The sequence below is a fragment of the Flaviaesturariibacter aridisoli genome (assembly GCF_004343705.1).
Taxonomy (GTDB): domain Bacteria; phylum Bacteroidota; class Bacteroidia; order Chitinophagales; family Chitinophagaceae; genus Flavisolibacter; species Flavisolibacter aridisoli.
The window spans coordinates 1-56,564 of record NZ_SKFH01000010.1 but is presented as its reverse complement, the minus strand read 5'-3'; the positions used below and the strand labels follow the sequence as shown (position 1 = coordinate 56,564).

Sequence of the window (56,564 nt, the reverse complement as noted above, 5' to 3'; positions counted from 1 at the left end):
CGGGTAGAACGGGTTCCCCCTTTTGAGGAACGAATTCTGTCCCGGATAGAATGAATTCCCGTTCACATAGAATTTATTCTGTTCCGGGTAGAATTTGTTTTGTTCCGGACAGAAAACGTTCCCCATTTTGAGGAACGGATTCTGTTCCGGATAGAATGAATTCTCTTTTCCATAGAACAGATTCTGTTGCGGACAGAACGAATTCTGTATACGGTAGAAATCGTTCGGGAGCGCCTGTCCGGACGGCCCCATCCGGCTACCAACCGCTCTAAACCCCCTAAACCTTTCTAAACCCTTCCCGAAGGTTACTTTTGCCCCATGCTCGACCGCTCCATCGCCGATATCCGCAAAGACTACGCGTCGCATGAATTACTGGAAAGCAATGCCGCCGACAATCCCATGGAGCAGTTTCAGCGCTGGTGGAGCGAGGCCCTCGAAAGCCGCATCGACGAGGTGAACGCCATGACGCTGGCCACGGCCTCGCCCGACGGGATGCCCTCGGCGCGGATCGTGTTGCTGAAAGGCTTCGACCCAAACGGGTTCGTGTTTTTCACCAACTACCAGTCGTTTAAAGGCATGCAGCTGGCGGAGAACCCGCGGGCTTGTCTTGTTTTTTTCTGGAAGGAGCTCGAGCGGCAGGTACGCGTGACCGGACTTGTGCAGAAGGTGCCCGCGGCCGACTCCGACGCCTATTTTGAATCGCGTCCCGAAGGCAGCCGCATCGGCGCCTGGACCTCGCCCCAAAGCCTCGTGATCCCGGGGAGGGAGTGGCTGGAGGAAGCCTACGCCGAGCAGGCGGGGGTGATGGCCGGCACGCACATCCATCGACCCGAGTTCTGGGGCGGCTACGTTGTGCGGCCCATCATCGTGGAGTTCTGGCAGGGCCGCCCGAGCCGCCTCCACGACCGCCTGCAGTATACCCTCGAAGACAACGGCGCCTGGAAGCGGGAGCGGCTGGCGCCATAAGACAAGTTTGTAGTTTGTGGTTTGTAGTTTGTGGTTGCGCAAGCGACGACAACAAAGGCGCTGCGATGCAGCGCCTTTGTAGGCAAAAGAAAAGGGAGCGCCGGGCTCCCACAGATTTCTGTTCTATTGTTCGTCATTTATAGGCCGGCGTCAGCCAACTACAAACCCCAAACTACAAACTACAAACTCCTTTAAGCTTTCTTCTCAGCAACCTGGTTGCCGGTGATCTTCTTGGCGCTTGCAGGGCGCGATTTGCCGAAAGAGCCCTTGAATGTTTTTCCTTTTTTGGTTTTTTTATCACCACGTCCCATGTTCGTAAATTTTTAAGTTAGGCTGCAAAAATAGTCAAGTTTGTGGTTTGTGGTTGGTGGTTTGTGGTTTCGCAGTGCCCGCAAGCGGTTTAGGGGCGCCGGCCATCCTTCGGCAAAGCTCAGGATGACAGGGCTTTTTGTCACGCTGAGCGCAGCCAACTCCAAACCACAAACTTCAAACTACAAACAAAGAACCCCGCGTGAGCGGGGTTCTTTACAGTTATGTCTCAGCAGTTAGAGCTTGCTGGAGAGTTCTTTACCAGCTTTGAAGCGGGCCACTTTGCGGGCCTTGATCTTGATCACTTCGCCGGTCTGGGGGTTGCGGCCGTTGCGGGCAGCGCGCTTCGACACGGAGAAGGTACCAAAGCCAACGAGGGTTACTTTGTCGCCTTTCTTCAGGGTCTTGGTTACGGAGTCAACGAAAGAATCCAGGGCGATGTTCGCCTGGGTCTTGGTGATGCCAGCCTCTTCAGCGATCTGGGCAATCAGTTCAGCTTTGTTCATAGTGGATAGAGTTAATGATTTAGAATGCAACAAATTTATACGGTTTTCCCTACCGACAAAATATTTTTCAGCCTTTTGGCGGTGCAGGCCCTTGGGCTGAAATCCGCGCGGGGGGCGGGTTTGCGGCAAATACGAATTTTTGCGCATATTATCAAAACGCGCAAGCCCTTGCCCAGCTTGTATTTCAGAGCCCCCGTCGCTTACTTCGTTGTTGAAAACTCCGGCCCCGTAAGGGTTTCAGCGTACTGTCATTTCCATTGTGCACAAGACCGTCAAATCAGTGGATAACTTCCATCACCGAGCGGAAAGCGATGAAGCGATCGCCCCAGCGCGCGAAGCTTTCATCGCGGAAGCGGGCCGCGAAATCGGTGCAATATTGCGCATAGCCTTCGGCGCCGGCACTGTGGTATTGAATGGCATACGTAGGACCCTCGCTGTCGTCCTGCTCCAGCAGGCGCAGCACCCGGAAGGAGTCGAAGCAGCCCGTGGCGATGATCGCCGGCGCATGTTCTTCCTTCAGCCAGCGCAGCCAGGCTTCGGCGATGTCGGCAGCGACTTTGACGGTAACGTTGTAAACGATCATAAAAACATTTTTGTGACGTCATTGCGACCTCGCCTGAGGCGAGGGTAGCAATCTCAATCTTTTGGCTCTGCGGCTTCATATGGGGCTACCGGCGCGGCCTATAAGAGATTGCTTCGCTCCACTTCGTTACGCTCGCAATGACGGTTACATTGGAAATTACTTGATCAGGGTTTCATCCAGTTCGGCATACACCGGGCAGTGGTCGCTGTGCTTCACGTCGGGGTAGATGGAAGCGGCGCGCAGCGCGGGTTTCAGCGGTTCGGTAACGGAGATGTAGTCGATGCGCCAGCCTTTGTTTTGCGCCCGCACCGTAGGCGAGCGCTGGCTCCACCAGCTGTAATGATGCGGGTCGTTGTTGAATTGGCGCAGCGAATCCACCCAGCCGTTGCTGTAAAATTTATCCATCCAGGCGCGCTCCTCGGGCAGGAAGCCGCTGCTTTTCTTGTTGCCCTTCGGGTCGTGGATGTCGATCTCCTGGTGGGCGATGTTGTAGTCGCCGCACAGCAGGATGTTGGGATGGGTGGCGCGCAGGCCCTGCACGTAGTCGTAAAATTCGTTGAGCCACTGGTACTTGTAGGTCTGGCGCTCGTCGCCGGAGGTGCCCGAAGGAAAATAGGCGTTGATGAGGCGCAGCTTGCCGAAATCGAGCTGGATCACGCGGCCTTCGTCGTCGCTCACCTGGTGGCCGGTGCCGCACTGCACGTCGTCGGGCTTGCGCTTCGTGAACACCGTGACGCCGCTGTAACCTTTCTTCCGGGCGCAGAACCAATGGTCTTCGTAACCAAGCGCGGCGAAGGCCCCGGCATCGACGTCGCTTTGCTGCGCCTTGGCCTCCTGGATGCAGATCACGTCGGCGGGATGGGTGCGCAGCCATTCGAGGAAACCCTTCTTGATGGCGGCCCGCAGCCCGTTGACGTTGTAAGAAATGATCTTCATGCGGGCAAGATACGAAACGTGAGGCGTGAGGCGTGAAGCGTGAGGCGTGAGGCGTCAGGCGTGAGGCGTGAAGCTTGAGGCGTGAAGCGTGAACGCTAGCGCAATAACAAAGAATGAACGCCAACAGCATCCGTTTCGCGGCCGCGCACCGCGCCCTCAGGGTTGACGGCGCACGGCTCACGAATCCTGCAGCCCCAACCAGGTCAAATAAAAAATTTTCACCATTCTTTAATGTGTTATTAGTACATAATGTACCTTTAACCCCTATACACACTTGCTATGAAACGACTGCTGCTTGCAACGCTTGCCGTTTTCACTACCCTTTTGTCGCAGGCCCAGCTGCTTACCTGGACGCCCGCCTTTCCCACCGAAGCAAACGCGGCCCAAACGCTGGCCATCACCATGGATGCCACCCTCGGCAACCAGGGGCTTCTGAATCATACGCCCACCGATGTCTACGTGCACATCGGCGTCATCACCAACCTGAGCACGGGCCCCAGCGACTGGAAGTACAGCAGGTTTTCGTGGGGCACCGCCGACCCGCTGGCAAAAGCGACACCCGCCGGCACCAACAAATGGACCTATACCATCAACGGTTCGCTCCGTAGCTTCTTCGGCATCACCAACGCTTCCGAAACGATCCAGAAGATCGCCATCCTCTTTCGCAGCAGCACCGCCACCAGCGCCACGATCAAGAAGCAGGCGAACACCGACGGCAGCGATATGTACCTCCCGGTGTATACCGCCGGCGCGTTCAACGTACGCCTCGACAAGCCGAACCGCCAGCCGAACTACGCCCTGACACCCGACGCGGTGAACTGGAACACCGGCACCACGTTTACGGCAACCGCCAACGCCAGCACCGCTTCCGACCTCAAACTGTCGCTGATCAGCGGCGGCGGCGCACCCGTGCAGCTCGGCGCCGCCAACGGCGTAACGACGCTCACCGCCAACGGCACCGTCACCTCGCTCGGCCTGCAAACCATCATCGCCGAAGCCACTAGCGGCACAACAACGGTAACAGATACCATCAAGATCTTCGTAGGACCCACCACTTCGCCCACCGCGGCCCTCCCGGCCGGCGTGGCAGACGGCATCAACTACGGCAGCGACGCCACGAAGGTGACGCTGGTGCTGCGCGCGCCCGGCAAGACCAAGGTCACCGTCATCGGCGACTTCAACAACTGGCTTGAAGACCTGAACTACGTGATGAACAAAACGCCCGACGGCAAGTTCTTCTGGATCACGCTCAACGGGCTGACCCCCGGCCAGCAATACGGTTTCCAGTACAAGGTGGACGACGCCCTGCGCATCGCCGACCCGTACAGCACCCTTGTGCTCGATCCCTACAACGACCAGTACGTGAACCAGGGCTACACCGTGTACCCGGGCGTAAAGCCTTACCCCACGGGCCTGACCACGGAAGTAGTGGGTGTGCTGCAAACCGCCGCGCCCGCCTACAACTGGGCCTCCACTTCCTATACGCGTCCCAACCGCGGCAACCTCGTGACCTACGAGCTGCTCGTGCGCGACTTCCTCGCCAACCACGACTGGAAGACCCTTACCGATACGCTCAACTACCTCTCCAACCTCGGTGTGAATGCCATCGAGATCATGCCCTTCAACGAATTCGAAGGCAACAACAGCTGGGGCTATAACCCCGACTTCTACTTCAGCCCCGACAAGTGGTATGGCCCCGCCAACGAGCTGCGCCGCTTTATCGATTCCTGCCACCGCCGCGGCATCGCCGTGATCCAGGACATCGCGCTGAACCATTCTTTCGGCATGAGCCCCATGGTGCGCCTGTACTGGGATGCCGCCAACGGCCGCCCCGCCGCCAACAATCCCTGGTTCAACCCCGCTGCGAAGCACCCCTTCAACGTAGGCTACGACATGAACCACGAAAGCGCCGACACCAAGTACTTCGTGTCGCGCGTGATGGCCTTCTGGACCAGCCAGTACAAGATCGACGGCTTCCGCTTCGACCTGTCGAAAGGCTTCACCCAGCGCCAGTCTTGCGACGCCAATGGCGCCAACTGCAACCAGGGCACCTGGGATGCCTACGACGCGGGCCGCATCGCGATCTGGAAAGCGTATTACGACTCGCTGCAGCTACACGCACCCGGTGCCTACGCGGTGCTGGAGCACTTCGCGGTGAACGACGAAGAAAAAGAACTGGCCAACTACGGCCTCATGCTGTGGGGCAACCTGCACACGCAATACAAGCAGTCGGCCCTCGGCTTCGCCAACAGCAATGCCAACCTCGATTGGGGCCTGTTTACAGTGCGCGGTTGGAACAATCCCAACCTGATGACCTATGCCGAGAGCCACGACGAAGAGCGCCTCATGTACGAGATGCTGAACTTCGGCAACTCCTCGGGCACTTATAATGTACGCGACCTCAATACCGCCCTGCAGCGGATGGAGCTTACCGGCGCCTTCCTGTTCACGGTTCCGGGGCCGAAGATGTTCTGGCAGTTCGGTGAGCTGGGCTACGACTATTCGATCAACTATTGCCAGAACGGCACGATCAACGGCAACTGCCGCACCGATATGAAGCCGATCCGCTGGGATTACTTCGCCAATGCCAACCGCAAACGCATTTACGACACCTGGAGCAAGATGATCAAGCTGCGCTCGCATCCCTGGTACGCGGCCAACTTCACCTCGAACCGCATCGGCTACCAGCTCAATGGCAACTTCCGCTGGCTGCAGGTAACCACCGACACCTCCAACATCTGCGTGGTAGGCAACTTCGACGTGGCTACACAAACCGGTAACGTGACCTTCCAGAACGCGGGCACCTGGTACGACCTGATCGACGGCACGACCTTTACCGCCACCGGCAGCGCGCAAAGCATCACGCTGCAGCCCGGCGAATACCATATTTATACAAACCGCAACACCAATAATTCGAGCAATACGCCGGTGCAGAACCTCGCCACCAGCGGGTCCAGCCTCGACGCAGGCGTTTACCCCAACCCCGCCGGCGGCCCCGCTTTCCAGGTAGACCTGTACCTGCCGGCGGCCGGCAACGCGACCTTTGACCTGCTGACCGCCAGCGGCCAGCAACTGCGCACGCTCCGCCAGGGCTACCTGCCGCGCGGCCGCCAGCTGCTGTCGCTCAACCGCGCCGGTGTGCCTGCGGGCGCCTATTTCCTGCGCATCAGCTCCAAGAACGGAAACCGTGTACTTCCCATCATCCTGCAATAAGCCATGGCTAAACGATTGCTTTTAAAGACCGCAGAAATTGAAAAGGCCACGCATATTGAGTACTTCAATATCGCGTTGTCGGTGGACTGTGTCATTTTCGGGTACGAGGACAAACAGCTGAAAGTGCTGGTGCAGAAGTCGGACCTCGCCGAGTTCCAGGGCCTCTACTCGCTGCTCGGCGACCTGGTGCGTCCCAACGAGGACCTCGACGAAGCGCCCTACCGGGTGCTGAGCGACCGCACCGGCCTCAAGGATGTATACCTCGAGCAGGTGCACACCTTCGGCAGCCTCAACCGCCACCCCTCGGGCCGCGTTGTGACCACCGCCTATTATTCCCTGATCGACGTGTGCCACCATGCCCTCCAGATCACGGAGCACGATGTACACTGGCACCCGATCAACGACCTGAAGAACCTCGCCTTCGACCACAAGCTCATTCTCGACACCTGCCTGGAGCGCCTCCGCCAGCAGGTGATGGAAGAACCCATCGTGTTTAATCTGCTGCAGGAGAAGTTTTCGCTCCGCCAGCTCCAGGACCTTTACGAAGCCATCCTGGGCGTGGACCTGGACCGGCGCAACTTCCGCAAGCGGATCACGCTCAAGAACTGGCTGGTGGATCTTAACGAGATGGAGGAAGACGTGCCGCACCGCCCGGGCAAGCTGTATAAGCTCCGTACCCAGCTTCGCCGCGAGTATCGTATGAGCGACAAGCAGCGGATGCACAAAATGGTGGTGTAGGGCGGCACCGGCCAAAGCGGAATTTTGCCGGCGAATGGGTATTTTGGCGAAAAAATTTCGTTAATAATTGTAGAAGATTTAAAATTGTGTGTTCAATACACATTGACTGCTCCGAACGATTGCAATAAAGAACTTTCCGACAGGCTTGCTACAACGTTTTAATTATTAATTATTCTCTTGCTTATGAACTGCAGAAAATTGCTCCAAAAGATCGCAATGCCGCTGTTTTTCGTGCTGCTGACCGTAGTGTCGATGGCGCAAACGCAGGTCACCGGCCGCATCACTGATGCGAACGGTGCCGGTTTGGCCGGTGTGACGGTTACCGTCAAAGGCACCGCTACAGCAACGTCCACGAACGACAACGGTCAGTTCACCATTAACGTGCCGGCAAACGGACGTACACTGGTGTTCAGCTCGGTGGGCTACGGCACCCGCGAAGAAAACATTAACGGCCGCAGCAGCATCAACAGCTCGCTGCAAACCTCCGGACAAAGCCTGAACGAAGTAGTGGTGGTGGCTTACGGCACCCGCCGCCGCAGCGACCTCACGGCTTCGGTGACCCAGGTGACGGCCAAGGATTTCCAGAAAGGCTTCCAGCCCTCGGCCGAACAGCTTATCCAGGGTAAAGTGGCCGGTGTGCAAATGACCAACGGCGGCGGCCAGGCCGGCGGCGGCTCGCGCATCCGCATCCGCGGCGGCGCGTCGCTCAATGCCTCCAACGACCCGCTGGTGGTGATCGACGGTGTACCGGTAGAAGGCAACTCCGTTGCCGGCACCGGCAACCTGCTGGGCAGCATCAACCCCAACGACATCGAGTCGATGTCGGTTCTGAAGGACGCTGCCGCTACCGCCCTCTACGGCTCGCGCGCCTCCAACGGTGTGATCATCATCGTTACGAAAAAAGGTACCCGCGGCAAAGTGAAGTTCAACTTCAACACCACCGCCTCACTCAGCGAGATCCGCAAGTTCGCGCCCGTGCTGACGGGCGACCAGATCCGCTCCATCATCGGCCAGAACGCCGGCCAGACGGGCGACTCCACCTGGTACAAGCTGCTGGGCACCGCCAACACCAACTGGCAGGACGAGATCTACCGCAAGGCCTTCGCTTCCGACAACAACATCAGCGCCTCCGGCCAGGTAAAGTGGCTGCCCTTCCGCATTTCGGGCGGCTATACCCACCAGGACGGCGTGCTGAAAAAGAACAAGTTCGATCGCATTACGGCGGCCGTTAACCTGTCGCCCAGATTCCTCGACGACCACCTGGCCGTAACGGTGAACGCCAAGTTTGCCAACATGAAGAACGACTTCTCCGACCAGGATGCGATCGGTACCGCAGCCTATTTCGATCCCACGCAGCCGGTATACGCCACGGGCGCCAAGAACAGCCTCGCCGGCTACTACCAGTTCCTGCAAAACAGCACGACTTCGCCGCTGGGTGTCGAACCCAAGTCGCTGGCCCCGGCCAACCCGGTGTCGATGATCGACCTGCGCGACAACGTGTCGACGGTGAACCGCTTTATCGGCAACGTGCAGGTAGACTACAAGCTGCACTGGTTCCCCGACCTGCACCTCCTTGCCAACGTCGGTGGTGACTTCAGCCAGGGCACCGGCCACAACAACGTGGACTCCTTTGCCTTCGCCAACTTCGCCTACGGCGGCAGCCGCTCCGAGTACAAAGGCGGCTACGCCAACAAGCTGCTCGACCTGTCGCTGTTCTACGCCAAGGACATCAAGTCGATCAACACGAAGGTGGACGCCCTGCTCCTGCACAGCTACCAGGACAACGTATACAAGATCTACAACTTCCCTTCGTTCAGCTATCGCCCGATCGCTGTAGCCGCCAACCCGGCTGCCGGCGATACGATCCCCAACTCGACCCCGCTGCCGCAGAACGTGCGCTTCAATAACTTCTACCGGCTGGAGTCCTGGCTGGGCCGCGTGAACTTCAACATCATGGACAAGTACCTGATCTCGGGTTCGGTGCGTCGTGACGCTTCTTCGAAGCTGTCGCCCGGTGGCCGCGTGGATTACTTCCCCGCCGTTTCCGCAGCCTGGCGCCTGAAGCAGGAGTTCTTCGGCAACACCCGCGCCATCAGCGACCTGAAGCTGCGTGCCGGCTACGGTGTTACCGGCCAGCAGGCGATCAATGACCTCTACTCGTACCTCGTGCGCTATACGGCCTCGAATACCAGCGCCCAGTACCAGCTCGGCAACACCTATTATACGATGTTCCGCCCCGAAGGCTACAACCAGAACATCAAGTGGGAGCGCACGAGCACCTTCAACATCGGCCTCGACTTCGCCTTCCTCAACAACCGCCTGTCGGGTACCCTCGATTATTATCGTCGCAAAACCACCGACCTGCTGCTGGACGTTCCCGTGGCCCCGGGTGCCAACTTCCGCAACGTGATCACGAAGAACGTGGCCTCGATGAAGGGTGAAGGCCTGGAGCTGGCGATCAACTCCACGCCGGTGCGCACCAGCAACTTCAGCTGGGACTTCAACGTCAACGCCACCTGGCAGAAGCGCCGCATCACCTCGCTGCAGGACTTCCCCGATCCCAACTTCAAGGGCATCGATGTAAGCGGCATCGGTATCGCTACCGGCAACTTCGTGGGCAAGCAGCGTGTGGACGAAGCGCCCTATGCTTTCTATGTGTATAAGCAAGTATACGACAAGGACGGCCGCGCCCTCGAAGGCGTGTTCGAAGACCTGAACCGCGATGGTGTGGTCAACGACAACGACCGCCGCCTGTTCAAGAAGCCGGATGCCGACTTCCTCCTGGGCTTTTCTACCCAGTTCAACTACAAGAAGTTCTTCCTCGGCGCAGCAGCGCACGGCCAGATCGGCAACTACATCTACAACCAGTATGCCGCCGGCTCCGTACTCGCCAGCCTGAAGAACCCCATCGGTATCGTGGGCAACGCATCGCCCTCGTTCCTCCAGACGGGCTTCCAGAACAACTCGAACAACCAGTTCCTGTCGGATTACTACATCCAGAATGGCTCTTTCCTTCGTATAGACAACATCAACCTCGGTTACGACCTGGGCAATGTGATCAGCAAGCGCACGACGCTGCGTGTGAACGCCAGCATCCAGAACGTGGCGATCATTACGAACTACACCGGCCTGGATCCGGAGCTGTCGGGCAACTCGAACATCGACGCCAACATCTACCCCCGTCCGCGTATCTACTCGCTCGGCTTTAACCTGGACTTCTAATCTGAAAACTGAGTAAAACCATGAAAATGTTCTCCCTAAAAAATAAGCTGTTCCTCGGAATGAGCGCCGTGCTGCTGCTGGGCTCCTGCGCCAAGAAGCTCGACCTGTTCCCTGAGAACGAATTCACCCAGGAGCAGGTGTATTCCACCGCCGCCGGCTACAAGCAGGTGCTGGCCAAAGTGTACGGCGCCATGGCCCTGTCGGGCAACTCCGGTCCTGCCGGCTCCTCCGACATCCAGGGTCTCGACGAAGGCTCCCAGTCGCCCTTTATCCGCGGCTTCTTTAACGCACAGGAGCTGCCCACCGATGAGGCCATCGTGTCGTGGGACGACCAGACCATCAAGGACTTCCACGGTCTGCGCTTCACCACCAACGACCCCTTCCTCTACGGGCTGTATTCGCGCCTCATCTACAACGTGGCCCTCGCCAACGAGTTCCTGCGTGAGTCGTCCGACGCCAAGCTGTCCGGCCGCGGCATCTCCGGTGCCGACGCCGACGAGATCCGCCGCAACCGCGCCGAAGTGCGCTTCCTCCGCGCCTTCAACTACTGGTGCATGGTAGACCTGTTCGGCAAGTCGACCTTCATTACCGAAGACTTCGTGGTCGGCGGCTCGCAGCTGCCCGCCGAGATCAGCCGCACCGCCCTCTTCACGTTTGTGGAGAACGAGCTGCTGGCCATCCAGAACGACATGGCTGCCGCCAAGAGCGCCGAGTACGGCCGCGTAGACCGCGCCGCCGCCTGGGCCCTCCTTGCCCGTATGTACCTCAACGCCCAGGTGTACACCGGCACGGCCCGCTACACCGACGCCATCACCTACTCCAAGAAAGTCATCGACGCCGGCTACACGCTGTATCCCAGCTACCCCGGTATGTTCCTGGCCGACAACGACAAGGCGAAGAGCGAGTTCATCTATACGATCAACTGCGACGGTGCCCGCACCCAGAACTACGGCAACACCTCGTTCCTCATCCACGCCCCCAGCGGCGACAATGCCTCGGCTGAATACGGCGTTGCCGGCGGCTGGTATGGCTACCGCGTTACCCGCCAGCTCGTGAACCTGTTTCCCGACCCGACCGGTGCTTCCGACAAGCGCGCCCTGTTCGCCAACCTGTCGAACCCCGATATCAACGACGTAGGCCAGTTCATGCAGGGTGTGCAGCCGAAGAAGTGGCGCAACATCCGCTCCGACGGCGCTCCTGTTTCGGACGCGCAGGCCCGCAACTTCGTCGACAACGACTTCCCCGTGTTCCGCCTGGCCGAGATGTACCTCATTTATGCGGAGGCCGTAGCCCGCGGCGGCACCGGCGGCGACCAGACCACGGCCCTCGGTTACCTCAACCAGCTCCGTGAGCGCGCCTTCGGCAACGCGTCGAACAACTTCACCGGCTTCCCCTCCCTCAGCGCCCTCCTCGACGAGCGCGCCCGCGAGCTGTACTGGGAAGGTCATCGCCGCACCGACCTCGTGCGCTACAACCTGCTGACCACCGGCACCTACCTGTGGCAGTGGAAAGGCGGCTCGCAGTCGGGTACCTCGGTAGACAGTAAGTACAACCTGTTCCCGATCCCGCAGCAGGCCCGCACGGCGAACCCGAACCTGTCGCAGAATACCGGCTATTAATTCCCATAAATAATTAATTTCGTTTATATGAAACTCAAATCTTTGTACCTCGCCTTCGCGGCCCTCGTGCTGGGTCTGACGGCCTGCAAAAAGCAGGAAACGCAGACGGTGCTCGAAGAAGGCACGGCGCCGGCCCTGACGGCCTCCGTTGCCAACAACGCGCAGATCCCGCTGGACTACTACGTACGCGGCAACAACGCCATCACGTTCAACTGGACGAACCCCAACTACCGCTTCAACACGGGCGCCTCCTCGCAGGGGGTGACCTACCGTATGGAGGTCGATACACTGGGAGCCAACTTCACCAACCCGCGCAAACGCACGGTGACCGTGACCAACGGCGTCAGCAAATCCTTTACGCAGGAAGAATTCAACGACCTCCTGTACACGGGCCTGCAGCTGAAAGACAGCATCCAGCACACGATCCAGGTGCGCCTTACCGCGTACATGGGCAACAACGCCGCCCAACTGTCGTCGAACACGATGACCTTCAAGGTGACGCCCTACGACATTCCTCCCAAAGTAGCGCCCCCGACAACGGGTCGCCTGTGGATCACCGGCTCGGCCACCCCGGCCAGCTGGATGGGTGGCGGCGACGCCCCCGTAGCTGCCCAGGAGTTCACCCGCCTGTCGCCCACCAAGTATGAACTGACGGTTCGGCTCAACGGCGGCCAATCTTTCCTCCTCGTGCCGCAGTACGGCGATTGGGGTGACAAGTACGGCTACACCGGCGGCGGCAACGCCAACAACGTCAACGGCGACGAATTCAAGCGCGGTGGCAATGACCTCAAGGCTCCGAACGACACCCGCAACTACAAGATCACCGTTGACTTCAAGCTCGGTACTTACACCGTAACCCCTGCTTAACACACTAATCAAAACATTGCTATGAAACTGTTCTCAAAATTCTTCGGCGTGCTCGCGCTGGCCTCGCTGCTGCTGACGGCCTGCGACAAGAAGGACGTGGTGGACACCGCGGCCAACGGCAACGCTCCGAAACTGGAATCCAACACGGTCGTACTGGCCCCCCAGGCCGTCGACTCGCTCCGCACCGTGCTGTCGCTGCGCTGGACCAACCCCAACTACTCCGTGAACATGGCCACCAAGTACGTGGTGGAGATCGACTCGGTAGGCAAGAACTTCTCGAGCCCGCTGAGCCGCGAGGTGATCAACGGCAACGCCGCCGACTTCACCGCCAAGGACCTCAACACCTGGATGCTCAGCCGCGGCTGGGCCTTCAACGTGCCCGTGAGCCTGGAGACGCGCGTCGTCTCTTCGTACAACAACAACAATGAGCGCCTCGTTTCCAACGTGATCCCGATCCGGATGACGCCCTACCGCACGCCGCCGCGCGTGGTCGTTCCGGCTTCCGACAGCCTCGTGATCACCGGCGCCGCCACCGGCGACGGCTGGGCTAACGCCAACCCCGCACCCGTGAAGCAGAAGTTCTCGAAGCTCGATGGCACCACCTGGGCCGGTATCTTCCTGCTCACCGGTGGCCAGGAGTTCCTCATCCTGCCGGAGTCGGGCAACTGGAACAAGAAGTACGCCCTGGCCGACAACACCGTGGCCGGCGTAGCCTCCTCGGGTACCTTCGGCTACAAGGACCCCTCCACGCCGAACACCTACGACGCCAACTTCAAGGCACCCGCAACGACCGGCTACTACCGCATCGAGCTCGACTTCCAGACCGGCCGTTATACGATCACCCCGTGGACGGGCATGCTTACCCCCAACTTTTACGTAACGGGCGCCGCCACCGGCGATGGCTGGGCTAACTCCAGCACGCCCCCGGCCACGCAGACCTTCACCCGCATCAACTCGTCGGAGTATACCCTGACCACCACCCTCCAGGGCGGCCAGGAGTTCCTCATCCTGCCCATCGCCGGCAGCTGGGACCAGAAGTATGCCCTGAAAGACAACACCGTTGCGGGCATCTCCGCCGGCGGTGAGTTTGGCTACAAAGACAATACGACGCCGAATACGTACGACTCGAACTTCAAGGCACCCGCTACCACGGGCACCTACACGATCCGGTTGAACCTGGCGCAGCGCGTTACCCCCGGCTCCAACGCCTCGGGTCGCTTTACGATTCAATAAGCCTTATAGTACAAGCAGGAAAAAGGCGCCCTTCGGGGCGCTTTTTTTATTCCAGATCTCAGATCTCGGATTCAGGGATGCCCCGTCAATGAGGGAAACAGGGTCCTAAATCTGGAATCTGCGATCCGAAATCTGAAATTATTTGAGGTATCTCCTTTTGAACCACAAATAATCCGCTTCGGTGCGGAACACCGCCGGGCCGGCGCTGTTGACGTAGTGGACCACCTCGCGGGTATGGGCGATCTTTTCGAGGAGGTTGCGGGCCGTGGCCGCCCTGCCCGCACGGTCGTATTCGCCCTGCAGGTAGGCCAGGAAGTCGTGGGGCATCAGGGCCTTCTTTTGCGTATTGCACGCGCGGCAGCAGCGGCGCTTGTTGGCAGCCGTCTTGGCCCCGCCCTTCGACTGCGGAATGAGATGATCGATGGTCGGGATCACGTGGTGGTTGAATGCCCGCCCGCAATAGCAACAGCGTTTATCGTCCAAATCGTTTGGAGTTTGGAATTTGTGGTTTGTAGTTCCGCGATGCGCGGTTAAGTTGCAAAGAATTGGTCGTTCCCCAACCACAAACTACAAACAACAAACCACAAACCCCATGAGTCTGAACCTGAACCCTACCGAATTCGGCGACCCGGCCAACGCGGGGAACGTTCTTTCCGACCACGAGGCGCTGGAGCTGCTCCACAGCTGGGTACCCAACGAGCGCCTCCGCCTGCACATGAAGCAGGTGGGCGCGGTGATGCGCGCCTGGGCGCTGGAACGCGAGGGGCTTCCCGGGTCCGAGGCCCACAAATGGTGGCTCGCCGGCGTACTCCACGATGCCGACTGGGAACAGTGGCCCGACCAGCACTGCCGCAAGATCATCGAAGAACTCGAGCGGCGCCGCATCGACCCGGCCGTCATCCGGTGCATCGCGTCGCACGGACCGAAGCACTTCGGCGTGGAGCCCGTATCGAAGATGGACCAGATGATCTACGTGTTCGACGAGCTGTCGGGCTTCATCCATGCCGCCGCGCTCATCCGCCCCACGCGCTACGAAGGCATGGACGTGAAAAGCGTGTTGAAGAAGCTCAAAACGCCCTCCTTCGCCGCCCAGGTCAATCGGGAAGACATCGAGGACGCCCGCGCCCGCACCGGCATTCCGCTCGAAGAGCTCATTGCCTTTATCCTGAAAGTGCAGCCGGCTGTTGCCTGAGTGGAAAAGACAGGGCCGCGCGGTCCGCAAGCAACCGGCCGGGCTTTTCGGCACCCGCCCTTTGCTAAAGACCTTGGCCAGAAAACTCCGTATTTATACGGTTGTGGGGGTGGAAAAGGTTGATTAGACTTGCTGAAGAAAGGAAACAGTCTTTTCCGCCGCATGCAGAAGGGAAGAATATCATTTGTAATGGCTTCCGCCGCATGCGAAAGGGGGTAAAAACGATTTGAAAGATCGGTCGTCTGCTGCTGCGCAGCCGCGTAGCGGCTTCCTGTTTATTGCCCCGGACTTCATTCCGGGGACCCGGATGCAGGCATGGCGCTACAGCAGCTTGATCCGCTCCTCCTCCAAATCGATCTGGTAGATCTGCCAGCGGATGACGCGCTCGTCGAGGTCGGGGTAGCGGTTGAGGGAGGCCACGAAGCCGCGCTGGCGCTCGAGCAGCTCGATGTAGCATTGCTTCACCTTGGGCGACATGGCGAGGTTCTCGGGCAGCGCCAGCTTCGTTTCCCACTGCCGGAGCACCCGCTGCAGGTGCGGGTCGCTCCACTGCCCCTGTTCCTGCTTGCGGCGCAGCAGGTCTACGGTAAAGTGCGCCACCTTTTTGTGCACCTTACGGCGGGCTTCTTCTTCGGGGATCTCGTCTTCGTTGTGAAAAAGCTTCGAGCGGCGGATGAGGGTGGGCAGCGTCAGGCCCTGGAGCAGCAGCGTCAGGAGGATCACCACGAAGGTGATGAACAGGATGAGGTTGCGCTGCGGGAACGGGCCGCCGGCGGGGCTGGTGGCGGGGATGGCCAGCGCCGCCGCCAGCGACACCACGCCGCGCATGCCGGTCCAGCCGAGCAGCAGCGGCAGGCGCCACATCCGCCGCGGGTTGTCGCGCGAGGGCGCCACCGACGGGCGGAACAGGAGGGTGGCTCCCAGCGCCGCGTAGCAGCTGACGATCCGCGTGGCGATCAGCACGGCGGTGACCAGCACCCCCCAGCCGATGGCCGTACTGAGGGGCACGCCCTGGGCGCGCAGGCCCGCCACGATATCGGGCAGCTGCAGCCCGATGAGCATGAACACGATGCCGTTGAGCAGGAAGATAAAGGCCTCCCAGAAGTTGGACTCGCGGATGCGGCTTTCGCCCGACAGGAATTCCATGCGGCGGTTGGACAGAAAGAGCCCGCCCGTGACCACGGCGAGCACCCCCGAGCTGTGGGCCTGCTCGGCGATCCAGTAAAAGAAGTAGGGCTCGATAAGGGTCAGGGCGATGTCGGAGGAGGCGTTGGTGGGCAGGCGCTTGTGCACCTGCATGAAGACCCAGCCGGCGAGGAGGCCGATGCCCACGCCGCCCACCAGCATCCACGAAAAGGAGGCGAGCGCGGCGCCGAACACGAACTGCCCGGTGCCGATGGCCACGAGGGCAAAGCGGAAGATGATGAGCGAGGAGGCGTCGTTGAGGAGGCTTTCGCCTTCGAGGATGGTCGAGGTATTGCGCGAGATGCGCACGAAACGCATGATGGCGCCGGTGCTCACGGCGTCGGGCGGCGACACGATGCCGCCGAGGAGGAAACCGAGGGCGAGGGAAAAGCCGGGGATGAAGTGGTTGGCCAGCACGGCCACGGCCCCTGCCGAGAAGAACACCACCAGGAAGGCGAAGGAGCCGATGATGCGCCACCACTTTTTCATTTCCTTGAGCGAGATGCTCCAGGCGGCCTCGAACAGGAGGGGCGGCAGGAAGATGAAGAAGATCAGGTTGGGATCTACCCGCATGCGGGGCAGCCCGGGGAGAAAGGAAAGGAGCAGCCCGCCCACCACCAGCAGCACCGGGTAGGCGATGCGCAGGCGGGTGGCCAGCATTTCGAGGAAGACGATCGCGGCCACGAGGGCCAGCAGGAAGGGGAGGTGTTCGTGCATAAGGAGATAACAGCAAAATACAGCCCGGCCGCGAAAAAAGGAAGGCCTTTCCCGTAAGTGGGTGCCTCGTGTATGGTGCGTGGATCAGCGCTTTTTTGCCACGCGGAGAAAGGAAGGAAACAATTTGAACGCGGAGGCGCACAGAGACCGCGGCGTTCGTGAACTTCAACCGCGGCGGCTTTACAGGCATCTACGCCTCTGCTCTTCGTAAGCCGAGCGTCCTGCTGCGCAGGACATCCGCGGCGGCAGAACTACGGGCATTGACCATTTCCGAGGTGGTCTTGCGTAAGCGTTTGGGTTTCGTAGGGACGGAAACCTTTTGGACGCCCTCCGCGCAGGTCCCGCTCTGCGGGACGCTTGAATTACGATGTTGACGCAAAGGAGTATTCAAACGGAAGTCAGCAATTGCAACCTTTAGCCACCCCCTTTGCTTCTTCCCAACCTCTGCGTCTAATGTCCCCCCTCCTTGTCTTTGCGTTCAAAAAAACCGCAGCGCCGTCCTGCACCCCGGGTGAAAATGGCCCGAGCGCGCCTCGTAATGCCCCGGGTAATTCCTAAAGACTTCCAAAAGGTGCCAAAATTTCCATTGTTTTTCAACCAGTTACAAAGGTGGCTGTAAAAATACACGTCCTTTTTCTTGGCTATGTGGATAAGTTCGGGCTACCTTTGCGCCTCCTTAAGCCCGCTTTGGCGGGTGGCGGGCGCCCGGCAGGAGGATGGTCCTGCGGGTTTATTTTTCAAAAAAACGCCTACTGTCGGCGTCGGCAACGGGGCCGGGCAGGAAGCAAAAACCTCTTTTCATGAGCAAATTACATTTTACAACGAAGCATGCGAATGCGGCTACCGTACAGCACAACTGGCATGTTGTGGACGGTACCAATCAAACCGTGGGTCGTATGTGCGCTCGTATTGCCGCCATCCTGCGCGGTAAGAACAAAGCGTACTACACCCCTCACGTCGATTGCGGTGACAACGTAATCGTGATCAACGCCGACAAGGTTGTCCTGACCGGCGCCAAGATGGACGAGAAGCTCTACGACCGTTACTCGGGTTACCCCGGTGGCCGTAAGGAAGAAACCGCCAAGGACCTCCTGAAGCGCCGTCCGGAAGTGCTGATCGAGCGCGCCGTGAAAGGCATGCTGCCGAAGAACCGCCTGGGCCGCAAGATGTACAAGAAGCTGTACGTATACGCCGGCAACCAGCATCCGCACACCGCCCAGCAGCCGAAAGAACTGAAGATCGGCAAGTAGCCCCACCCCGGCCCTCCCCGAGAGGGAGGGAGTAAAAAACTCTAAGTAACCGCAAACCCCATATTAAATGGAAAAGCAAAGAAACAGTGTTGGCCGTCGTAAGGAAGCTGTAACGCGTGTGTTCCTCACCCGCGGCTCCGGCGCCATCACCGTAAACGATAAAGACTACAAAGCCTACTTCCCGCTCGTATACCTGCAAAACCAGGTCGAGCGTCCCCTGAAGACCGTTGAGGCTGCCGACAAATTCGACATCAAGATCAACGCCGCCGGTGGTGGTGTGAAGGGTCAGGCTGAAGCCGCTATGCTCGGCATCGCCCGTATCCTGGTCGACATCAACCCCGAGTATCGTCCCGCCCTCAAGGCCGCCGGCCTGCTGAAGCGTGATCCCCGCTCGGTGGAACGTAAGAAGTTCGGTAAGAAGAAAGCCCGCCGTTCCTTCCAGTTCAGCAAGCGCTAATACGGCCCCATCCCAGCCCTCCCCGAGGGGGAGGGAGTTGGAAAGCCGCGAAATATCTGAAATATTCAAAACAATATTCTGTTCCGCCCGAGGCGGGACGGCGATAAACTCAAACAAATGGAACAAAACACTTCCTTACAACAGCAGCTTCTGGAGGCCGGCGTACACTTTGGCCACCTGAAGAAGAAGTGGAACCCCAAGATGCTGCCGTACATCTTCGCCGAGAAGAAGGGCATTCACATCATCGACCTCAACAAAACCACGGAGCACCTGCAGGAAGCGGCTGCCGCCATGAAGCAGATCGCCCGCAGCGGCAAGAAGATCCTCTTCGTGGGCACGAAGAAGCAAGCGAAGGATATCGTTACCGAATGCGCCCAGCGCGTGACCATGCCCTACGTTACCGAGCGCTGGCTCGGCGGCATGCTCACCAACTTCAACACGGTGCGCAAGAGCGTGAAGAAAATGCAAAGCATCGACAAGATGCTGACCGACGGCTCGTTCGACTCCATCACCAAGAAGGAGCGCCTGACGCTGAGCCGCGATAAAGACAAGATGGAAAAGGTACTGGGTGGTATCGCCCAGCTCGGCCGCGTTCCGGCTGCCCTCTTCATCGTAGACATCGGCCACGAGCACATCGCCCTCGCCGAAGCCAAGCGCCTGGGCATCCAGACGTTCGGCGTGGTGGATACGAACTGCGACCCCAACAAGGTTGACTTCGCCATCCCCGGCAACGACGACGCTACCAAGTCGATCGCGATCATCACCAACTACATCACCGCTGCCATTGCTGAAGGCCTCTCCGAGCGCCAGACTGCCAAGGACGAAGACGGTGAAGAAGCTGCTGACGGCGAAAACGACAAGCGCGCTTCGCGCCTTGAGGCAGAAGCCCAGGCCGAAGGTGGTCGCGGCGGCCGTGGTGGCCGTGGTCCCGGCCAGGGTGGCCAGGGCGGTCCTGGTGGCGCCGGCGGTGGCCAGCGTCGTCGCACGCCCGCCGGTGGCGGTGGTGGCGCCCGTCGCCCGGGTGGTGGCCGATAAAGCCCCCTGTCCCCCAAAGGGGGCACTTAGATCGATTCGTCTTTCTTAGATCGACAGTTCTTTCTAACAGATCTTTCTATAACAATACAGTTCCGCATTTGCGGAACTGTATTGTATTAATACCGGTTCGAAAGAAGAGTTCGTGTTCCCCTTTCGAACGCCAACTACAAACTTCAAACTACAAACTATAAACTTTTCCCTCATGTCTACTGTAACGATTACAGCCCAGGATATCAACAAGCTGCGCCAGGCAACCGGCGCCGGTATGATGGATTGCCGCAAGGCCCTCACCGAGACCAACGGCGACTTTGAAGCCGCTATCGACTGGCTGCGCAAGCAGGGCCAGAAAGTGGCCGCCAAGCGCAGCGACCGGGAAGCCAAGGAAGGTGTGGTGATCGCCAAGACCACCGCCGACAACAAGACCGGCTTCATCGTGACCATCTCCTGCGAGACCGACTTCGTGTCGAAGAACGCCGAATTCGTAGCCTTCGCCCAGAGCATCGCCGACGCTGCCGTTGCCAACAACGTGAAGAGCGCCGAAGAACTCAACGAGGTGACCGTGAATGGTGCCAAAGTTTCCGACCTGATCAACGACAAGCTGGCCTCCATCGGCGAGAAGATCGGTGTTGCCCGCTTCGAGCGCGTGGAAGCTCCCTACGTGGCTTCCTACATCCACGGCGCCAACCGCATGGGTGTGCTGGTAGCGTTCAACAAAGACGCCGGCGACGCCGGTAAGGACATCGCCATGCAGATCGCCGCGATGAACCCCGTAGCCGTCGACGAAAGCTCCGTACCCTCCGACGTGGTCGAGCGCGAGAAAGCGGTGATCATGGACATCATCCAGCAAGATCCCAAGATGGCCGGCAAGCCCCAGGAAATGCTCGAGAAGATCTCCCAGGGCAAGCTCAACGCCTTCTTCAAGGAAAGCACCCTCAGCGCACAGGCCTTCGTGAAAGACTCTTCGAAGTCGGTAGCCGACTACCTGAAGAGCGTCGACAGCGACCTGAAAGTGATCGACTTCAAGCGTGTAGCCCTCGGCTAAGAGCGCTGGATCCTATACCTGATAACAAGCCCCGTCGATCCGACGGGGCTTGTTTGTTTATTGGTCTATTGGTTGATTAGTTAATTGGTAACCGGGGCCTACCGGTGAGAGAAAGGTTTCGAAGAAAAGAAGGTTTTGAATCGCGAAGGGAATAAGAAAAGAAGTGGTTACGCTAAGAATACATTCATCTTAGCGAATACCTTATTCACTTCTTTTCTTCGCGGTTCCGACCCTTTTTCCCTTTGCTTCCTTATTACCCGCCGGGGGTGTTCAGGATCTTCGTATCCAGCTCGAGGCTCCAGTTGTACGGCTGGAAGCGGAGGTTGGGCTTGGCGCCCGCGCGGATCAGGCCTTTTTCCTGCAGCAGCTTCCGGATGCCCTGCTTGCCGCCGAAGTCGTTGCGGTACCAGCCCATGACGGCGGGCACGTCCACGATGTTATCGGAGGGGCTGCTCACCACTTCGTTGCGCAGGTAGTTGTTCGTGGCCACATCGAGTTGCTTGCTCACATCTTCCGGACTGTAATAAGCAATCGGCGGGCAACTCTTGGCGCCGCAGTTGAGCGCGAAGTGAATGCGGTAGTCGACCTCGTCTACACGCTGCGCTGTTTCAAAGGCATCGGGCAGCGGAATGCGGATGTAGGCTACCCCACCGCTGCGGGTGCGCGAGCGGCGCAGGATGCCGTGCTGGATGTCGTCGAGGCTCAGGTCGTGGCCGGCCACGTTGAAGGTCTTGTCGGTAAAGAACTCCTTGCGCCGGTTGTAGCGCGAAGGGTCCTTACGCAGCGAGGCCTGCACAAACCCATTGTATAGGTTGATCCAGAACGCTTTCCGGGCATCGTCGTTGGGCAGTGCGCTTTTGAGATCGGCGGGCGCGAGGTTGCGCAGGCGGCTGAGGTACCCGTCGATCGGCTCGCCGGTGCGGGCGGCGTACACGAAGTCCTGCGACAGCTGCACCACCGCGTTGGCGCTGCGCCGGCTGGGAGCGGGCACGGCCGCCGATGCCGCAGGAGCAGTGGGGGCGCTGCTGCCGGCCGTTGCCCCATCGCTGTTTTTCGAGAGCCAGTAGGAAAGGGCGGCGTCGGAAATGAGCCCCGCCTCCGTGACGGCCACAATGTTGCCGGCCGAATCGAGCACCAGCGTATACGGGTAAGAAGGCGGCGCAAAGCGCGCGCTGAAGGTTTCGGCACTGTCTGCCACGAGGGGCAGGCGCACCGGGTTTTTGGCGAGGAAGGCGCGGAGCTTCGCCGGCGACTCGGTAGCCACCAGCACCACGCGCAGCACGTCGGGGTTTTTGTCCTGTAGTTCCTGCAGGCGTGGCAACGCGCGGATGCAGGGTACGCACCAGGTAGCAAAGAAATCGAGAATGGTGATCCGTCCGCGTAGGCTGTCGAAGCGCGTGGAGGGCTCGCTGCGGTTGAGTACTGGCGAAAGGGCCACGTCGGCCACCTTGCTGCCGAGGCGATAGGGGGTCTGTGCCGTCAGGATGTTGCAGCAGAGAAGAAGGAATAAGATCGTGGTGCCCACTTTCATGGTCTTGATCCGCCGTGGCCGGCGATTCTTTTTATGCAGGGAAAACAGTGCCACAGCGCGCTACAGAAGACCTTGCATGAAGGACAATTTTTCAGAGAAAGGTTATAGAAGTAAAAAAAGTTTTTCACCGCGAAGAGAAGAAGAAAAGAAGATGGTACGCTAAGATTTGCGTGTATTCAATTTTTCACCGCGAAACCACTTATTCTCTTTTTTTCTTCGCGGTTCCGACCCTTCTTCCGCTTTCCTCTACCTTATTTGTGGCTTCAGCTGCACCGCGGACCATGCCGTCAGGGGCAGCAGTAGAAATACGGCCGCGGCCACCCAGCCCGGGAACCAAAGCAGGCTCAGCCCCGCCAGCAACGTCAGGTAGAGCGGGTAGAGAATCAGGTGCAGGGCCACCATCACCGAGTCGAAATGGTCGTTGTTGAAGCGCCAGGTGGTGAAGCCCTTCACCGCGAAATACAGCGGCGCGTGCAGCAGGGTGCCGGCAAGAGCCAGGGGTGCCAGCGCGATGCGCGCCGGCAGCGGCAGCGGAACGCTGAGCCGTTCTTTCAGCGCCTCCGGGTCCTGCGCGTCGAGCGCCCATACCAGCCCATTGAGCTGCGCGTGCAGTTGGCGGTTGAACTCCCCGAACTGCAGTCCTTCGCTGGGTTGTCGTTCTACGGTGGCGCGGTCGAGGGGGCGGCCGAAGCGGATCCATACATTCTTGCCGAAGTTGCGGAAAGGGCTGTAGTTCAGGCCCACCGGCAGCACCGTGAGCGGAATGCCTTCCTGCCAGGCATAGGAAGCGAGGCGGGCCGTGCCCTTGCGCAGCGGGCGCAGCTTCCATTCGTTCACACAGCCGCCCTCCGAGAAGATGAGCACGATGCCGTTCCGGCGAAACACCTCGCGGCAGGCGGCGAAGGTGCTGTAGTTCTGGCCCAGGTTTTCAGCGCCCTCGGAGCTGCGGTAGACGGGCAACAGGTGAAACAGGTCGATGAGCTTCCGGAGGCTCGGGTGGCCGAAGGCGTCGCCGCGCGCCAGCGAATAGAGCGGGCGGTCGAGGAGGATGGTGAGGATCATGCCGTCGAGAAAGGAGTTGGGGTGGTTGGCCGCCAGCAGCAGCGGGCCTTCCGTGTGCAGCCATTGGGGCCGGTTCACGAATACATGGCGGCAGAAGATGCGTATGGTTAGCCGGGCGTAGGCTTTGAGAATGCGGTAAAGCACGGGGGGAAGATACGGGAATCGGCCGTCGTGGCTTCGCAAGGCGCGGCAACGGGAGAAAGAACGCGGATTATTAAGATCGTAATGATTGGTTATGATTTGCAGGCGCACGTATAAAATCCGCGTCGATCTGAATCATCATAAAAATCCGCGTTCTTCTCTTACGGCAGGAGAAGCAGCCCCTCCAGCAACAGGGCCCCTTTTTCGGCTACTTCGTATACCTGGAACGATTTCCAACGGATAAGGCCACGTTTGCGCAGGGAGGCGAGGAGCTTGTTGTTGCCGCTGTCGGTGAGGCCGGTAACGCTGTGCAGGCGCGCATACGACACCCGCTCGGGCGCCTGTCCGCAGAGCCAGAGCAGCAGGCGGGCACCGTCGGCCACGTGCGTTTCGCGGCAGCCCGCCATCGGTCCGTGGCGCAGGGCCGCACATACGGCCTCCTCCGGGAGCTTTGCCTCGTAGAGCCGGAGCAGGCGGGCGCGGTACTGCGCTTCGCCCCAGGTGCGCTCCCACAGCAATTGAAGGTCGGGCGGCAGCTGCGCGGCGGCGGTCAGCGGGTCTGTGGGGACGCCGACAGGGCCGGAGCGCCCGGGGAGCGGGACCGACGGGACGGCGACTTCGCTCGCGGGTACAGGGAGCTGGCCCGATGGGACGGGCGCTTCTCTGTAGGTTCCGGCTAGTTGGTTTGTGGGGACGGTCACTTCTGTGGACAGCCCGGTCACCGGGCTTGTTGGGACGGGTAGTTCGGTGGCGGGTACGTGGAGGCTGCTTACCGGGATGTGCAGGGGTGTTTGTGGTCCATCGTGGCGGCTCAGCGCCTCCTCCAGCCGCAGGTTTTTCTCGGCGAGGGCGGCCACCAGGTGGCTGAGGCGACGGTTTTCGGCCTGCAGGAGTTCCAGATCGGGATGCATAGCGTCGGTTTTGGGTACCCGTAAGATAAGACGGAATGCTGAAAGGGAAAAGCGCGCCCCCATCGTAACGATTTGATCCTGCATGCGCAGCTCACCCGCTACGTTATCGACCTGCAGTCTTTGCAGGAAGACGAAAGCGGTTGCGGCAACTCATCGCCGCTTTTGCCAGTTCATGCAGCTATCCGTAGTAGTACGGTGCGGCCCGGGCAACCCTGCCTGCACGCTGCCGTATTCAGGGGCACATATCAGACCACTGCATGAAAAAGTTCCTCCTCGTGGCGCTGCTCGCGCTGCCCGCACTTGCTCAAAGTCAATCGCTGCTCGATCGCGTCAGGCAAAAGGCAAAGGCCCGCGCCGACCAGAAGATCGACCAGGGCATCGACCGGGCGCTCGATGGCGCGGAGAACGCCGCCGCCCATGAAGTAAAGAAAGGCGACGCCGCTACCGGCGACGGTACGCCGGCAAAGCCCGCGCAGCCTTCCACCGACCAAGCTGCGAAGTCGCCCGCTACAACGTTCAAAAGCTACTCGCGCTACGACTTCGTGCCCGGCGAGCACATCGTGTATGCCGAGGATTTTGCGGAAGAGGTGATTGGTGAGTTCCCGGTGGGCTGGTGCACCGACAACCGCGGCGAGACGGTTGCCATCGAAGGCTTCGACGGCAGGTGGCTGCGCCTCTTCAAGGACGGCCGCTTTTTATCGCCCTACGTCAAAGGGTTGCCCGCCAACTTCACCGCCGAATTCGATCTTGTGCTCCACCTGCCACCCAACGAAATGAACTCCAACTTCCCGTTGTTTAACCTGCACCTGCTCAGCGTGGCGCCCGGCGATGAAAAGGGTCGCCGCTATTTCGGCACCGCCCGCGATGCCAGCACCGATGTGCGCTTCGCCATCGCTCCTTATCCCGACGAAAGCTCGCGCATCAGCCTCTTCGTGGACGGTCCCAACAATCATTACTTCAGCAAGGAAGGCAAGGAGCTGCCCGCCCTCGGCAGCCTTGTCGACAAGCGCATACACATCGCGCTGTGGGTGCAGAAGGAACGCCTGCGTCTCTGGATCAACGGCGAGAAGATCTTCGATATGCCGCAAGCACTGCCCGAGGCGGCGGGCTTCAACCGCATCGGCTTCAGCACCGGCGACTCGCCTTATGGCGAAGAGGCCACCGGCTATTATGTGTCCCACTTCCGCTTGGCCGAAGGCGCGCCCGACCTGCGGACCAGGCTGATCACCGAGGGGCGCTTCAGCACCAGCGGCATCCTGTTCGACACCGGTTCCGACACGATCAAACCCGAAAGCGCAGGCGTGCTCGCCGGCATCGCGCAGGTGCTGCGGGAGAACGCCGCCGTGCGTGTGAAGATCGTGGGCCACACCGACAGTGATGGCGACGACGCAAAGAACCTGTCGCTCTCGAAAGCCCGCGCGGCGGCCGTCAAAGCGGCACTGAGCACCCAGTACGGTATTGATGCCGCCCGCTTCGAAACCGACGGGAAAGGGGAAACGCAGCCGGCTGCGCCCAACACGACGGCCGAAGGCAAGGCAAAGAACCGCCGCGTGGAATTCATCAAACGCTAACCGCAACCTGTTTATGAAGCATTTATTAGTATGCGCCCTGGCAGGGTGCCTCGTCTACGCATGTCCTGCAGCCGCGCAGCAACCGGTGGCGGCTTCTTTTTCATCGTGGTTCGACAATGCGCCGTTGCCCAAAGAGAGCCTGGATGAAACGGCTGCGGCATTCCCATCGATGAACGGCACGGAAAGCAGCTTCGACGCATCGTATCAAATCATCCACCAGCCGATGACGAGCCTGCGCGCGCGTTTCCACGAACGCTTTCGCGAAGGTCTTGGCCAGCCAGCCTCCGCCTTTAGTGCCGATGAGCGCCAGCTGCTCGACCGCTACCGCCGCGGGCAACAGGGTCTCGGCGCAGAAGGGCGGCTCGCCTTGTTTACCCTGCTCTTTGAGGACCGGCCGCTGTTGGCCTCGCAAAAGCTTTCCTGGAGCCGCCCCGGCGGCTTGAGCGCCGCGGCCTCCGCGCAGTTGCGCAGCCTGCTCGATATCGAACGATCGCTCAACTGGCCAGCCTTTCATAGCGATATGTTGAAGGACGGACCCCTGGCCCTGCTGTCGCGCCGCGACGAGGAGCTCGAAACCCTGAACCGGACCTTCGCCCGCAAGCAGGCGGAAGTGCCCCTGAAGCTGGTGAAAGCGATGGCCGGGTCGGATGCCACGGTGGAGATGAGCGACCCGGGGGCGATGCTGCCCCTGCTGAATGAGCAGCGCCGGCAGTTGTCTGCGCACCTGCTGAAAGCGTACCGGCAGCGCTATGCCTGGTACCGCGAGCGCTTCAACCGGGTGCAGTCGGCGGCCCTGCGGCTCGACAGCCTGCTGCAGGCCACGGCCTATGGCACGGCCCTCGAAGGCGCCGACGTTTCGCTGCGCCCGCTGCTGGCAGACCTGCAGCTGCGCGTATGGGAGATGACCCATTACCTGCACGCCATCGGCACCGACCTTATTCAACGCGCGCGCATCAAGGTGGCGGCCGAGAACCAGTCGGACGAAGCGATCCGGCTCTACGAAAAGCTGGCGCGCGGCGAAGGAGTGGCGCCCTGAGGGTTGCCGCCCAGCCCGCTGATGCCTTACCTTCGCGCAAATTTCCCCACATGCCGAAATCCACCATCAGCATAGACGTGACGCTCGACGAGAGCCGCGTGCCCGAGCACATCGAATGGCAGGCCACCGAAAGCACCGCCTCGGTGCCGCAGGCCGCCAAGGCCATGATTCTTTCCCTTTGGGACAGCGCCGACAAAAGCGCCCTCCGCATCGACCTCTGGACACAGAAAATGATGGTGGACGAAATGGGCGACTTCTACTACCAGACCCTCATGACGATGGCCGACACCTTTGGCCGCGCCACCCAGAACCAGGAGCTCGTGGGCGAGATGAAAGCCTTCGCCAAAAGCTTCTACCAGAAGTTCCAGGACCAGCAGATGAAGGACAATAAAGCGAGTTAATCTGCTGATATGGTCTGCTGATGGACTAATCCCTGCGTGGTACCAACTTGGCTGTATATTATTAGCAGATCGGCAGACTGCCCAATTAGCCGATTCGAATCAGCAGATGAGAGACAATAAAGCCGGGTAAAGGCTTTGCGAAGTTTTGAAAGGTTTTGTGAGGTTTAGGAACGTTGGTAGGTAACAGGCTTACCAATTAACCAATAGACCAATTAACGAATAAACGCATTCTATGGCATTAGAGCAACAGATCATGGACCAGATGAAAGAGGCCATGAAGAGCAAGAACGAGCCGGCCCTGCGCGCGCTGCGCGCCATCAAGGCCGAGATCATCAAGGCGAAGACCGAGCCGGGCGCCGGCGGTGTGCTGCCCGAAGACAAGGAAGTGGCCCTGCTGCAGCGCATGGTGAAGCAGCGCCGCGACGCCCACGAGATCTTCGCGCAGCAGGCGCGCGCCGACCTGGCGCAGAAAGAGCAGGAGGAGATCGACGTGATCGCCACCTTCCTGCCGCAGCAGCTTTCCGAAGAAGAACTGAAAACCGAGCTCCGCGCGATCATTGCGCAGGTGGGCGCTACCTCGCCGGCCGATATGGGCAAGGTGATGGGCGTTGCTTCCAAGCAGCTCGCCGGCCGTGCCGAAGGCAAGGCGATTTCAGCCGCTGTGAAAGAGCTCCTCGCAGCCCACCCCTAACCCCTCCCGAAGGGAGGGGAATCGCATTCCTCCAAACAAAAAAACAAAGGCTCCCGGCTCCCCTCCCTTCGGGAGGGGCCGGGGGTGGGCTTATGGGTATTGATATCATTGTGCTGGCACTTATTGTCCTCGCCCTCTTCAAAGGTTTGAAGAAGGGGCTGGTGCTGGCCGTATTTTCTTTTCTCGCTTTCGTGGTCGGGCTGGCGGCGGCGCTGAAGCTCAGTGCGGTGGTGGCGGCTTACCTCGGTAGCAGTACCAACGTGTCGGCGCGCTGGCTGCCGGTGCTGGCCTTCGCGCTCGTGTTCGTAGGTGTGCTGCTGCTGGTGCGCCTCGGTGCGAAGCTGATTGAAGGAGCGCTCAACGTGGTGCTCCTCGGCTGGGCCAACAAGCTCGGCGGCGTGCTGTTTTACGCATTGCTGTACGGGTTTGTCTTCAGCATCCTGCTGTTCTGGGCCGACGGCCTGCACCTGCTGCGCGACGATCTTAAAAAGAGTTCCGTCACATGGCCCGTGCTGCAGCCCCTGGCGCCGAAGATCATCGGCGGCCTCGGTGCTGTGCTGCCTTTTTTCCGGCACCTGTTCGACGAGCTATCGGCCTTCTTTGGCGGCGTGGCGCAGAAAGCTTCCTGATTTCGGAAATTTCCCCCGGGCACCGCAAAGGCACAGACAGTTATATTTGCCGTGATCGTGAGGCGTGAACCGTGAACGCGCCTTTATCGCACGCCTGACGCTTCACGCCTCACGATCTTGGTACAATTCGTGTCTTTTAGGTAAATGAGTTATTTTAGCGAACAGAGATAAGCAGATGCAGTACGAAGTAAAACAACAGGATAAATTCAGGTTCATCGAGGAAGGAGCCGGCGAGCCGCTGGTATTGCTGCATGGTTTGTTTGGAGGCCTGAGCAATTACAGCGATGTCATTGAGTACTTCCGCGGCTCTTATAAGGTCGTTGTGCCGATACTGCCCTTGTTCGACCTGGACATCCTGCATACCAGTGTGGGTGGCCTGGCCAAGCACGTGCACAAGTTCATCGAGGCGCGCAATTATTCCAACATCCACCTGCTGGGCAACTCCCTCGGCGGCCACGTGGCCCTCGTGCACCTGCTCAAGCACCCCGAGCGCATCAAGTCGCTGATCCTGACGGGTTCTTCCGGCCTTTTCGAGAACGGGATGGGCGACTCCTACCCGAAGCGCGGCGACCTCGATTACATCCGGAAAAAAACCGAGCTCACCTTCTACGACCCCAAGACGGCCACCGATGAACTGGTGAACGAAGTCTTCGAGATCACCCGCAACCGCCTGAAGGTCATCAAGATCATTGCCCTCGCCAAGAGCGCCATCCGCAACAACCTCGGCGACGAGCTCACCCAGATCCAGCAGCCCACGCTGCTCATCTGGGGCAACAACGACACCATCACACCGCCCTTCGTGGCGCGCGAATTCGATCGCCTCATACCCAACAGCGAGCTTCATTTTATCGACAAGTGCGGTCATGCCCCGATGATGGAACAGCCGCAGGAGTTCAACGAGATCCTCGATAAATTTTTGCAAAAGCGCGCCCAGCCGGCAACTGTTGCCGGTTGATCGTTGTCTATACCGAAAGGGCATAACCTATGTTGACCAAAGACCTTATATCGAACTCCATCCCGTACCTGCACCTGGACGACAAGGTATTCCATGCCCTTCAGCTGATGAACGACTACCACGTGGCGCACCTGCCCATCGTGGATGAGAACCAATACCTGGGTATTGTTTCGGAAGAACAGCTCCTCCATATCGATGAAGACGATGTGCTCAAGCAATTGCCCATCTCCGACGGCGGCAACGCCGTTCAGGCCAACGACCACTTCCTGAAAGCCGTGCAGGTAGCCGTGCAGCACAAGCTGAGCGTGGTACCCGTGATCGGCGAGGAAAAGCACATCCTCGGTATCGTTACCTATAACGACCTGCTGCGCAACGCTTCCGAGTTCATGAGCCTCGACCAGCCCGGCGGCCTCATCGTGCTCGAAATGGAGCCCAAGGCCTACGCTTTCAACGAGATCAACCGCATTATCGAATCGAGCGACGCGCAGATCACGCAGCTCAACTCCTTCGCCGATCCCGAAACGGGCCTGCTACAGGTAACCATCCGCGTGAGCAAGGTAGAGATCTCCGATATCATCAGCACGCTGCAGCGCTATGAGTATAACGTCAAATACTACTTTGGGGAGGAAATGTATCAGAACGAACTCCGGCGGAACTACGACCACCTGATGAGCTATCTCAAATTTTAATCCCGGCTAATGTGCCGGGATTCGCTTTTACGGCGTACCTTATTCCCTTTCTCGGCCTTTCTTCCTCTACGATTGCGCGCTGCGCCCGCTGAAACGACGAAAAGAAACAACGTTTTTTAACAGGACGTTTATTTTCCGGTATGCATTTCGTATAGGTTATGGCAGGGTTCTACCCGTTATGCTAACCGGAAAGTCCATACGCACGTTCTCCATCCTCCTGGCCCTCCTGCTGACGGCCGCCTTACCGGCGTCGGCGCAACTGGCGCTGGCCGGCGAGTCGATCCTCTTCTCCACGAAGGAGCAGGTGCCGCATGCGGACACTACCGGTATTTATACGGTCGCCGACTTCGAGCTCGAAGGCAACAAGCACACCCGCGAAGTGATCATCCTGCGTGAGCTGCCCATCCAGCAAGGCGAGCGCTATACCCTGGCCGACCTCATGGCCCGCTGCCAGGAAGCCCGCACCCGGCTGCTCAACACCGGGCTTTTTCTTGATGTGGTCGTCGGCGTGGAGCGCACCGAAGGCGCCGAAGCCGTCGTGCTCGTTTCCGTCAAAGAACGCTGGTACTTTATCCCGATGCCCGTGCTCGACGTGGTGGGCAAATCTTACCAGCAATGGTTCCAGGAAGGCATGCCTGCGGGCTACCTGCGCTACGGCGTCAACATCAAGCACAAGAACCTCACGGGCCTCAACGACCGCCTGTCGATCAACCTCCTCAACGGCTACCAGAAAGAGCTGAGCATCGTATACGAAGGCCTGCCCCTCGACTACCAACTCCGCTGGACCGCCAACCTGGCCTTCCAGATGGGACAGCAGCGCGACGTGGTGTATACAACCGAATACAACAAGCAAAAGGCGCTGCACGGCGACAACGGCTTTCTTTATTCCTACACGCGTCTGCAGGCTTCGGTCAGCTATCGCCCCGCCATCAAAACGCGGCACAACTTCGGCATCGCCTGGAACGACGAAAGCTTCCGCGATACCGTAGGCAAGTCGAACAGCAACTTCTTTCACAACCTGGCGCGGGCCCAGTATGCGGAGCTATCGTACCAGATGACCTACCAGGACCTGGACTATGCACCCTACCCCACGCGCGGCCTGGAAGGGGAGCTGCTGCTGCAGAAGCGCGGCCTCGATGGCGGCCCGATCAACCTGTGGCAGATGCGCGCCCGGGCCTCCTGGTACCGCCCGCTGACGGAAAAATCGTTCGTGAACTTCCGCGCCACCGGCCTGATCAAGCTGCCCTTTCACCAGCCCTATCGCCTGCAGACCTTTGCCGGCGGCGGCGATGTGTTTATGCAAGGCTATGAGCCCTACACCATCGACGGCGTGGCCGGCGGCTTCGTGAAAGCGTCCATTCACCGCCGCATCGTAGACCGTAAGGTGGGCATCCGCTGGAAGCGCTTCCCGCAGCTGGCCAACATCCCCATTAAGGCCTATGTGAAGGCATTCGCTAACGCGGGCTATATCTATAACGAAGACCCGGGAACGAACTTTCTCAACAACCAGCTGCTCCACTCTGCGGGCATCGGCCTTGACCTCGTGCTGTTCTACGACTTCACGTTCCGGATCGAGTGCACCTTCAACGGGAACGGGCAAAACGGCCTATATTTACACGACAGGAATCGTTGGTAACCAAACAGAATTTAGGCCTTTGAAAGTTGCGATCTATAGCCGGGTGTTGGATCTGGGCCACCTTACGGATATTCAGCTCTTTTTCGAGGAGCTGCAGCAGGAGCATATCGTGCCCGTGGTTTTCCGCGAGTTCTACGAAGCGCTGCGCGCCCAGATAAAACTCCCCGATGGCCTGGCCACCTTCAGTTGTTCCGAAGAGCTGGCCGACGACATCGAATTCATCATTTCCCTCGGCGGCGATGGCACCCTGCTGGACACGGCCACGCTGGTGCGCGACAAGGGTATTCCCATTGCCGGCATAAACTTCGGGCGCCTCGGCTTCCTCGCCTCCATCGGCCGCGAGGAAATGCAACAGGCGATGCGGGCCCTCTCGCGTCGGTCCTACATCATCGACAACCGCTCGCTGATCCACCTCGACGCCTCGCTGCCGCTGTTTCACGATATTCCCTACGCCCTCAACGAGTTCGCCATCCACAAGCGCGACGTGTCGCCGATGGTGAAGATCCACACCTATATCAACGGCGAACTGCTCAACACCTACTGGGCCGACGGCCTTATCGTGGCCACGCCCACGGGCTCCACGGGCTACTCGCTCTCCTGCCAGGGGCCGGTGGTGTTCCCCGACTCTGGTTCCTTCGTGATCACGCCCATTGCACCGCACAACCTCAACGTGCGCTCCATCGTGATCCCGGACAGTACCATCCTGTCGTTCGAGATCGAGAGCCGCTCCGAAGACATCATCGTGGCCCTCGACGCCCGCCGCGAGATCGTGCACAAAAGCGTGCAGCTGGCCGTACGGAAGGAAACTTTCGGCATCTCGCTCGTGCGTCTTACAGAAAACAACTTCCTGCAAACCCTGCGCAACAAGCTCAGCTGGGGCTTCGATAAGCGCAACCCCGGCGGCGCGTGACGCCCGGCACCCCTCCGGACCGAAAGGAGGAGTTGGGCCCGGTTTTGTTCTTCGTACCTCCAGGAAGGATTCCGGCACCTTAGCCCTGTACGCACACAAGAAATCGCCGGTTCCTGCGTTATTGCCTTCAGGAAAAACTTAATTTGCAAACCTTATGAGAAAAACATTGGCTGTTCTTGCTTTTGGCCTTCCCTTCGGAGCGTCAGCGCAGCAAGGGTATGTGCAGGAAGGAGAGTTCGGTTTCGGCATCGGCGCCGCCCATTATTTCGGCGATCTGAACACGCGCGCCAACATCAACCGCCCCAAGTTCGCGGCCATGGGTTTTTTCCGTAAGAATTTCGGCAACTACGTGGCCCTGCGGGTCAGCGCGGCCTATGCCCGCCTGGGTTATTCCGACGTGTATAACAAGCGCAACGAATACATGCGCCGCCGCAACCTTTCTTTCAACACGAATGTGTGGGAGCTGGCGCTGCAGGGCGATTTCAACTTCTACAAGTTCATGCCGTACAACGAGAATACGCGCTTTACCCCGTATGTCACCTTTGGTCTCGGCGTGTTCACCTACGACCCCTTTGCCTACCTGAACGGCGACAAGTATTACCTGCGCACCCTCGGCACCGAGGGCCAGGGCAGCACCCAATACCCGGACCGCAAGCCGTACAGCACGATGGCTTTTTCGCTCCCGCTGGGCGTAGGCATCAAATACAACCTCAACGACCGCATGAACATCGGCTTCGAGATCGTGCACCGCTTCACGAACACCGATTACCTCGACGATGTGAGCAAGACCTACGTGGAGTCGTCGGTATTTCCGCCCAACCCCGACGGAACGCCTTCGCCCGGCCAGCTGCTGAGCGACCGCTCCTACGAAACCGGTACTCCTATCGGCGCCAAGGGCGTGCAGCGCGGCATTTCGAAGCAGAAAGACCAGTTTGCCACGGCGATCATCTACCTGAGCTGGAACCTCCAGTCGTACAAGTGCCCCTCGTACTAGCACGCGGATCGCACAGATAATAGCCAAAGGCGTCGCTTGTGCGACGCCTTTGGCGTCCTTGAAAGCGCCGCGAAGCAAGCTCCCCAGTCTAAGGAATGGTCCCGGCCAGCGGAGAATTGAATCGAAATCGCTTTCAGTGCGGTAGTATTCGCGTAACGGAAGAGGCTGCTTCGCTGTGCTCGGAATGACGGCTTGCGGCGTCCGCGAGGATTCGTATTTTCGCTCCCCTATGTCAGAGCTCCTCGCCCAGATCGATAAAACGCGCCTGCCGCGCCACATCGCCATTATCATGGACGGCAACGGCCGCTGGGCCCGGGAGCAGGGCAAAGACCGCCTCTTTGGCCACTACCACGGCGTGGAAAGCGTACGCGACATCGTGGAGGGCTGCGCCGAGCTGGGCGTGGGCTACCTCACGCTCTATGCTTTTTCGACCGAAAACTGGGACCGTCCCGAATACGAAGTGGTGGGCCTCATGGAGCTGCTGGTGACCACCATCCGCAACGAGGTGGAAAGCCTGCACAAGAACGGCATCAAGCTGCACGTCATCGGCGACCTCCAGATGCTTCCGGCCTACGCGCAGCGCGAACTACAGGAAGCGCTCGACATCACCAAAGACAATACGGGCCTGCAGCTCGTGATGGCGCTCAGCTACAGCGGGCGCTGGGAACTGCTCAACGCCGTCAAGAACATCGCCTGGGAGGTGAAGCAGGGCCGCCTCGCGGTAGAGGAGATCGACCAGAACACGCTGCAGCAATACCTCACCACCAGCGCCTTCCCCGACCCCGAGCTCATGATCCGCACCTCCGGCGAGTACCGGATCTCGAATTTCCTGCTCTACCAGCTCGCTTACGCGGAACTCTATTTCACCCAGGTACGCTGGCCCGATTTCCGGAAGGAAAACCTCTACGAGGCCATCCTCGACTACCAGGGCCGCGAGCGCCGCTTTGGTAAAACGGGCGAGCAGGTGAAAACGTAAACGTTTTAGGTTTTGCGTTTTGGGTTTGTCACCCAGGAAGGTCCCGCTCTCTTTGCGCGTTGCAAAGGCGAGGGCAAGGAATGTAAAACACGGAACTGAAAACGTTCAAAACCCGCCCGGGACGGGCTTCCTTTTAACAAATAGCTACCAAATTTCCCTTTAATTTGCCGCCCAAAGCGACTGTACACTGCTTCTCGTCTGACTGAATCCTCATTTATGCGCCATTTTCTTCTTCGTTTTCTCTTCCTGGCCCTGTGTTTTTGCACGACGGCCACACTCCTGCATGCCCAGGTACCGGACACGAGCCACCGGCCCACGTCGGTAGACCCGACCCTGCAGAACATCGAAGAAGGACGCCCGAAGCCCTACACCATCCGCACGATCCACGTAACGGGCATCCGGACCCTCGACACCTCCATCATCCTGTCGATCTCCGGTCTGCAGGTGGGGCAGCAGATCATGATCCCGGGCTCGGACGTGTTTGCCAAAGCGATCCAGAACCTGTGGCGCCAGCGCTTTTTCTCGAACGTACAGATCTACATCACCTCGCTTGAAGGCGACGTCATCGACCTCGAGCTGGCGCTCCAGGAGCGCCCGCGCCTCGGCAACTTCAGCTTTGTGGGCGTTAAAAAGACCGAAGCCGACGACCTGAAAGACAAGGTCGGGCTTGTGCGCTCCACCATCATCACCGAAAATACCCGCCGCATCGCCCTCGACGTGATCCGGAAATATTTCGCCGCCAAAGGCTACCAGTACGTAAAGGTGCGCATCGAAGAGCGTCCCGACCCGGCCCTGGTCAACTCCAACATCCTCACCTTCATTGTTGACAAAGGCCAGAAGGTAAAGGTGAACTCGGTCAACTTCTACGGCAACGAAGCCGCCTCAGACCTGCGCCTGAAAAAGGAAATGAAAGGCACGAAGGAAATGGGCAAGCTCACCCTGCACCCGCAGGAAGCACCCGGCAAGTTCGGCTCCAACGAAAAGATCACCTTCAGCGAATACCTGAAAGACTGGGGCTTCCTGTCGCCCTCCAAAACGAAGGCGGTACTCGATCCCTACATCCGCCTCAAGCTGTTCGGCAACGCCAAGTTTGACGAGAAAAAGTACCACGAAGACCTCGAGAAGGTGCTCGATTACTACAACGCCCTCGGCTACCGCGATGCCCGGATCGTGGACACCGCCCTTACTCGCCTGCCCAACGGCAGCGTGAACGTGGAGATCAAGGTGGACGAAGGCCGCCGCTACTATTTCGGCAACATCACCTTCCGCGGCAACACGAAGTACAGCGACTCGATCCTGCAGTCGGTGCTCCGCATCGGCAAGGGCGACGTATACAACCTCGGCCTGCTGAATAAGCGCGTGGGCAAGGAACTCTCCGCCGACGGCGGCGACATTTCGGCCCTGTATATGGACGACGGCTACCTCTTCTTCCGCGCCGAACCGGTGGAAACCTCTATCTATAACGATACCATCGACCACGAGATCCGCATCGTGGAAGGTCCGCAGGCGACGATCAAGAACGTCAATATCTACGGCAACGACAAGACGAAAGACTATGTCATCCGCCGCGAGCTGCGTACCGTGCCCGGTGAGAAGTTCAGCCGCTCCGACCTCATTCGCTCGCAGCGCGAACTGGCGCAGCTGCAGTTCTTCAACCAGGAAAAGATCAACCCCGGCGTGGTGCCCGACCAGAGCGACGGTACGGTGGACATCAACTGGAACCTCGAGGAAAAATCCTCCGACCAGCTCGAGCTCTCTGCCGGCTGGGGCGGTGGCGTGGGCCTCACCGGTACGCTCGGTGTTACCTTCAACAACTTTTCGATCCGCAACATCCTGAAGAAGTCGACCTGGGATCCGCTGCCATCGGGCGACGGACAGAAGCTGTCGATCCGCGTGCAGAGCAACGGCGCGGCCTACCGCTCCTACAACTTCTCGTTCACCGAGCCCTGGCTGGGCGGCAAGAAGCGCAACCCCTTCACGATCTCGTTCTACAATTCGAAGTTCGCCAACCTGTATTCGTCGGCCGGCTTCTACGACAAGACCCTTGCCAGCCAGCAATACCTGCGCACGATCGGTGTAGGCGTATCGCTCGGCAAGCAGCTCAAGTGGCCCGACGACTACTTCAGCCTTCTTTACTCGATCAACTACACGCAGTACAAGCTGAAGAACTATGCCTTCTCGGGCTTCGGCTTCAACAACGGTACCGCCAACAACATTTCGTTCAAGCTGGCCCTGCAGCGCTCCTCGGTGTTCGACCCGCAATATCCCACGGGCGGCTCCAACATGGTGGCCTCGGTGCAGTTCACCCCGCCGTATTCGCTGTTCGATAAGAGCATCATCACCTCGGGCAACCCTTACAAGAACCCCGAGTACCATAAGTGGCGCTTTACCTCCGAGTGGTTCGTGCCCATCGGCCGACCCGGCGGCGCCGAGAAGAACCGCCAGCTGGTGCTGAAGGTGGCTGCCAAGTACGGCTTCATGGGCCGCTACACCAACAAGCTCGACTTCTCACCCTTCGAGCGCTTCCAGCTCGGTGGCGACGGTCTGACCAACAGCTACGGCATCCTCGGCTACGACGTGGTGTCGTTGCGCGGCTACCCGGTGTTCGACAAGCCCGACCCGTCGGTGAACCCCGACCTTTCGCAAGCCGGCTCGTACTTCACGATTTTCAACAAGTACCAGCTCGAGCTGCGCTACCCGCTGGTGCGCAACCAGAGCAGCACGATCTATGGGCTGACCTTCTTCGACGCCGCCAACGGCTGGAACAACTTCAAGGAGTACAATCCCTTCCGCCTCCGCCGCAGCGTGGGTGTGGGTATGCGCTTCTTCCTGCCGATGTTCGGTATGCTCGGCTTCGATTACGGTGTGGGCCTCGACCGCCTCAACCCGGCCGACCGCAGCATCAAGAATGCGAGCCGCTTCACCTTCATGCTGGGCTTCGAACCAGAATAACGATCCTTTCACCTAAACAAGCTTCCGCGATCATGAAGAAATTTATTGTGTTGGCCTTTTGCAGCCTCATGGCCGCCGCCTCGCTCCAGGCGCAGCGCTATGCCGTGATCGACACCAAGTACATCCTCGACAAAATGCCGGAGTACAAAGCCGCGCAGCAAAACCTCGATGGGATCGCTGCCGGCTGGCAGAAGGAGATTGACCGGTTGCAGGCCGATCTCGACAAGATGTACAAGGATTTCGAGGCCGAGCAGGTGATGCTGAGCGAAGACCTGCGCAAGAAGCGCGAGGACCAGATCTTCAACAAGGAGAAGGCGCTCCGCGAGCTGCAGCGCCAGCGCTTCGGCTTCGAAGGCGACCTGTTCAAGAAGCGCCAGGAACTGATCAAACCCGTGCAGGACAAGGTTTACAGCGCCGTTCAGAAGGTGGCTGTGCAGCGCGGTTACGATTTCATCCTCGACAAAAGCGAGGGAATAACTGTTATCTTTGCCGACCCCAAGCTGGAGAAGAGCGACGAAGTGCTTCGCGAGCTGGGTGTACGTAATTAAATAAACGCAAAAACGGAAGGGACGCACAACCCCGCTTCTCCGCCACCCCTCATAGTATAAATCACACAACCACAAACATGAAGAAGATCTCTTTTCTCCTGATCGCCCTCTTTTCGCTTCTGGGCGCCTCGCAAGCCTCTGCCCAGAAGATCGGTTATATCAGCGTTGACGAAGTAGTGAGCCTGATGCCGGAACTCGGTCGCGTAGACACCCTCCTGCAGAAATACCAAATGGACTCCCTGGCCACCCGCTACCAGTACTACCTCGGTGAATTCCAGCGCAAAGACAGCATGGTGAACGGCGCCGATTCGGTAAAGAACTACCCCAATGCCGGCGTCCGCGCCCAGGTGCGTGAAGAGCTCCAGCAGCTCGCCGGTACCCTCCAGAACTGGCAAAGCCTCGCCGGCCAGGCCTACGAGAACAAGAAGAACAGCCTGCTCGAGCCCGTGCTGCGCAAAGTATACGCTGCGATCAACGCGGTGGCCAAAGAAAACAACTACACCTACGTGCTGAGCAAGGAAAACCTGATCGTAGCGCCCCAAGGGGACGACATGATCCTGCTCGTGGCCCGCAAGCTCAATATCAAGCTGCCCCAGGGCGCCGGTAACCCCGCCGCTGCTCCTGCCACCGGCGGCGCTGCCCCGAAGCCCAAAGCCGGCGGGAAGCAATAAGTTTCGTGAAGCGTGAGCCGTGAATGCTGACGCCTGATAAAAAGATCGGATGCCTTTGGCATCCGATCTTTTTTTGCGCCTTGCGGGCTCACGGCTGACGGCTGACGGCTCACGATGCCTTTCCGTAGCTTTGCTCCATGTCTCCCATCGGTGTTTTTGATTCCGGCTATGGCGGCCTCACAGTGCTGCGTACGCTTGTAGACCGGCTGCCGCAATACGACTACCTCTATCTCGGCGACAATGCGCGCGCGCCTTACGGCAACCGCTCCTTCGAAACGGTGTACCGCTACACGCTGCAGTGCGTGGAGTGGCTGTTGCAACAGGGCTGCCCGCTGATCATCCTGGCCTGCAACACGGCATCGGCAAAGGCCTTGCGCAGCATCCAGCAAACCGACCTCGCCCGCCTCGACCCCAGGGCCCGCGTGCTGGGCGTGATCCGCCCAACGGCCGAAGTGGTGGGCAACTACTCCGAAAGCGGTGCCATCGCCGTGCTGGCCACCCACGGCACGGTGCAATCAAAGTCGTACGAGATCGAGATCGAAAAGTTTTTCCCAGGCCTTAGTGTAGTGCCCGAGGCCTGCCCGATGTGGGTGCCGCTCATCGAAAACAATGAGCACGGTGGCCCCGGCGCCGACTATTTCGTGAAGCGCCACGTGGCGCATGTGCTGGAGCAAAACCCCGAGGTGGATACGCTGCTGCTGGCCTGCACACACTACCCGCTGTTGCTCGATAAAATTAAGCAATACCTGCCCGAAGGCGTCCGGGTGCTGGCGCAGGGCGATATCGTCGCGGAGAGCCTCCAGGATTACCTGAACAGGCACCCGGAGATCGAAACCCGGCTGACGAAAGAGAAAGATCGCATCTTTTATACAACGGATTCAACCGAAGATTTCAACCGGAAAGCGACCATCTTTTTTGGAGAAGAAGTAGCCTCCAAACATGTGGACCTGCGGTAAGAAAAAAGCCCCACAATTGCGGGGCTTCTTCTTTTTTAACCATAACCAAACTAAAGAAAGTATTTCTGCTTCGCGATGAGCGCATCGGCGATGCGGCGGCGGGCTTCTTTGCTGTTGTACGACTGGGCTTTGGTAAAGCGGCGGATGCCCATCAGCATCATGCGCTGCTCGTCGCCCTCGGCGAAAGCGTTGATGGCATCTTTACCGGCTTTGGCAATGCGGTCGGCGGCGTCGTAGAGGTAGACGCCGGCAATGTCGCGGTGCAGTTGCGTGGCCTTGCCTTCCTGCTCCAGGCGCTGCACGCGCAGCAGCAGGCTTTCAGCTACAAAAGTGTCGATCGACATATCGGCGATGTTCATCAGGAGCTCCTGCTCGCGCTCCAGCTTCATCATCAGCTTTTGCGCGGCACCGCCGGCGGTGAGGAGGATGGCCTTCTTGAAGCCTTCGATCAGCTTGCGCTCGGCGGCGAAAGGCGTTTCGTCCTGCTCGCCGAAGTCGGGGATGGCCAGCAGCTCCTGGCCCACTTTCATGGCCGGGCCCATCATGGCGAGGCGGCCCTGCATGGCGCGCTTCAGTGTCATATCTACCGAGAGAAGGCGGTTGATCTCGTTGGTGCCTTCGTAGATGCGGTTAATGCGCGAGTCGCGGTATGCGCGCGAAATGTTGTACTCGGCCGAGAAGCCGTTGCCGCCGTGGATCTGCACGCCTTCGTCCACGCAGAAGTCGAGCGTTTCGGAGCCGTGCACTTTCAGCAGGGCGCATTCGATGGCGTATTCTTCGGCGGCGCCGAGGAGGGCATCGTTGAAAGGCTTGCCTTCGCCGAGCGCTTCCTTTTCCTTTTCATCGATCCAGGCCGCGGTGCGGTACAGGGCGCTTTCGCAGGCGAAGGTGCGGATCACCATCTCGGCGAGCTTGTGCTTGATGGCACCGAAGTTGGCGATGGCGGTCTTGAACTGCTCGCGGGTAATGGCGTATTCCACCGAAGTGGTGATGGCGCGCTTGGCACCACCCAGCGCTGCTGCGCACAGCTTCAGGCGGCCGATGTTGAGGATGTTGAAGGCGATCTTGTGGCCCTTGCCGATCTCGCCGAGCACATTCTCCACGGGCACCTTGCAGTCCTGGAAATAGAGTTGTACGGTAGAAGAACCTTTGATGCCCATCTTGTGCTCTTCAGGTCCCTGGGTGAAGCCCTCAAAGCCGCGCTCCACGATAAAGCCGGTGAACTTGTCGCCGTCCACTTTCGCAAACACGGTGTATACGTCGGCAAAGCCGCCGTTGGTGATCCAGCATTTCTGGCCATTGAGAATATAGTACTTGCCGTCGTCGCTGAGACGGGCCGTCGTCTTGGCGCCCAGCGCGTCGGAGCCGCTGTTGGGCTCGGTGAGGCCGTAGGCACCCGTCCACTCGCCGGAGATCAGCTTCGGGATGTAGCGCTGCTTTTGTTCTTCGTTGCCGAAGTACAGGATGGGCAGCGTGCCGATGCCGGTGTGGGCCGAGATGGCTACCGAGAAGGAGTGGCCCGCACCCAGGTATTCGTTGACGATGGTGGACGTGATGAAGTCCTTGCCGAGACCACCGTATTCCTCGGGGAAGGACGTGGCCAGCATGCCCTGCCCGCCGGCCTTCTGCACCAGCGACTTCATGAGCCCGGGCTCCATGTCGTCGATGCGGTCGAGGATGGGGAACACCTCGGTGTCGAGGTACTGGTTGCACATGTCGCGGATCATGAGCTGCTCTTCGCTGAATTGCTCGGGAATGAAGGTTGCAGCCGGCTCGCTTTCCCGGATCAGCCATTCACCGCCCTTGAGGGTTGTTTGCGTCGCTTCCATGTCTGAGTGTTTATTAGTTAATTAGTCTATTTGTTTATCGGTAACCTGGCACCTACCAACCTACTCATTACTCATTACTCATTGACTCAGGTTGTCGTATACTTTCTGCAGCACCGTCTTCGCCATGTCGATCTGGTCGGATGGTACGCCTTCGAGGGCTTCGTTGAGCGTTTCCTCGGCCAGCTGCATGGTTTGTTCCTGCAATTTGGCGGCCGCCTTCGTGACAAACACTTTGTTGATGCGCCGGTCGTTCTCATCGCCCACGCGTTTCACAAAGCCCGCTTTCTCGAGGTTGTCGATAAGGCGCGTGATGCTCGGTTTGTCGCGGAAGGTGGCGTTGCACAATTCCTGCTGGCTCAAACCATCATCCTTCCAAAGGTGATACAGCACGCTCCATTGCTCGATGGTGAGCGGAAGCTCGTGCTGGTTGAACTTCTTTTGCAGGCGGCGGGCAATGGCCGTGGAGGCCTTCCCCGTGATGAAACTATACAGCTCGCCTTTGCGGAATTGGTTGTTTGGCATACAGTTGTTTATGCAACTAAGTAAATTTAAGCGCTTTTCAAATATATTGGACGCCCGGGCAAAAAAAATTTTAATGATCTTCTGGCTAAGTGGTTTGGTAATAGGCGGATGCTATGCGGCGTTGATCGGTTTTTACCGGCACGGGTGGAAGGGCGTGGCGCCGGAAGAACTGAACTCCGGAACAACGACCTTTTTTACCGTGCTGGTGCCCGCACGCAATGAGGCCGCGCACCTCCCGCAGTTGCTGGAAGCCCTGCTCGCCCAGCAATACCCCGCTGAATGTTTCGAAGTGCTGGTGCTCGACGATCATTCCTCCGACGGCACGGCGGCCATCGCCGAAGCCGCCGGCGGAAACGTGCGGGTGCTCCGGCTGCCGCCCGGCGTGGAAGGAAAGAAGGCAGCCATCACCCAGGGCGTCAACGCGGCGCACGGCCCCTGGATCGTGACCACCGATGCCGACTGCCTGCCCGGACCTCTGTGGCTACGCCACTTTGCAGCTTCCAGCGAACGCGCGGCGTTTGTGGCGGCACCGGTGCGCTACCAGCACCTGCGAACGCTGTGCGACCGCTTCCAGGCGCTCGACTTCCTGACACTCCAGGGTATCACCGCGGCTTCGGTCGCCAGCGGTTTTCACAGCATGTGCAATGGCGCCAACCTGGCCTATAGTAAAGAAGCCTTCCTCGAAGCAGGCGGCTTCGCCGGCATCGACCACGTAGCGAGCGGCGACGACCTCCTGCTGATGCACAAGATCGCCCTGCGCCACCCGGGCAAAATTCACTACCGGATGCACCCCGACGCCATCGTGGATACCGATCCCGCACCGGGCTGGCGCGCCTTCTGGAAGCAGCGCGTTCGCTGGGCTTCCAAGTCGGCGCAATACGACGACAAGCGGATCTTCGGCGCCCTGCTGCTCGTATACGCCTTCAACCTCTGGTTTGTAGTGACGGCTATTGCTTCCTTCTGGGATGCGGCGCGCCTGCTGCCGCTGCTGCTCCTGCTGGTACTGAAGACGATTGTAGAACTACGGTTCCTCGCTCCCGTGGCACGCTTTTTCGGACAAGCCCATTTGCTGAAATGGTTTCCATGGATGCAGCCGCTGCACATCCTTTATACCGTCTTCGTAGGCGCGCTGAGCCAGGTGGGGAAGTACGAATGGAAGGGAAGAAAAGTGCGGTAGCGTGTGGCTCTGTACGGCGTTCTCCGGGTGTGCTTTAATGTGTGCTGCCGGATAAAGGGAGCGGTGCCCTAACTTCAGGTTTCATGAGCAGTCCGACCCCCACAGAGCGAAGACCGGTGTGGCGCCGCTTCCGGCGCAACAAGAGCGCCCTGGCCGGCCTCGTCCTCATCGGCGTCGCCGTGTTCGTGGCGATCTTTGCCTATTACCTGGCCCCCGACGCTTCGCCCAATGCCAACCGCATCATTCTCGAGATCGGCGGCAACAAGCCCGGCTTCGGCCAAAGCTTCCTGCTGGTACGCAAGCAGCCCCCGCCGCCGCCCGCGGGCGCCCTGCATCGCCTGCTCTACGGCGTTCCCGACCGCTACGACTACGTGCCGATCGGGCAGTCACACAGCGAGGGCGACTCCATCGTGGTGGAGAAGTATGTGGACGACGGCCTTTATGAAAACCGTACCTATGCCCGGAGCGACGTCCTCACGAAGCCCTATCGCTTCAAGCGCTTTCCTCTCGGCACCGACAAGTATGGCCGCGACATCCTGAGCCGACTCATCATCGGCACACGGGTCAGTTTGTGTGTGGGCCTCGTGACCGTGCTCCTGTCTCTTTCCATCGGCACCTTTTTGGGGGCGCTGGCCGGCTACTTCCGCGGGCGCACCGATGTGGTGGTCATGTGGCTGGTGAACGTATTGTGGAGCATTCCTACGCTGCTGCTGGTGTTCGCCATCACGCTGCTTCTGGGCAAGGGCTTCTGGCAGGTGTTCATCGCCGTAGGGCTAACGCTTTGGGTCAACGTGGCGCGGCTGGTACGCGGGCAGGTGCTGGCGGCGCGGGAGCTGCCCTACGTGGAAGCCGCGCGGGTATTGGGCTTCAGCCACTTCCGCACGTTGTTCCGCCACATCCTTCCCAACATCACCGGCCCGATCCTCGTCATCGCCGCCTCCAACTTCGCCTCCGCGATAGTGCTCGAAGCGGGACTGAGCTTTCTCGGTGTAGGCGTGCAACCGCCGATGCCCAGCTGGGGCCTGATGATCAAGGAGAACTACAATTTCATCATCACCAACAATCCCATGCTTGCCCTCGCACCGGGCTTTGCCATCATGCTGCTGGTGCTGGCATTTCACCTCGTAGGAAACGGGCTCCGGGATGCGCTCGACGTGCGCTCCTGACGCAGGCGCACTTCGGCGGCGATGAGCGTGGCGAGGGAGAGGTAAAACAGGCTACCCAGCTTGTCGGTTTCCACCAGGTCGTTGATCAGGTTCACGGTGCATTCCATCATCAGCACTACGCCGGCCACGGCGGCGGCGGCGCGCCAGAGCGGGTCGGACGAGCGCACGTACACCTTCTGCGCCACGTAGAACGCGTACCCCGTAACGAGCAGCAGCAGGAGCAATCCTACGAAGCCCTGCTCGATGGTGGTGAACAGGTAGTAGTTGTGGATGGTGCTCTTCTCGGGGTTGTCGCTCACCCAGGTCCTGAAGGCGGGCACCGTGTACTTCTTATAATTGATCACATACGTGTTGGGCCCCCAGCCGGTAGCCCAGTGCTCCCGCACCATGTGCATGCCCGCGATCCAGCGGTAGATACGCTCGGCGTTGGAGAGGTCTTTGAACTGGTAGGTAGCACGCAGGTGATCCTGGAAATCGGTATGAAACACGGTCGTGTTGAAGTTGCCCGCGAAGCGCATGTAGCGTTGGTTGGAGGTGAGCCAGTATACCCCGATGCCGGCGCCGAGCAGCACCAGGAAGAAGGCCGGCATCAGCAGGCGGCGGCGCATCAGTAGAAATACGATCCCACCCGCCACCAGGGCTACCCAGGCGCCACGCGCATAGCTGAGCACGATGGCCACCAGCGCCACCCCGATGAGCACCTTCATCAGTTTTTTCCGCTCACGGCTGCGGGCAAAGTGGTGCCCGGCCACCAGCATCGGGATGATGCAGGCCAGCACCGAGGAGTAATTGACGTGGTTGCGGAAGTGCGGGTACAGGGCCGCGTTGACGCTGGTAAACGAAAAGCCGGTGCCGGCGTGCAGCAACAACGCACGGGCCACCAACAGCAACATCGACGCGCAAAGCAGCTGCACCGTGCGCACCAGGTTCCTGGGGTCGCGGAACAACACGTAGGGTGCAAACAGGAAGGCGCCGAAGTACCAGCCTTTCGCCAGGCAGTATTTCAGCGAGAGGCCGAAGTCGGTGGAACAGTAGGCCGACACCCCCCACCAGGCGGCCTGCAGCAGGAGGAACAAGAAAAGCTGCGAGTGACCCAGCCCCTCGAGCGGGCGCCGCCGGCGGTGGTACAGCACAAAGCAAAGGATGGAGAAAGAGGTGAGCAGCATCAGCGGCTCGGTGGGCAGGTCGGTGCCGAGGCTGGGCGTAAAGTTGAACTCGATGGACCAGGGCAGGAAGGCGATGAGCGTCCAGAACAGCACGAACGGGTCGTGGCATACCCACAGGAAGTACAGCAGCCCGAACGGCAGCACCAGCAACAGGGGTTGCGTGAGGTACATCGCCCATGCGGCGACCAGCACGAACAGGATCCCGAAGCCGACGAACAACCGGTTGCGCAGCGCCGCGTGCATGTCAGTCTTTTTTGCGGCTTTCCAGGAAGAGAACGAGCAGGATGGCGAACACCAGCGCCGTGAAGCAGGCCATGGCGAACAGCGGCAGCAGCTTCGGCCGCTCGGGACGGAACCCGGGACGGGCGGCTTCTACCAGCAACAGCACACTGGGCTTGGTATTCACCACCAGCGTGTATTCGTTGATGAGGCGCTCGTAATCCGACAGCTCTTTCACGATGGCGTCGTTGCGCACCTGCAGCAGCTGGCGGCGGGCGGCGTCGGTGTGCTGCATCGAATCGGTGCCGCGCAGGAACTCGGTCTGCAGGGCCCCATAGTGTTCTTTCAGGTTGCCCAGCACGCGCTCGTTGGAAGCGCTTTGCAGCCGCTGGTGCATCTTCTGGAACTTCTCGAACAGCGCGTTGGCCATCGAGGCGGCGAGGTACTTGTCGCGGTCCCACACCCGGATGCGGAGCTGGTTGTATTCGTCTTTGGAAACGTCTACGTTCTCGCGCAGCTCCTTCATGGCCTGGTACTGCGGCAGCTTCGCGCCCGAGAGCTTGTAATGCGCAATGAGGTTGTTTTCGGCAATGAGCTGGAAGAAGATCGTATCGAGGGCGGCGGTGCCGAGGATGCGGTCGATGTCGTCGGGGCCGCCGAGCGAGGAGTAGAGGCCCTGGATGTTTTCGTTGAAGATCTTGGACTTGTCGAAGTTGACGGCCGTGGCGGGCAGCGCCGTGACGGAGCCGAGGTATTGGCGCTCGAGGGTGAGCAGCACGCCGGCGGTAACGACGGCCACCAGCAGCACAAGACCGGCGATCAATTTCCACCAGCGCCGGAAGAGAGTCAGGAAGTCAGGCATGAAAGGCAATTGTCAGGATGAGGGCCGCTTTCCACGGACCGATGTAAAGAGCACAAACATAATCAAACTGGCGGCAATAGCGGCGTTGAGCCACCAAAACAGCGGCGCCGGCTGCTCGTGCAGCAGCAGCCGTCCGACGCTGTATCCGGCGGTGCCGAGTAGGGCGCAGGCGAGCAGCGATACCGGGTGCAGGCGCAGGGCGAAATGCTGCTGCGCGCCCACGAACAGGGTCGCGGCGCAAGCATACTGGCTGGCCAGCGCCGCATAGCAGCAGCCGAGCGCGCCGAGTCGCGGGATGAGCCATAGGTTCAGCGCCGTGTTGAGCAGCACGCTGCCCAGCACGGCGCCGTTGAAAAAGCGGAAGCGCCCCGCCGCCGTCAGCAGCGACCCGTAAATATGGATGCCGTAATAGGCGGGCAGCACGGCCACGCAGGCCACCAGCACCCGCGCCGTGTAGGCATCGTCGGTATGATAAAGCAGGGCGATGATCTGCGGGGCAAAGGCGGAACAGAGCGCTACAAAGCCACCAGCAGCCAGGAGCAGCCCGTGGCGCAGCCGCAGCGTCGTGCTGTCGATCAGGGGCCTGTCGGCGAGGTGCCGCGCCGCAAAGGGCACGAGGAAGGCCGCCGTCATATAGCCCACCGTGTTGCCGGCGTCGAGGAGGCGGTAGGCCGCGGCATAGATGCCGGCCTGCAGCGCACCGGACGGATGCATCCGCTCCAGCAGGAAAGCATCGAGGCGGGTATGCACGCTCATGAGGAGAATCAGCAGCACGAAGGGCGCGCTCTGCCGGAAGAGGTCGCTGTAGCCCGTTCTTTCGGCGGGTGCTTCGTGGTGGCGCGCAGCGATGAAGGCGGCGAGGACCACCGCCAGCAGCGTGCTGCCCAACTGAATCCACAGGAACGTTTCGAGCGAAAAGCGGCTGGCCAGCGGCAGGTACAGCAGCGGTGCGCAGAGCAGGATCGTTACGCTTTTGTCGGTAATGGAAAGCCAGGCATCGGCGCGGAACTGTTGGTAGCCGGTGACCATGTTGCGGAACAGGAGGAGGAAGGAAGAAGCAAGCTGCAGGGCGCCGGTAAGCAGAATCAGCGGCCAGTCGTGAAAGCGCGTCAGCCAGGCGATGAGGCAAAGCGCGGCGAAGTAGAGCGCCGACAGCCCGCACTTCAGCAGCACGAGACGCCGGATGGAAACACGCTGCTGCAAGGCCAGGCGGCGGTTGAGCATGTTGGTCAGGCCGGCATCGGCAATGATGGACAGGATGATGGCCAGGTTGAGGATGGCGAAGTAGGTGCCGTACCGTTCATGCCCTACGTTCACCTGCACCTTGCGGTCGATGCCGAACACCCATAGCGGCTTGACCAGGACGTTGAGCACGACCAGCCAGGACAGACTGCGCAGAAAGCTTTTAAGGTTCATGGAGGTGTGTGGCCAAAGATGAACCGTTTTTCGTTATTTGCAGCGTGCTTCAGCGGATCTACCATTATGTAAGCGGGTTATTGGCCCGGAAGAACCTGTACCTCACGAAGGGACTTGAGTACCTGGGTCGGGCCCCACGCTTCCCCCTGCACCGCCTCGACTACGTGCGGGTAGCGACGCTGGAGCTGCTGGCGCAGGAGCTCGATCGTGCCGAAGGCGCCGTAGCGGAGCTCGGCGTGTACCAGGGCGGCTTCGCGAAATACATCGCCCAGGCCTTCCCGGCGCGCCGCTTTTACCTCTTCGACACCTTCACGGGCTTCGACGCGCGCGACGTGCAGCGCGAGCAGGAGGGCGGCTTCGGCGCCGGCGCGCAAAGCTTCGCCGATACGTCGGTGGCGCAGGTGCTGCGGCAATTGCAGGAGCCCGAGCGCTGCGTGCTGCGTAAAGGCTTTTTTCCCGAAACATTCGCCGGCCTCGAAGAGGAGCGCTTTTGCTTCGTGAGCCTCGATGCCGACCTCTATGAGCCGATCCGCGCCGGCCTGGAGCACTTCTACCCGCGCCTCGTCCCGGGCGGCGCCATCATGGTGCACGACTTCAACAACCAGGAATACCCGGGTTGCCGCAAGGCGGTGGAGGAATACGGTCTTGCCGTTGGCGTGGCGTTCGTGCCCATCCCCGACATCGGCGGCAGCGTCGTACTTCGCAAGCCGCTTGCCTGACGCCGCGAACCGCTTTTTCGTATCATTGCGCCATGAAACTCCTCTCCAACAAAGTGGCCATCGTTACCGGCGCAGCGCGCGGTATCGGCGCCGGCATCGCCCGCAAGTTTGCCGAGCAGGGCGCGCACGTGGCGTTTACCTATGTGTCTGAAGGCAGCGCCGACAAGGCCAAAGCCCTCGAAGACGAGCTGAAGGCCCTCGGCGTCAACGCCAAGGCCTACCGCTCCAACGCCGGCGACTTCGCCGACTGCGAAGCACTGGTGAACGACGTGGTGAAGGAGTTTGGCTCGGTAGACATCTGCGTCAATAACGCCGGGATTTCCAAAGACAACCTCCTGCTCCGCATGACGCCCGAGCAGTGGGACGACGTGATGCAGACCAACCTCAAGAGCGTGTTCAACATGACCAAGCAGGTGATCCGCCCGATGATGAAAGCGAAGAGCGGCTCCATCATCAACATGGGCTCCGTCATCGGCGTGATGGGCAACGCCGGGCAAAGCTCCTACGCGGCTTCCAAGGCCGGCCTCATCGGCTTTTCGAAGTCGGTGGCCAAGGAGCTCGGCTCGCGCAACATCCGCTGCAACGTCATCGCGCCGGGCTTCGTCGAAACCGATATGACCTCCTACCTCAAGGAAGGTGAGCAGGCCGACAAATACAAATCCGGCATCCCCCTCGGCCGCTTCGGCTCCGCCGACGATATCGCCAACGTAACGCTGTTCCTCGCCTCCGATTTAAGCGCCTATGTAACGGGGCAGGTACTGAACGTGGATGGCGGACTGCTGATGTAAGTGCCCATCCCCTAACCCCTTCCCGAAGGGAAGGGGGAATAGAAAAGGCCCGGATCGCAAAGCGATCCGGGCCTTTTAATAAGTAACAACTAAATGTAAGACGGCTAGTAGAAGTACACTTCAACCTGAGTGCCCCCTTCGGGGGACAGGGGGCTAGTGCAGGATCCGGATCTTTTTCACCTTGATGTAATGATGCCATACGATCATGGTGGCGATGGAGCGGTAGGGACGCAGCGGCTCCGCCCATTCGATTGCTTCTTCCTTGGTGAGCTTTCCCCGGCCCTGGATCATTTTGATGCCGTTCATCAGGGCGATGTCGCCGGTGGGAAAGAGGTCGGTGCGGCGCAGCGAATGGAGCAGGTAGATGTCGGCGGTCCAGTCGCCGATGCCCTTGAGGGCGGTGAGCTGCGCGCGCACGGCTTCGTCGGGCAAGGTTTCAAGTGATTTCAGGGAAAGCTTGCGCTGTTGGATCGCTTCCGCAAGTCCGCGCACGTAAGCGCTTTTCTGCCGCGTGAAGTAGCAGGCGCGCAGCTCCTCGTTGGTCATAGCCAGCATTTTTTGGGGCGTAGGCAGCCCGATGGCGTCGGTCAGTTTTTTATACGCCGCGTAGGCCGATTGCAGCGATACCTGCTGCTCCAGGATCGTGAGCACCAGCGTGGCGAAACGCGCCGGCCGCACCCACAGCGGCGGGTAGCCCCAGCTGTGGAGCACCTGTTGCAGCCCGGCGTCGCGCGCCGCTACGCTGTCGCAAAGCGCGTGGAAGTTATCGGCGTGGAAGGTGGGGATCATAATGAGACGTCATTGCGAGGAGACGAGCCGATAGGTGCGTCGACGAAGCAATCTTACCCTCGCTGGGTCTGCTGCCACTTAGCTGCAGACGGAACGTGAATAAGATTGCTTCGTTGGCCGGCGCTTTACGCCGTCCGCCTCGCAATGACGGACCGTTGCGCTCCGCGCTTACTGCGCTTTCGCTTTGAACTTGGCGATCGCGTCTTTGGTGAACTGGCTGAGTACGAGGCGGCCACTGATCTCGGCACGGGCCCAGAGCAGGTTGTCCCAATCTTCGGTGCCTTTCCAGAAGACCGACTTGAGCTCGCGCATGGCTTCGGGCGAGCTGTGGGAAAGCTGGTTGGCGAGGCGGCTGATCGATTCGTCCATGCCTTCGGTGCTGGCGTGCACTTCGGCAAAGAGGCCCTTGCGCTTGGCCCATTCGGCATTGCGCCACATGGAGGCGTCGATGGCCAGCTGGCTGAAAGCCGAGGCGCCGATCTTGCGTTCCACGGCGGGGCCCACCACAAAAGGCCCGATGCCTACGGCGAGCTCGGAGAGCTTCACGTCGGCCCCGTCGGTGGCGATGGCATAGTCCACCGCGGCCGCCAGGCCTACGCCGCCGCCGACGCACTTGCCCTGGATGCGCCCGATGACCAGCTTGCCGCACTTGCGGATGGCGTTGATCACGTTGGCGAAGCCGCTGAAGAACTCGAAGCCCGCCTTTTCGTTTTCGATGCGCGTCAGCTCATCGAAAGAGGCGCCGGCGCAAAAGGTGCGGTCGCCGCCGGAGCGCAGCACGATAACGCGGGTGTCCTTATCGGTGCCGGCCGCGTGTATCTCGTGGGCGAGGGCCTCGAGAATGCGGCGCGGGAGCGAGTTGCTCTGGGGGTGGAAGAACTCGATGGTCGTAATGCCATTGTGCGTTTCTACGTCTACATAGCCGTTGATGATATCCTTGCTCATGATGGGTGTTCTTTAACTGAAGTTAATCCAATTTCGGGCCGCGGCGCTTTGGGGAAATGCCAAAATCCGGTTAGGCGTCTTTCCGTTTTACCATCGTTAAAATGGTGGCTATCCCCACGTGCTCGCCGGTTTCGTCGAGCATTTCCACCAGCCATTTCACGATGCCTTTCGGTATGTCGGTGGCCTCCCTTTGGTCCTGGGGCACTTTTTCCTTGCAGGTAAAACGGATGGTCAGCTCGGCGCCCGGGTAAACGGGTTTTGTAAAACGGAGCTCGTCGATGCCGTAGTTGAGCAGCACCGGGCCGAGGTCGGAGCCGTCTACGAAGAGGCCGGCCGCGGCGCTCATGATAAAGTAGCCGTGGGCCACCTGCCGTTCGAACATGGTGCCGGTGAAGTCGGTTTCGCGGATGTGGGCATAGAAGTGGTCGCCGCTGAGGTCGGCGAAGGCGTCGATGTCTTCCGGGGTGATGACGCGCTTGCCGGTCACGATCTGGTCGCCCACCTGCAGCTCCTCGTAGTATTTGCGGAAGGGATGCTTGCCCGGGTCGATGCCCTGTGCGTTGGGCTGGTATACCTGTGTAATCGCCGTAATCGTTGTCGGCGAGCCCTGGATGGCGGTGCGTTGCAGGTAGTGTTTTACGCCGCGGACGCCGCCCATCTCTTCGCCGCCGCCGGCGCGGCCGGGGCCGCCGTGCACCAGCAGGGGCAGGGGCGAGCCGTGGCCGGTGCTTTCTTTCGCGCACTCCTGGTTGAGCACGAGGATGCGGCCGTGGTGCGTGGCGGCGCCCACCACGAACTCGGTGGCGATCTTGTTGTCGGCCGTCACGATCGAGCAGCAAAGCGAGCCTTTGCCCCGCTTGGCGAGGCGTACGGCCTCGTCGAGGTCTTTATACGGCATCACGGTGCTTACGGGGCCGAAGCATTCGATGTCGTGCACCGCCTCGTTGCGGAAGGGATCGCTTTCCAGCAGCAGCAGGGGCGAAAGAAAGGCGCCCTTCTCACCGTCGGCGTCCAGTAGTTCTACGGAGTCGAGCGAGCCGTAAACCAGTTGCGCGGTGGCCAGCAGCTTCTGCGCGTTGTTGCGCACCTCTTCGCGCTGCCCCAGCGAGGCGAGGGCGCCCATGCGCACCTTTTCGTTGCGCGGCGAGCCGATGGGCGTTTGCGAAAGGGCTTTGCCGAGGGCGATGTATACGTCTTCGAGCACGTCGTCGGGGGCGAAGATGCGGCGGATGGCGGTGCACTTCTGGCCGGCCTTGACGGTGATCTCCTTCCGGGTTTCCTTGATGAACAGCTCCCACTCGGGCGAACCGGGTTTTACGTCGGGGGCCAGCACGATGCAGTTGAGCGAGTCGGCTTCCATGTTGAAGGACACGCTTTCTTCCAGGATGCGCCTGTTGCTTTTCAGCAGGAGGCCGGTGCTTTTGGAGCCGGTGAAGGTCACCACGTCCTGCGCGGTGACGTGCTCCAGCAGGTCGCCGGCGGAGCCGCAAAGCAGCTGCAGGGCGCCTTCGGGGAGAATGCCCGATTCAATGATGGCGCGCACGACCGCTTCGGTGAGGTACGAGGTGATGGAGGCGGGCTTGACCACCGCGGGCATGCCGGCCAGCCAGTTGACGGCGCACTTTTCGAGCATGCCCCAGATGGGGAAGTTGTAGGCGTTGATGTGCAGCGCCACGCCTTCTTTCGGAACGAGAATGTGGTGGCCCATGAAGGTGCCGCCCTTCGACAGGCCGATGGCTTCGCCGTCGGTGCAGTAGGGGAGGTCGGGAAACTTGCGGCGCAGCGAGGCGTTGGCAAACAGGTTGCCGATGCCGCCCTCGATATCGATCCAGGAGTCGGCGCGGGTGGCGCCGCTGTGGTAGGAGAGCGCGTAAAATTCTTCCTTGCGGCCCATCAGGTACTGCGCCAGGGCGCGCAGCATCCGGCCGCGTTCGTGGAAGGTGAGCTTGCGGAGGGCAGGGTTGCCCACGCGGCGCCCGTAGTCGAGCACGGAAGCAAAGTCGAGGCCCTTGGTGGTGGCGGAGTAGATGGCCTCGCCGTTCACCGCGTCGTACAGGGCCTGCCCGTCGCCGTCGCCGGTGACCCAGCTGCCGGAGATATAATTCTCAAGTTTTTTCATATAGCCAATAGATGAGGGTTGCAAGATAATGCGGGAAAAGGTTCAGGAAGGTCTAGATTGGGTTTAGAAGGTTGGTAGCCGGATGGCGACGGGCGAATGCCCGTCATTGCGCCCGCAATGACGCCAAAGGCGTCGCTTGCGCGACGCCTTTGGCTATTAGCAGACTAGTCACCTTTGCAGATTATGCCACCGTCACGCCGAACTGCCGCAAATGGTGCACGGCGTGCTTGTACAGCAACTGCACGTTCATCTGGTAATTGAGTTCGCCGAAAAAGGGGTTGAGCGTGAGCAGGTGTGGGTTGGCTTCGAAGCGGTGCACGAAGTCGTCCAGTTCCTCCTGCAGTTCGGCAAAAGCGGCGCCGATGGTCCTGTGCCGCACAGGCGCGGGCACTTCGGGCATCAGCGGGTTGGGTGTATTTTCTTTGAACGGCTTATCGCTCTGGAGGAAGGCCTGCGCCCGGGGCAACTGATCGGCGGGCGTTACAAGCTCGCGCACGATCGTCTTGCCCGAGGCGATGCGGACGTAGTCGCTGAAGTGCTCGGCCATCTGCTGCAGCGTCATCTTGCCCCAATGCGGAAGCGTATCGGAGGGGATCTGCTGGAGCAGCGGAACGAATTGATCCTTCAGAAAGGCGAGCTTATTCTCCATGAATCACATTTAAACCGTCATTGCGAGCAGACGCACCGGTAGGTGTGTCGACGAAGCAATCTGAAACTGGCCGGTCTGCCGCCACATGATACCTCTGCGTCGAGGTGTATGCGATTGCTTCGTCCGCTGCGCTCCCTCGCAATGACGCCCAGGAAAGGGTGTTTTATTCTTCGACTTTAGCTAAAAAAAAAGGGGCGATGCGGCCGGAGAGGGCTTCGAAGATCTCGGCTTCCGAGCCTTCGCCGGGGATGTGCTCCACCTTCTGCAGCTGGGCGTAGTGGGCGGCCACGGGCTCGGTCTCGTTGCGGTACACCTGGAGGCGCTTCATCACGGTTTCCTCGTTGTCGTCGGGGCGGCCGGAGATCTTGCCGCGCTCCACGATGCGGCGCACCAGCTCGGTTTCCGACACGTCGAGGGCCAGCACTTTGCTGATCGCGGTTTTGCGGAGCGAAAGGAGTTTGTCCAGCGCTTCGGCCTGGGCCACGGTGCGCGGAAAGCCGTCAAAAAGGAAGCCTTTGGCCTCGCTGTTCTTTTCGAGGCAGGTGTCGATCATTCCGATCACTACCTCGTCGGGCACGAGCTGACCTTTATCCATAAAGCTCTGGGCTTCGAGGCCCAGCGGCGTTTTATCGGCGATTTCCTGGCGCAGGAGGTTTCCTGTAGACAGGTGAACCAACCCGAACCGGGCGACGATCTTGTCTGACTGCGTACCTTTTCCACTTCCCGGAGGCCCAAAAAGAATGATATTGACCATGTGTTTTTTAAAGAATACTTACTGAAGAACCTTAAGGCGCAAATATAGCCCAAAACGCAATGTGCTCCCGGCCGGCGGCACCCCTGGGGCTGCCCGGAAGCAAGCTAGTTCGTTCCTTAAGCGCCCGCAATGTGCGGTCACCTGTTCAAAATAGCAATTTTGCGCCATATATCCCAAAACAGGGCCGGATTTAATTGCCTTCTAAGGATGACGAAGGGGTTTAAAGTGTTTAGAGGCTGTCTAAATTTAAGTCATTAGTTTTTTGAGGGTTATGTGGATGGCGCTCATCAGGAGCATGGCGCGGGACATAACGATAGTTTTTTCATAGTCCTTGGCGAGTCTTCGGTAATTGATCAACCAGGAGAAGATTCTTTCCACCACCCATCTGACAGGAAGGGGGGAGAAGCGGTTGGAGTGTCTGCGCTGAATGAGCACCCACCGGATCCTGCCTCCTGCGGTAAAAGCCGGTGGTCCGTCGTAGCCGCCGTCGGCGACAATAGTGCGCACCGAAGGGCGGTCCTCCACATCATCGCGCAGCACGCGCGCCCCGGTCTTGTCATGAACAAAAGCGGAAGTAACGCCGGCGGCAATGACGGTGCCCTGGGTGTCCACAGCCAGGTGGCGCTTTCTTCCCTTTACCTTTTTGCCCGCATCATAACCCACCTCGTCGCCTGTGCCGGCCACGGTTTTTACCGACTGGGCATCAATGAGCAGCATCGAAGGCTCGCCGCTTCTGCCTTGCCGGCGCCGCAGCTGAATGCCCACCAGGTATAGCGCCCGGTCCAGCAGTCCGTAGCGGGCCCACTTGTTCAGGTAGTACCATACCAGGCGGTAATCGCCGTACTGCGGCGGAAGCGAGCGCCACTTGCAGCCGTTGCTCAAAAGATAAATGATGCCGCTGAAGATCAGTTGAAGGGAATGCTTGCGCCGCCGCACCTTCGGCTCAAATATTGTAGCTACTTTATTCCAAAGGGCGTCAGGCACCTGATACAGAGTTTGCATTGTAACCAATGTTTGTTCACCTCTCTATCAGCAAGCAAGACGCCCTTTTTCCTTTTGGCTCAGCTCAAACCAGACATACTGAAAACCAACTAACTAATTTTAGACAGCCTCT

51 protein-coding genes are annotated in these 56,564 nt (G+C 59.8%); 31 read left to right on the top strand and 20 right to left on the bottom strand.

The window, feature by feature from the left end; genetic code table 11:
• The first annotated feature begins 318 nt into the window (after positions 1-318).
• Positions 319-966, top strand: coding sequence for a pyridoxamine 5'-phosphate oxidase (gene pdxH, locus E0486_RS08320; RefSeq protein WP_131851699.1), 648 nt, complete (start codon positions 319-321; stop codon positions 964-966).
• Positions 967-1,157: 191 nt separating this feature from the next.
• Here the strand turns inward: pdxH and E0486_RS08315 are convergent, their stop codons facing one another.
• From E0486_RS08315 to E0486_RS08300, 4 genes are all read right to left on the bottom strand, one after another.
• The gene (locus E0486_RS08315) at positions 1,158-1,277 is read right to left on the bottom strand and encodes a 30S ribosomal protein THX (protein WP_131851698.1); all 120 of its coding nucleotides are present in this window, start codon (positions 1,275-1,277) and stop codon (positions 1,158-1,160) included.
• A 234-nt stretch (positions 1,278-1,511) separates the two neighbouring features.
• Complete coding sequence (locus E0486_RS19280; RefSeq protein ID WP_165917246.1) at positions 1,512-1,928, bottom strand: HU family DNA-binding protein; 417 nt, start codon at positions 1,926-1,928, stop codon at positions 1,512-1,514.
• Positions 1,929-2,058: 130 nt separating this feature from the next.
• Positions 2,059-2,364 (bottom strand): DUF4286 family protein, encoded by a 306-nt coding sequence (locus E0486_RS08305; protein WP_131851696.1) that lies wholly within the window; start codon positions 2,362-2,364, stop codon positions 2,059-2,061.
• 156 nt (positions 2,365-2,520) lie between these two features.
• Positions 2,521-3,300 carry an exodeoxyribonuclease III gene (locus E0486_RS08300; RefSeq protein ID WP_131851695.1) on the bottom strand — a complete coding sequence of 260 codons (780 nt, stop codon included), beginning with the start codon at positions 3,298-3,300 and terminating at the stop codon, positions 2,521-2,523.
• Positions 3,301-3,579: 279 nt separating this feature from the next.
• Between E0486_RS08300 and E0486_RS08295 the strand changes: the two genes are divergently transcribed.
• From E0486_RS08295 to E0486_RS08270, 6 genes are all read left to right on the top strand, one after another.
• The gene (locus tag E0486_RS08295) at positions 3,580-6,513 is read left to right on the top strand and encodes an alpha-amylase family glycosyl hydrolase (RefSeq protein ID WP_131851694.1); all 2,934 of its coding nucleotides are present in this window, start codon (positions 3,580-3,582) and stop codon (positions 6,511-6,513) included.
• Positions 6,514-6,516: 3 nt separating this feature from the next.
• Positions 6,517-7,251 (top strand): NUDIX hydrolase, encoded by a 735-nt coding sequence (locus E0486_RS08290; RefSeq protein WP_131851693.1) that lies wholly within the window; start codon positions 6,517-6,519, stop codon positions 7,249-7,251.
• Positions 7,252-7,434: 183 nt separating this feature from the next.
• Entirely contained in the window at positions 7,435-10,473 is a 3,039-nt protein-coding gene (locus E0486_RS08285) for a SusC/RagA family TonB-linked outer membrane protein (RefSeq protein WP_131851692.1), read from the top strand.
• A gap of 26 nt (positions 10,474-10,499) precedes the next feature.
• The gene (locus tag E0486_RS08280; RefSeq protein ID WP_131851691.1) at positions 10,500-12,092 is read left to right on the top strand and encodes a RagB/SusD family nutrient uptake outer membrane protein; all 1,593 of its coding nucleotides are present in this window, start codon (positions 10,500-10,502) and stop codon (positions 12,090-12,092) included.
• Positions 12,093-12,119: 27 nt separating this feature from the next.
• A complete protein-coding gene (locus E0486_RS08275; RefSeq protein WP_131851690.1) occupies positions 12,120-12,959 on the top strand; it encodes a SusE domain-containing protein in 840 nt (279 codons plus the stop codon).
• Positions 12,960-12,980: 21 nt separating this feature from the next.
• Positions 12,981-14,192, top strand: coding sequence for a SusE domain-containing protein (locus tag E0486_RS08270; RefSeq protein ID WP_131851689.1), 1,212 nt, complete (start codon positions 12,981-12,983; stop codon positions 14,190-14,192).
• A gap of 138 nt (positions 14,193-14,330) precedes the next feature.
• Here E0486_RS08270 and E0486_RS08265 read toward each other — a convergent pair whose 3' ends face one another.
• Positions 14,331-14,675, bottom strand: a complete 345-nt coding sequence (locus E0486_RS08265) for an HNH endonuclease (protein ID WP_165917245.1) — start codon at positions 14,673-14,675, stop codon at positions 14,331-14,333.
• Positions 14,676-14,784: 109 nt separating this feature from the next.
• On the opposite strand from E0486_RS08265, the gene E0486_RS08260 reads away from it, so the two are divergent.
• Positions 14,785-15,384, top strand: coding sequence for a hydrolase (locus tag E0486_RS08260; RefSeq protein ID WP_131851687.1), 600 nt, complete (start codon positions 14,785-14,787; stop codon positions 15,382-15,384).
• Positions 15,385-15,705: 321 nt separating this feature from the next.
• Here the strand turns inward: E0486_RS08260 and E0486_RS08255 are convergent, their stop codons facing one another.
• Positions 15,706-17,286, bottom strand: a complete 1,581-nt coding sequence (locus E0486_RS08255; protein ID WP_131851686.1) for a Na+/H+ antiporter — start codon at positions 17,284-17,286, stop codon at positions 15,706-15,708.
• 800 nt (positions 17,287-18,086) lie between these two features.
• On the opposite strand from E0486_RS08255, the gene rplM reads away from it, so the two are divergent.
• The 4 genes from rplM to tsf all read left to right on the top strand — a co-directional run bounded on the left by rplM (position 18,087) and on the right by tsf (position 21,070).
• On the top strand, positions 18,087-18,536 hold the full coding sequence (gene rplM, locus E0486_RS08250; protein ID WP_131851685.1) for a 50S ribosomal protein L13: 450 nt from the start codon (positions 18,087-18,089) through the stop codon (positions 18,534-18,536).
• 67 nt (positions 18,537-18,603) lie between these two features.
• Positions 18,604-18,993 (top strand): 30S ribosomal protein S9, encoded by a 390-nt coding sequence (gene rpsI / locus E0486_RS08245; RefSeq protein ID WP_131851684.1) that lies wholly within the window; start codon positions 18,604-18,606, stop codon positions 18,991-18,993.
• Between the two features lie 117 nt (positions 18,994-19,110).
• The gene (gene rpsB, locus E0486_RS08240) at positions 19,111-20,028 is read left to right on the top strand and encodes a 30S ribosomal protein S2 (protein WP_131851683.1); all 918 of its coding nucleotides are present in this window, start codon (positions 19,111-19,113) and stop codon (positions 20,026-20,028) included.
• 202 nt (positions 20,029-20,230) lie between these two features.
• Positions 20,231-21,070, top strand: coding sequence for a translation elongation factor Ts (gene tsf / locus E0486_RS08235; RefSeq protein WP_131851682.1), 840 nt, complete (start codon positions 20,231-20,233; stop codon positions 21,068-21,070).
• Between the two features lie 253 nt (positions 21,071-21,323).
• Here tsf and E0486_RS08230 read toward each other — a convergent pair whose 3' ends face one another.
• The 3 genes from E0486_RS08230 to E0486_RS08220 form a co-directional block, all read right to left on the bottom strand.
• Positions 21,324-22,655, bottom strand: coding sequence for a DUF547 domain-containing protein (locus tag E0486_RS08230; RefSeq protein ID WP_131851681.1), 1,332 nt, complete (start codon positions 22,653-22,655; stop codon positions 21,324-21,326).
• Between the two features lie 192 nt (positions 22,656-22,847).
• Entirely contained in the window at positions 22,848-23,807 is a 960-nt protein-coding gene (locus tag E0486_RS08225; protein ID WP_165917244.1) for a 1-acyl-sn-glycerol-3-phosphate acyltransferase, read from the bottom strand.
• Positions 23,808-23,965: 158 nt separating this feature from the next.
• The gene (locus tag E0486_RS08220) at positions 23,966-24,715 is read right to left on the bottom strand and encodes a hypothetical protein (RefSeq protein WP_131851679.1); all 750 of its coding nucleotides are present in this window, start codon (positions 24,713-24,715) and stop codon (positions 23,966-23,968) included.
• 257 nt (positions 24,716-24,972) lie between these two features.
• On the opposite strand from E0486_RS08220, the gene E0486_RS08215 reads away from it, so the two are divergent.
• The 15 genes from E0486_RS08215 (at position 24,973) to murI (ending at position 40,330) form a co-directional block, all read left to right on the top strand.
• Entirely contained in the window at positions 24,973-26,286 is a 1,314-nt protein-coding gene (locus E0486_RS08215; RefSeq protein WP_131851678.1) for an OmpA family protein, read from the top strand.
• A gap of 13 nt (positions 26,287-26,299) precedes the next feature.
• Complete coding sequence (locus E0486_RS08210) at positions 26,300-27,322, top strand: hypothetical protein (protein WP_131851677.1); 1,023 nt, start codon at positions 26,300-26,302, stop codon at positions 27,320-27,322.
• Positions 27,323-27,372: 50 nt separating this feature from the next.
• Complete coding sequence (gldC, locus tag E0486_RS08205) at positions 27,373-27,723, top strand: gliding motility protein GldC (protein WP_131851676.1); 351 nt, start codon at positions 27,373-27,375, stop codon at positions 27,721-27,723.
• Positions 27,724-27,955: 232 nt separating this feature from the next.
• The gene (locus E0486_RS08200; protein ID WP_131851675.1) at positions 27,956-28,414 is read left to right on the top strand and encodes a GatB/YqeY domain-containing protein; all 459 of its coding nucleotides are present in this window, start codon (positions 27,956-27,958) and stop codon (positions 28,412-28,414) included.
• Positions 28,415-28,506: 92 nt separating this feature from the next.
• Positions 28,507-29,043 carry a CvpA family protein gene (locus tag E0486_RS08195; RefSeq protein ID WP_131851674.1) on the top strand — a complete coding sequence of 179 codons (537 nt, stop codon included), beginning with the start codon at positions 28,507-28,509 and terminating at the stop codon, positions 29,041-29,043.
• 175 nt (positions 29,044-29,218) lie between these two features.
• Complete coding sequence (locus tag E0486_RS08190) at positions 29,219-29,998, top strand: alpha/beta fold hydrolase (protein ID WP_131851673.1); 780 nt, start codon at positions 29,219-29,221, stop codon at positions 29,996-29,998.
• A gap of 29 nt (positions 29,999-30,027) precedes the next feature.
• The gene (locus E0486_RS08185; RefSeq protein WP_131851672.1) at positions 30,028-30,687 is read left to right on the top strand and encodes a CBS domain-containing protein; all 660 of its coding nucleotides are present in this window, start codon (positions 30,028-30,030) and stop codon (positions 30,685-30,687) included.
• 178 nt (positions 30,688-30,865) lie between these two features.
• Positions 30,866-32,323 carry a BamA/TamA family outer membrane protein gene (locus tag E0486_RS08180; protein ID WP_131851671.1) on the top strand — a complete coding sequence of 486 codons (1,458 nt, stop codon included), beginning with the start codon at positions 30,866-30,868 and terminating at the stop codon, positions 32,321-32,323.
• Between the two features lie 19 nt (positions 32,324-32,342).
• Positions 32,343-33,233 (top strand): NAD kinase, encoded by an 891-nt coding sequence (locus E0486_RS08175; protein ID WP_131851670.1) that lies wholly within the window; start codon positions 32,343-32,345, stop codon positions 33,231-33,233.
• A gap of 154 nt (positions 33,234-33,387) precedes the next feature.
• Positions 33,388-34,227, top strand: a complete 840-nt coding sequence (gene porG / locus E0486_RS08170) for a type IX secretion system protein PorG (protein ID WP_131851669.1) — start codon at positions 33,388-33,390, stop codon at positions 34,225-34,227.
• 229 nt (positions 34,228-34,456) lie between these two features.
• Positions 34,457-35,203 (top strand): undecaprenyl pyrophosphate synthase, encoded by a 747-nt coding sequence (uppS, locus tag E0486_RS08165; RefSeq protein ID WP_131851668.1) that lies wholly within the window; start codon positions 34,457-34,459, stop codon positions 35,201-35,203.
• Positions 35,204-35,419: 216 nt separating this feature from the next.
• The gene (locus tag E0486_RS08160; RefSeq protein WP_131851667.1) at positions 35,420-38,155 is read left to right on the top strand and encodes a BamA/OMP85 family outer membrane protein; all 2,736 of its coding nucleotides are present in this window, start codon (positions 35,420-35,422) and stop codon (positions 38,153-38,155) included.
• Between the two features lie 32 nt (positions 38,156-38,187).
• The gene (locus E0486_RS08155) at positions 38,188-38,703 is read left to right on the top strand and encodes an OmpH/Skp family outer membrane protein (RefSeq protein ID WP_131851666.1); all 516 of its coding nucleotides are present in this window, start codon (positions 38,188-38,190) and stop codon (positions 38,701-38,703) included.
• A gap of 77 nt (positions 38,704-38,780) precedes the next feature.
• Positions 38,781-39,374 carry an OmpH/Skp family outer membrane protein gene (locus E0486_RS08150; RefSeq protein ID WP_131851665.1) on the top strand — a complete coding sequence of 198 codons (594 nt, stop codon included), beginning with the start codon at positions 38,781-38,783 and terminating at the stop codon, positions 39,372-39,374.
• A gap of 137 nt (positions 39,375-39,511) precedes the next feature.
• Entirely contained in the window at positions 39,512-40,330 is an 819-nt protein-coding gene (murI, locus tag E0486_RS08145) for a glutamate racemase (protein ID WP_131851664.1), read from the top strand.
• Positions 40,331-40,380: 50 nt separating this feature from the next.
• Here murI and E0486_RS08140 read toward each other — a convergent pair whose 3' ends face one another.
• Both E0486_RS08140 and E0486_RS08135 read right to left on the bottom strand, forming a co-directional pair.
• On the bottom strand, positions 40,381-42,159 hold the full coding sequence (locus E0486_RS08140; protein WP_131851663.1) for an acyl-CoA dehydrogenase family protein: 1,779 nt from the start codon (positions 42,157-42,159) through the stop codon (positions 40,381-40,383).
• A 78-nt stretch (positions 42,160-42,237) separates the two neighbouring features.
• Positions 42,238-42,681 (bottom strand): MarR family winged helix-turn-helix transcriptional regulator, encoded by a 444-nt coding sequence (locus E0486_RS08135; protein ID WP_131851662.1) that lies wholly within the window; start codon positions 42,679-42,681, stop codon positions 42,238-42,240.
• A gap of 73 nt (positions 42,682-42,754) precedes the next feature.
• Between E0486_RS08135 and E0486_RS08130 the strand changes: the two genes are divergently transcribed.
• Both E0486_RS08130 and E0486_RS08125 read left to right on the top strand, forming a co-directional pair.
• Positions 42,755-43,858: a glycosyltransferase gene (locus E0486_RS08130; protein WP_165917243.1), complete on the top strand. Its 1,104-nt coding sequence runs from the start codon at positions 42,755-42,757 to the stop codon at positions 43,856-43,858.
• An 83-nt stretch (positions 43,859-43,941) separates the two neighbouring features.
• Positions 43,942-45,024: an ABC transporter permease gene (locus E0486_RS08125; RefSeq protein ID WP_131851660.1), complete on the top strand. Its 1,083-nt coding sequence runs from the start codon at positions 43,942-43,944 to the stop codon at positions 45,022-45,024.
• Here E0486_RS08125 and E0486_RS08120 read toward each other — a convergent pair.
• The 3 genes from E0486_RS08120 to E0486_RS08110 are packed head-to-tail and all read right to left on the bottom strand — an operon-like array spanning position 44,976 to position 48,687.
• Complete coding sequence (locus E0486_RS08120) at positions 44,976-46,433, bottom strand: O-antigen ligase family protein (protein ID WP_131851659.1); 1,458 nt, start codon at positions 46,431-46,433, stop codon at positions 44,976-44,978. The genes E0486_RS08125 and E0486_RS08120 overlap by 49 nt on opposite strands.
• Before the next feature lies 1 nt (position 46,434).
• Positions 46,435-47,271: a GumC domain-containing protein gene (locus E0486_RS08115; protein WP_131851658.1), complete on the bottom strand. Its 837-nt coding sequence runs from the start codon at positions 47,269-47,271 to the stop codon at positions 46,435-46,437.
• Positions 47,272-47,283: 12 nt separating this feature from the next.
• Complete coding sequence (locus E0486_RS08110) at positions 47,284-48,687, bottom strand: oligosaccharide flippase family protein (RefSeq protein ID WP_131851657.1); 1,404 nt, start codon at positions 48,685-48,687, stop codon at positions 47,284-47,286.
• A 44-nt stretch (positions 48,688-48,731) separates the two neighbouring features.
• Here E0486_RS08110 and E0486_RS08105 point away from each other — a divergent pair, with 44 nt between their 5' ends.
• A complete protein-coding gene (locus E0486_RS08105) occupies positions 48,732-49,406 on the top strand; it encodes a TylF/MycF/NovP-related O-methyltransferase (RefSeq protein ID WP_165917242.1) in 675 nt (224 codons plus the stop codon).
• A 32-nt stretch (positions 49,407-49,438) separates the two neighbouring features.
• Positions 49,439-50,194 carry a 3-oxoacyl-[acyl-carrier-protein] reductase gene (gene fabG / locus E0486_RS08100; RefSeq protein WP_131851655.1) on the top strand — a complete coding sequence of 252 codons (756 nt, stop codon included), beginning with the start codon at positions 49,439-49,441 and terminating at the stop codon, positions 50,192-50,194.
• A gap of 153 nt (positions 50,195-50,347) precedes the next feature.
• Here the strand turns inward: fabG and E0486_RS08095 are convergent, their stop codons facing one another.
• The 6 genes from E0486_RS08095 to E0486_RS08070 form a co-directional block, all read right to left on the bottom strand.
• Positions 50,348-50,983 carry a DNA-3-methyladenine glycosylase family protein gene (locus E0486_RS08095; protein ID WP_131851654.1) on the bottom strand — a complete coding sequence of 212 codons (636 nt, stop codon included), beginning with the start codon at positions 50,981-50,983 and terminating at the stop codon, positions 50,348-50,350.
• 168 nt (positions 50,984-51,151) lie between these two features.
• Positions 51,152-51,928, bottom strand: a complete 777-nt coding sequence (locus E0486_RS08090) for an enoyl-CoA hydratase/isomerase family protein (RefSeq protein ID WP_131851653.1) — start codon at positions 51,926-51,928, stop codon at positions 51,152-51,154.
• 70 nt (positions 51,929-51,998) lie between these two features.
• Positions 51,999-54,047 (bottom strand): phenylacetic acid degradation bifunctional protein PaaZ, encoded by a 2,049-nt coding sequence (paaZ, locus tag E0486_RS08085; protein WP_131851652.1) that lies wholly within the window; start codon positions 54,045-54,047, stop codon positions 51,999-52,001.
• 181 nt (positions 54,048-54,228) lie between these two features.
• Entirely contained in the window at positions 54,229-54,696 is a 468-nt protein-coding gene (locus tag E0486_RS08080) for a hypothetical protein (protein WP_131851651.1), read from the bottom strand.
• Between the two features lie 163 nt (positions 54,697-54,859).
• Positions 54,860-55,450 carry an adenylate kinase gene (locus E0486_RS08075; protein WP_131851650.1) on the bottom strand — a complete coding sequence of 197 codons (591 nt, stop codon included), beginning with the start codon at positions 55,448-55,450 and terminating at the stop codon, positions 54,860-54,862.
• Positions 55,451-55,696: 246 nt separating this feature from the next.
• Complete coding sequence (locus tag E0486_RS08070; RefSeq protein ID WP_131851649.1) at positions 55,697-56,452, bottom strand: IS5 family transposase; 756 nt, start codon at positions 56,450-56,452, stop codon at positions 55,697-55,699.
• Positions 56,453-56,564: the final 112 nt, after the last annotated feature.

What these genes read in the sequence shown, in the direction of transcription:
- E0486_RS08070 (WP_131851649.1), bottom strand. Translation starts at nt 56,452, where the DNA reads ATGCAAACTCTGTATCAGGTGCCTGACGCCCTTTGGAATAAAGTAGCT.
- E0486_RS08275 (WP_131851690.1), top strand. Translation starts at nt 12,120, where the DNA reads ATGAAACTCAAATCTTTGTACCTCGCCTTCGCGGCCCTCGTGCTGGGT.
- E0486_RS08190 (WP_131851673.1), top strand. Translation starts at nt 29,219, where the DNA reads ATGCAGTACGAAGTAAAACAACAGGATAAATTCAGGTTCATCGAGGAA.
- E0486_RS08080 (WP_131851651.1), bottom strand. Translation starts at nt 54,696, where the DNA reads ATGGAGAATAAGCTCGCCTTTCTGAAGGATCAATTCGTTCCGCTGCTC.
- E0486_RS19280 (WP_165917246.1), bottom strand. Translation starts at nt 1,928, where the DNA reads ATGCGCAAAAATTCGTATTTGCCGCAAACCCGCCCCCCGCGCGGATTT.
- tsf (WP_131851682.1), top strand. Translation starts at nt 20,231, where the DNA reads ATGTCTACTGTAACGATTACAGCCCAGGATATCAACAAGCTGCGCCAG.
- E0486_RS08290 (WP_131851693.1), top strand. Translation starts at nt 6,517, where the DNA reads ATGGCTAAACGATTGCTTTTAAAGACCGCAGAAATTGAAAAGGCCACG.
- E0486_RS08260 (WP_131851687.1), top strand. Translation starts at nt 14,785, where the DNA reads ATGAGTCTGAACCTGAACCCTACCGAATTCGGCGACCCGGCCAACGCG.
- E0486_RS08130 (WP_165917243.1), top strand. Translation starts at nt 42,755, where the DNA reads ATGATCTTCTGGCTAAGTGGTTTGGTAATAGGCGGATGCTATGCGGCG.
- paaZ (WP_131851652.1), bottom strand. Translation starts at nt 54,047, where the DNA reads ATGAAAAAACTTGAGAATTATATCTCCGGCAGCTGGGTCACCGGCGAC.
- porG (WP_131851669.1), top strand. Translation starts at nt 33,388, where the DNA reads ATGAGAAAAACATTGGCTGTTCTTGCTTTTGGCCTTCCCTTCGGAGCG.
- E0486_RS08140 (WP_131851663.1), bottom strand. Translation starts at nt 42,159, where the DNA reads ATGGAAGCGACGCAAACAACCCTCAAGGGCGGTGAATGGCTGATCCGG.
- rpsB (WP_131851683.1), top strand. Translation starts at nt 19,111, where the DNA reads ATGGAACAAAACACTTCCTTACAACAGCAGCTTCTGGAGGCCGGCGTA.
- E0486_RS08110 (WP_131851657.1), bottom strand. Translation starts at nt 48,687, where the DNA reads ATGAACCTTAAAAGCTTTCTGCGCAGTCTGTCCTGGCTGGTCGTGCTC.
- E0486_RS08285 (WP_131851692.1), top strand. Translation starts at nt 7,435, where the DNA reads ATGAACTGCAGAAAATTGCTCCAAAAGATCGCAATGCCGCTGTTTTTC.
- E0486_RS08125 (WP_131851660.1), top strand. Translation starts at nt 43,942, where the DNA reads ATGAGCAGTCCGACCCCCACAGAGCGAAGACCGGTGTGGCGCCGCTTC.
- E0486_RS08210 (WP_131851677.1), top strand. Translation starts at nt 26,300, where the DNA reads ATGAAGCATTTATTAGTATGCGCCCTGGCAGGGTGCCTCGTCTACGCA.
- E0486_RS08155 (WP_131851666.1), top strand. Translation starts at nt 38,188, where the DNA reads ATGAAGAAATTTATTGTGTTGGCCTTTTGCAGCCTCATGGCCGCCGCC.
- rplM (WP_131851685.1), top strand. Translation starts at nt 18,087, where the DNA reads ATGAGCAAATTACATTTTACAACGAAGCATGCGAATGCGGCTACCGTA.
- uppS (WP_131851668.1), top strand. Translation starts at nt 34,457, where the DNA reads ATGTCAGAGCTCCTCGCCCAGATCGATAAAACGCGCCTGCCGCGCCAC.
- fabG (WP_131851655.1), top strand. Translation starts at nt 49,439, where the DNA reads ATGAAACTCCTCTCCAACAAAGTGGCCATCGTTACCGGCGCAGCGCGC.
- E0486_RS08120 (WP_131851659.1), bottom strand. Translation starts at nt 46,433, where the DNA reads ATGCACGCGGCGCTGCGCAACCGGTTGTTCGTCGGCTTCGGGATCCTG.
- E0486_RS08195 (WP_131851674.1), top strand. Translation starts at nt 28,507, where the DNA reads ATGGGTATTGATATCATTGTGCTGGCACTTATTGTCCTCGCCCTCTTC.
- E0486_RS08280 (WP_131851691.1), top strand. Translation starts at nt 10,500, where the DNA reads ATGTTCTCCCTAAAAAATAAGCTGTTCCTCGGAATGAGCGCCGTGCTG.
- E0486_RS08295 (WP_131851694.1), top strand. Translation starts at nt 3,580, where the DNA reads ATGAAACGACTGCTGCTTGCAACGCTTGCCGTTTTCACTACCCTTTTG.
- gldC (WP_131851676.1), top strand. Translation starts at nt 27,373, where the DNA reads ATGCCGAAATCCACCATCAGCATAGACGTGACGCTCGACGAGAGCCGC.
- E0486_RS08305 (WP_131851696.1), bottom strand. Translation starts at nt 2,364, where the DNA reads ATGATCGTTTACAACGTTACCGTCAAAGTCGCTGCCGACATCGCCGAA.
- E0486_RS08255 (WP_131851686.1), bottom strand. Translation starts at nt 17,286, where the DNA reads ATGCACGAACACCTCCCCTTCCTGCTGGCCCTCGTGGCCGCGATCGTC.
- E0486_RS08090 (WP_131851653.1), bottom strand. Translation starts at nt 51,928, where the DNA reads ATGAGCAAGGATATCATCAACGGCTATGTAGACGTAGAAACGCACAAT.
- E0486_RS08200 (WP_131851675.1), top strand. Translation starts at nt 27,956, where the DNA reads ATGGCATTAGAGCAACAGATCATGGACCAGATGAAAGAGGCCATGAAG.
- rpsI (WP_131851684.1), top strand. Translation starts at nt 18,604, where the DNA reads ATGGAAAAGCAAAGAAACAGTGTTGGCCGTCGTAAGGAAGCTGTAACG.
- E0486_RS08095 (WP_131851654.1), bottom strand. Translation starts at nt 50,983, where the DNA reads ATGATCCCCACCTTCCACGCCGATAACTTCCACGCGCTTTGCGACAGC.
- E0486_RS08185 (WP_131851672.1), top strand. Translation starts at nt 30,028, where the DNA reads ATGTTGACCAAAGACCTTATATCGAACTCCATCCCGTACCTGCACCTG.
- E0486_RS08215 (WP_131851678.1), top strand. Translation starts at nt 24,973, where the DNA reads ATGAAAAAGTTCCTCCTCGTGGCGCTGCTCGCGCTGCCCGCACTTGCT.
- pdxH (WP_131851699.1), top strand. Translation starts at nt 319, where the DNA reads ATGCTCGACCGCTCCATCGCCGATATCCGCAAAGACTACGCGTCGCAT.
- murI (WP_131851664.1), top strand. Translation starts at nt 39,512, where the DNA reads ATGTCTCCCATCGGTGTTTTTGATTCCGGCTATGGCGGCCTCACAGTG.
- E0486_RS08220 (WP_131851679.1), bottom strand. Translation starts at nt 24,715, where the DNA reads ATGCATCCCGATCTGGAACTCCTGCAGGCCGAAAACCGTCGCCTCAGC.
- E0486_RS08115 (WP_131851658.1), bottom strand. Translation starts at nt 47,271, where the DNA reads ATGCCTGACTTCCTGACTCTCTTCCGGCGCTGGTGGAAATTGATCGCC.
- E0486_RS08270 (WP_131851689.1), top strand. Translation starts at nt 12,981, where the DNA reads ATGAAACTGTTCTCAAAATTCTTCGGCGTGCTCGCGCTGGCCTCGCTG.
- E0486_RS08160 (WP_131851667.1), top strand. Translation starts at nt 35,420, where the DNA reads ATGCGCCATTTTCTTCTTCGTTTTCTCTTCCTGGCCCTGTGTTTTTGC.
- E0486_RS08150 (WP_131851665.1), top strand. Translation starts at nt 38,781, where the DNA reads ATGAAGAAGATCTCTTTTCTCCTGATCGCCCTCTTTTCGCTTCTGGGC.
- E0486_RS08075 (WP_131851650.1), bottom strand. Translation starts at nt 55,450, where the DNA reads ATGGTCAATATCATTCTTTTTGGGCCTCCGGGAAGTGGAAAAGGTACG.
- E0486_RS08180 (WP_131851671.1), top strand. Translation starts at nt 30,866, where the DNA reads ATGCTAACCGGAAAGTCCATACGCACGTTCTCCATCCTCCTGGCCCTC.
- E0486_RS08315 (WP_131851698.1), bottom strand. Translation starts at nt 1,277, where the DNA reads ATGGGACGTGGTGATAAAAAAACCAAAAAAGGAAAAACATTCAAGGGC.
- E0486_RS08135 (WP_131851662.1), bottom strand. Translation starts at nt 42,681, where the DNA reads ATGCCAAACAACCAATTCCGCAAAGGCGAGCTGTATAGTTTCATCACG.
- E0486_RS08300 (WP_131851695.1), bottom strand. Translation starts at nt 3,300, where the DNA reads ATGAAGATCATTTCTTACAACGTCAACGGGCTGCGGGCCGCCATCAAG.